Consider the following 54,969-nt stretch of genomic DNA (forward strand, 5'->3'; position numbering starts at 1 on the left):
CTGGCCGGCTGGGGCCGGGCGCATGTCTTTGATATAGGCGACCGGGTCTGGGTTGATGTCGATGACCCGCTGGCTTTCGGAAAGGCAGAACAGTTACTGGCGGAGGGGCGGCTCTGAACGCCATACCATCTCCCTCGACCTATGCGCGCCCACGGGCTGAGCCAGTTCGCCGGACGGCCGAGATCGAGGAAGCCACCAATCGTTGGATCGTGCATCCTCTTTCCGCAAGGTTGGTGCCGGTCTGTGCGCGTCTTGGCATCCATCCGAATGTTGTTTCGCTCAGTGGCATGATCTGCGGTGTGGCTGCCGGTTTTGCGTATGCGCAGTATCCACGCCTGCCTTTCATCATCTGTGGTTTTTTGCTGATGGCGGCATGGCATACTCTGGATGGAGTAGACGGGCAGCTTGCTCGCCTGACCTCGAAACAGTCCGCACTTGGAAAATTACTTGATGGAATCTGCGATTATATCACGTTTATCGCAGTTTATGTCGGGATCGGCTACGTTCTGACACCGCTTTATGGCGGCTGGATATGGGGGCTGATTGCGCTGGCTGGCATTGCCCATGCCGTGCAGGCGGCATCGTATGAGGCACAGCGGCAGGATTATGATGCGTGGGGCAAAGGTTTGCTCCATAAACGCTTCACGATGTCTTCGTCAGACGCAGGTTGGCTATATGCAACCTATCTGCGTCTGCAACTGATGGTGGCAGGGGATATCATGGCACTGGATCGGGTTATGGCAGATGCCATAAGATGTGATCCTGCGCAGGCTTCATTTTTGCAGTCCCGCTATCAAGAGATTTTTGCAGCGCCTGTACGCCGCTGGGGGGTGATGTCGGCCAACTGGCGGACAATCAGCCTGTTTATATTCTGTCTGATTGGCCTACCAGCAGGTTATTTTCTGATGGAGATCATCGGCTTCAGCATGGTCTGTGCGATTCTACTGCGTGCCCAGCGTCGTCGCCGTGCTGCGTTTGTGGAGATGATCCGTTCTGAAAGCCTGCCAGCCTGACAGGCTGCCCCGCCAACTGTCAGAGTGGAAAACCGATTTCTGAAGCCGCCACTTTGAAACGCGCGATGGCATTGCTGATCATCCCTTCTGTATGGCTGGCTGTCACGCTGGAACGCAGCAGAGGATGATCATCCGGCGTTGCGGGCGGCAGGGACAGATTAACATAAACCCCATGCGCCAGCAGCGCATTCCAGAAAGCGATGGCGGTGGGAATATCCGGCATCTTTACCGCCACGATAGGGCTGACCTGAGGTCCCACTGTGAAGCCAGCCTGTTTCAGGCCGCCATGAAGTGTTTCGGCATTGCGCCAGAGCGTTGCCTGCAAGTCCGGCCTTTGCTGCATTTGCCGTAGCGCGGACTGCACGGAGGCAATCACCGAGGCCGGCAGTGAAGCGGTAAACATATAAGGGCGGCAGGCAACGCGCAGAATGTCGAAGCCGTCTATGTCGGTCACACAAAAACCGCCGACACTGCCGAGACTTTTCGAAAATGTACCGACGATAAAATCGGTATCGGCTTCTACGTTTTGAGCTTCCGACAGCCCACGCCCACGGGCCCCGAGCACACCCAGCGAATGGGCTTCATCCACCAGCAGCCATGCACCCGCTTCGCGTTTGACAGCGGCAATCTCGGCAAGGGGACAGCTGTCGCCGAGCATGGAGTAAATACCTTCGACCACCACCAGCTTTGCGCCGGATGTGCCATCCAGACGACGCAGGCGGCGGGCCAGATCTTCCGGATCGTTGTGACGGAAACGGATCACCTGCGCCTGACCAAGGCGGCTGCCATCATAGATGCTGGCATGGCTATCAGCATCCAGCAGCAGATAGTCATCCTTGCCGGCCAGCGTAGAGAGAATGCCGAGATTGGCCTGATAGCCGGTGCTGAACACCATGGCATGTTTGCGACCATAGAACGCAGCCAGCTCGTGTTCCAGTGCGGTGTGCAGTGCTGTGGTGCCATTGGCGATACGGGAGCCGGTGGTGCCGGTTCCATGCTCGCGCACGGCCTCGGCGGAAGCGCTTATCCCGGCCGGGTCCAGATTGAGGCCAAGATAGTTGTTGGTCCCGAACAGCAGGGTTGGCTGTCCATTGATCATGCCTTCACCGGCCGAGGGGCCTGGCTCGATCACCACGCTGAACGGATCATGCCCGGCGGCGGCCAGTGCGCGGCGTGCTTCGGCGAGGGGAGCAAATTTGGCAAGAATGGAAGAGCTCATAAGAAATCCGGGAACGCTGGGGCTAAGGAAGAGGGCGGTGTCTTCAAGGCGCGGCAGTTAATTCGGCCAGACAGGCGGCCAGATCGTTGATGGTGCGGATCCCTGCCAGTCGGTCTAGCGGCACAGAGACATCGAGGCGATCTTCGATGTCCATGACGAAATTCATGACAGCGAGCGAGTCCAGCCCGAGATCATCGACGATCACCGTCTCTCCGTTCACCGGCTTTGCCGTTTTGGAGCGTGCAGTCAGCGTATCAATGATCAGAGCTTTAATGGAGGGCAGATCGGTGCTCATGAGAGGCTCCGTGGGCGATCGGTGGGGTGGATTGATATCTCTGGATCATGTCTCTAGCGGGGGGCGTGCGCCGGGGCCAGCCAACCCGCGGCACGGTACCATGCGACGGCGCTGGAAAATCCATGATCAAGGGAGATACGGGGCCGGGCAATAGCATCGGGCAGTAATTCAGCCGGGGAGACCGACCAGTCGGGATGCAGCATCTCCCGCGCCTTGCCTGTATTGAAAATGGTGGGTCGCCGGGAAAGCAGACCGTAAAGGCTGCCCGCCAGCCCGGCCCCCCATATGGAGGCTGCAGGCAGCCGGACATAGTGGGGATGGTGGCCGAGCGCCTGCGCGGCGGTCTGCATGATCTCCTGCGGCGTATAACCCTGCGGATTGCCATCGGCGAGCGTGCAGAGAGAGGGCGGCGTTTCGTGCGTGGCCAGAGCCGCGATCGCATCGGCGGCATCGGTGACATGGATCATGGCGATTCTGGAGTGGGGATGACCGGCGACAGGTACGATCCGGAAAGCGGCGCTCCTGAAAATGGACAGGGTGGCGGTATCCCATGGACCATAGATGGCCGGGGGCCGCACAATGCACAGCTTGCCCCCGAACCCGTCTCTCAAAGCCTGTTCTCCGGCGAATTTACTGGCGGCATAGGCGGATAGATGCGGCGCCCGTGCGGCAAGGGAGGAGATGCCGATCAGCCGTGCCGCCGGTGTGCAGCGTTGCAGCATGGAGGCGAGCCTGAAAGCGCCATCCCGGTTGACAGCCAGAAATGCCTGGGGTGAGCGCGCCCGTACCAGTCCGGCCAGATGCAGGACCACATCAGCACCCGTCAGCAGCCGTTGCAGCGCGGTTTCATCCGCCAGACCGCCTGAAACAGTTTCGATCCCTCTGTCCTGCCACAGCGGATGCGGTTCAGGTCTGCGGATCATGGCGCGGACGTGAAATCCGCGCTCTGCCAGGGCAGCCACGGTATGGCAGCCCAAAAACCCGGTGGCCCCTGTTACCGCCGCGATGGGTTTTCGGGCCATCATTCAGCCCGTTCAGGCGACGGAGGAGACAGGATCGCTCTCGAAAGCGCCAGTCAGCAGCATCTGCCTTGCCCGTGCGCGGCTGAGCTTGCCGGATGAAGTCTGCGGCAGGCTGCGCGGTGGCACCAGAATGACGGAGACCTCTACGCCATGCTGGCGCAGGAACAGGGAAGCCGCTTCCTGCTGAAGGGCCTCACGGGCAGCCGGATCGCTGAGCCTGCATTGCAGCAGCGCCACAACTTTCTCCTGCGCGTCATTGTCGATCGAGAAAACGACCACATCACGGCTGCGCAGGGCAGGAATATGGCTCTCGGCGGACCATTCGAGATCCTGCGGCCAGATATTGCGACCGTTGACGATGATCAGATCCTTGGCGCGTCCGGTGACGACAATCTGCCCGTTCAGCAGATAGCCGAGATCACCGGTATTGAGCCATCCATCAGCGGAGAGCACCGCGGAGGTTGCTTCCGGCTGGGCGAAGTAGCCAGTCATGATGCTCGGCCCCCGTGCATAGATCACGCCCACGCGGCGTTCCGGCAGCACGGTTCCATCCTCGCCACGTATCTCGATGGTGTAGCCGGGCAAAGCGGGTCCACACAGGACAAAGTCGCGGCCCTGACCGGTCTGCTCCTCCGGCACGCTGGCAAGGGCGAGACCCTGATGTTCCAGCGGTCCGCGCGCCACGACATCGGTATGCAACCCTCCACCATGGGGGGAGAAGCTGAGGGCCAGTGTGACTTCGGCCATGCCATAGCTGGGGACAAAAGCCCGATCACTGAAACCGCGTGTTGCGAAGCGCGCGGCAAAATCGCGCAGAACCTGCGGTCGAATCATGTCCCCGCCAATCCCGGCAATGCGCCAGCTGGAGAGGTCAAGCGTTTCCAGAGCGCTCTCGGCCCGGCGGGCGCACAGCTCATAGCCGAAGGAAGGGCTGTAGGAGAGCGTGCCGCGATTGCGGCTGATCAGATCCAGCCAGACCAGCGGGCGGCGTGCGAATTCCCGCGTTGGCAGAAAATCGACTGAAATCTGGCAGGTCAGCGGGGTCAGCAAAAAGCCGACCAGCCCCATATCGTGATACAGCGGCAGCCAGGAAACACCCCGATCCCCATCCCTGAACGCCAGCCCGTGCTGGCTGATGGCTGCGGCATTGGCCATGGCGGCGCGCTGCGTCACGGCCACGCCGAGCGGGAACCGGGTGCTGCCTGAGGAAAACTGTAGATAGGACAGCGCATCCGGATCAATCGCGGGCAGGTCCATCCCTGGGACCGGCATGGTATGCAGCATGGTGGCGGTGCCGGTGAAGACGAGGTTCAGACCCTCAGTCGCTTCCTGCAACCATTCGTTCAGCAGATCGGGTGCAAAGGCCGCGCTGGCCTGTGCGCTTTCGATCATGCGGCGGATATTGGCGATATAGCCTTCCCGTCCGGCAAACGCAGCCGGCAGCGGCAGGGGGGCTGGCACCAGCCCGGCATACTGGCAGGCCCAGAAGAGGCGGACGAAATTGCCGTCATTCTCGGCAATCAGCGCGATGCGATCACCCGGATTGAGACCCAGCGCCAGCAGGCGACGGGCGTCATCCTGTGCCTGACGACGCAGTTCCCGATAGGGCAGGGCTTCCTGCAACACACCGCGCCCGGAGTAGAAATTCAGCCCCGCCTGACCGGTGGCGGCATAATCCAGCGCATCCGGCAGAGTGGGAAAATCAGCAAGCCGACGGGGAGTGCCAGCGTCTGACGGTGTGGGGATGACGGAATGATGCACGGGTGGTCCACATCCTTGAGTGCTGACGCGCCACTCCCGGTGGCGGTAGGTGCAGGTTGGTCGGGCGGCGGGGTGACAGGATCAGCCCCCACGAAAGGCAGGACTATCAGGGGGTTTGAAGGCAATCCGTCAAGTCCGAAGCGCGGTTTAGTAGTATTTCATTCTGATATCGACCACGTTATCGCCGGGGTGGGTTGCAAATCTGACAGCTGACAGGTCTGGTGGCCCCAGCAGAAGAACGGGGTTGCGGGAGAAACCAAACCCTTCGGCAGGCAGGCCCAGCATGGTCGTGTCGAAATGACCGTTCCGGTTGGCGTCATGAAACAGGGCGACGGCATAAAATCCGGGTGCGGGCAATGCGATGCAGGCATGCGTCACAGGAAGGGAAACCGGCAGGCTGACACGGGCAAGTTTGTATTTCCCATCCAGAAAATGCTTGGCCTCATCCGGATAGACGGTGATGGTGATCACGCCTGCTGCTGAATTCATGCCATGGACAGAGATCAACAGGCGTGTCTGGTGCGGATCATCCGGCTGACACGGATCGATCCCTGCGCGACCGTGGCGAGGCCAGACTGCCAGAGCCAGCAGGACTATAATACTAAAAAGCCGTTTCAGTATGGCTGGTCTGTTCCGATCCATGACGGCTGTTTCCTGTCAGTCTTGTGATGAAGTGCGACTTCCGGTTAGGTCCGCCGGATCGCCATCCCCCCTCATGCCGGGTATTCCTGCATGAGCAGGCTGTATGGGCATGGAGCGGTCAAGTCCAGCCGAGCGTAGGAGAGAGTCGAGGAAGAAGAGAAACGTCCTCCGGCATGAAATGCGTCAGATCCTGATTTTCCGCCATAACCTGTTCCGTGTTTCGGAGCCGTTCGTCACCGAACCGGCTGAAGCGTTGACGCGCTATCGCCCGCTTTACATGGGGTGGCTGCGCTATGGGGAGGCCCCGTCGGGGGCGGAGTCCATTGTGCTGGGGCGTTGTGCCGGTACGCGTCCTTCTGCTGCGGTAGGCTGGCAGATGCTGTCCCGCGATCCCGGCCCCTATCTGCGCCGGTTGGGTGAGTACAGGCCGTCGCTGATCCATGCCCATTTCGGAGTTGATGGCAGCTATGCCCTGCCGCTGGCCAGGCGGCTCGGTGTGAAGCTGGTCACGACATTTCATGGGTTTGATGCGACCCTGTCTCTGGCAGGGCTGATGACCTCTCCCCCCTGGGCCTGGTATGCGTTGATGCGGCACAGGTTGGCGCGGGAGGGCGCGTTGTTCCTCTGTGCCTCCGCGTTTATTCGCCGGAAAGTGCTGGCGCTGGGTTTCCCTGCTGAGCGCACGCGGGTTCACTATATCGGCGTGGATTGTGCCGGAATCACGCCTCGTGCGCCGGAGGAGGAGACCAGAACCATCCTGCATGTCGCCCGGCTGGTGGAAGTGAAGGGCACCGCTTCTCTGCTCCGCGCTTTTGCCCGCCTGAATGGCCGGCATGAGGATGTCAGGCTGGATATTATCGGGCAGGGTCCGTTGCTGCCCGGGTTGCGTGATCTGGCGCGTGTGCTGGGCGTTGAAGCGCGGGTGCGGTTTCTCGGTGCATGGCCGCATGAGGCTGTTCTGCACCATATGCGACAGGCGGCGATGCTGGTGCAGCCGAGCGTGCGCACCCGCAACGGCAGGGAGGAAGGGTTAGGCATGGTCCTGCTGGAAGCCGCGGCAAGCGGTGTTCCCGCGATCGGATCGCTCAGTGGCGGTATACCGGAAGCCGTCCGGGATGGGGGAACCGGTTTTCTGACACCGGAGCGGGATGTGGAGGCGCTGGCCCGCCGGATGAATGATCTGCTGGATGACGACACGCTTCGCCGGCGTATGGGCCATGCTGCCCGGCGCATGGCTGAGCAGGAATTCGACCGCCAGCGTCAGACGGCCCGTCTGGAAACCCTGTATGATTCGGTGCTCGACCATGCAGGCTGAAGCAGGTGGGGTTCCAGAGGGAGCGACCATCGTCGTTGCGCACCCGGATGATGAATGTCTCTGGCTGAGTTCCGTGCTGCCGACGGCCCGCCATGTGGTGTTCATATTCGGCGATTCCTTTACACGTCCCCGGCGTGCGGCAGCCCGGCGGCGGGCCGTGGCAGCCTTGCATCTGCCGGGGCATCTGCCGGGGCTGGTCAATCTGGCGATCCCGGAAAGCGGGGCAGGGTTCAAGGTTGACTGGGCGGATGAGCGTCTCGACACCGCACTGACCCGATTCGGCATTGCGATCAACGAGCCAGCGGCGCGGGCGCGCTACGAGGCCAATTTTGACCGTGTGCTCACCGCGTTGAGGCCGCATCTGACCGGAGTGCCGCATGTCTGCACCCATAATCCATGGGGCGAATACGGCCATGCCGAGCATTTTCAGGTTCATCGTGCCGTGATGCAGTTGCAGGCGGAGCTGGGCTTTACGGTCTGGTACAGCAATTACGTGGATTCACGCAGTCTGACCCTCGCGGCCCGGATCGGGGCGTCTCCCTGTTATGCACAGCAAAGAACTGTCCCTACGGCACCGGGGGTTGCGCGGGGGCTGATGCGGGTTTATCGCCGCCACGGAGCCTGGACCTGGACACGCTGGCATGTCTGGCCAGAGCGGGAGACTCTGTTTTCGGTTCCGCCGGAAGGATGTCTCTCGACGCTGGCGGGCGAGGCATTGCTGGATGTTGCGGGATTACGCCTGTGGCCGCCACCCTGGCGTCGTGCTCTTCGTGTTCTGCCGGTTCAGCCGCCTTTATCGTCCCTGTTTCGCCCTCCGGTGGCGGGGCAGGCATAACAAGTCCGGGAATTCCATGGCAAAGCTTCCTCTGTCGAAGAAACTCAAGGGTCTCCGTTCGGGCCTGCGCTTTCTCGGTCTTGTTGCCAGCTCCCGTTATAATCCTTTGCTGGCGCAGGTGGTGGTAACACGGCGCTGCAACCTGGCCTGCGGATACTGTAACGAATACGATACGTTTTCTCCGCCCGTGCCGTTGCCGGAACTGCTGGCGCGGATTGATCATCTGGCGAAACTCCGCACAGCCTCCATCACGTTTACCGGAGGCGAGCCGCTGCTTCATCCGCAGTTGGATGAGGCCATCCGGGCGGCGCGGCGTCATGGCATGATCGTGACGATGATTACCAACGGGTTCCGTCTGACCAAAGCCTGGATCGACCGTCTGAATGCGGCTGGATTACAGGGTATGCAGATCAGCATCGACAATCTGGAACCGGATGAGGTGTCGATGAAAAGCCTGCATTCGGTGGAAAAGAAACTCGGATTGCTGGCGGAGCATGCGCAGTTCAAGGTCAACGTCAATTCGGTGCTGGGGATCAGTGATGAACGCACACCGGATGTGATCGAGGTTGCGCGCACCGCCGCCAAATATGGGCTGCAGCATTCTGTCGGTGTGCTGCACGATCATACCGGAACGCTGAAGCCGCTCAGTGCGCTCCAGATGGCGGCCTATGCGACGGTCACGAAAATCTCGCCGTCTCTGGTGCATGGCCTCAATTATCGGCTGTTTCAGCGGAACCTGATGCAGGGGCAGCCCAATCAATGGAAATGCCGCGCCGGCGCGCGTTACCTGTATGTGACTGAGGACGGGCGGGTACACTGGTGTTCACAGCAGCGGGGCTATCCGGCCATTCCGTTGCTGGAATACACGCGGGAGGATCTGCGGCGCGAATATCATACGCCCAAATCCTGCGCGCCGACCTGCACTTTATCCTGCGTTCATCAGATGAGCATGTTTGATGGCTTCCGTGGGGCGCAGACCTTGCCAGAGCCTGTTCCTGCGGCGGCTGAATAGGTTTATCAGGTGGAAGAAGGCTCTTTTTTTCGCTGAGAGAGCGGCAGAACGGAGCCAATCGTGATGATGGCGGCAATCATTACCAGCCGAAGCATGGGAGGGGCCGTTCCCGTGAGTGTTTCCAGACCGATCACGATCAGCACCAGAATGGCCGCCCGCTCCACAGACCCCCGCATGGTGTGCAGCCATATCCACGGTGACCAGCCCCAGCGCCGGTGCACATACCGGGATGCCCAGAGCAGGGCACAGGGATAGATCGCAAGCCATGATGCGGCGGCGGCGATCACGCCCTGTTCCGGTGGCAGGACCAGCCCGGCCCACAGAATACCGAGGCTGAGCAGCGTCAGGGTTGTTGCCGAGAGTTTTGCCGCCATACCGGGCTGCCCGGTGGCCAGCATCAGCGGAAACATCAGTTCAAGCATCACGCGCAGCAGGGCGGCACCGGTCAGAAGCTGAAGGGGCAGAGCGGCGTCGGCATAGCTTCCGCCATGACCGTCTTTCAGCAGCGCCAGCAGCGGATGGGCTGCAAGGATCAGTCCGATCGTGATCGGCGTGACCAGCATCAGCACGCGGCGCAGGGCCCAGGTAACCCCTTCCTGAAGCGCTTGTGGCGTATGCGCCATGCGGGAAAAAACCGGCAGGGTCGCACGCTTGATCAACTGGCTGACGGCCATGGCCGGTTCCATCGCTACATCGAAGGCAACCCGGTAAAGGGCCAGCGATACCGGGCCATATAATCCGCCCACCAGCAGGAAATCGATATTGCGGAACACCTGATCGAGCAGGCTGGCCGAGGCCGAGCGGATACCGAAACGCAGCAGAAAACGGATGGTGATGAACCGGAAGCGCAGACGCGGCCGGAAGGGGTGCGCAATGAGGGATGCTGTCAGAATGCATGCGCCGCTGATCGTATAGGCCGCCACAAGCGCCCAGCTTCCGGCCCCGCAGACCGCCAGCCCGGCGCGGGTGAGGGCGCCGCCGAATGTGCCTGCCAGTCCGACGACGGCAATGCGTTCATACTGCAAGCCCCGGTTCATCTGTGCCAATGGAATGACCGCTCCGGCCACCAGAGGCTGTTTCAGCGCGACCGCCGCGAAATATCCCACAATGCCGTCAATCCCGTACAGCGCGCCGCCAGTCATGGCCAGCAGCCATGTCAGAAGGGCGATTACCGCGGCGGCGGTCATGACGAACCAGAACAGGCTGTCATACTGGGTGCGGCTGATACGGGGGGCCTGTACCAGCGCCTCGGCAGCGCCGATCCCGTCCAGCGCTTCGATCACCATGCCGGCGGCGATCACCATGGCGGCGATGCCGACCTGCTCCTTGGTCAGAAACATCAGGGCGATCAGCGTGCTGGCAATGTCCATGATTCTGGTGGCGATGGCGGCTCCGCCCAGCCAGGTGAAGCCACGGGCCAGATGCTGCCGGTGGTTATCCATGCGGTGGCGTTTCCGGCGAAGGAAAGGGTGCGGATGGGCGTGGTGGCAGCACCCATGAACGGGTCTTGAGCAGGTGCGTAAACCATTGTCGGGACTGACCGAGCCATTGACGCCAGTGTCGCGCTGTCCAGCGGGATGAGCATGGAGGAGGAGCCTGCATCTTTGTTTGCAGGATGGTGGCGATGCGGCTGGCGCGCGCCTCCCAGGTCAGGCTCTGACTATCGGCCTGAGCGGTTTGTGCCAGCCTGTGCGCCCGCGCCGGATCGGTGGTCAGGGTCGTAAGGCCCTCTGCCAGCGCCTCGATATCGTCCGCCCGGCAGAGCCATGCATTACGATCATGCTCCAGCAATTCCCGGACATCCGGGGTATCGCCCGCCAGAATGGGCCGTCCGGAGGCCAGATACAGAAACAGCTTCAGCGGCAGTACCGTGGAGCCGAACTGCATCAGCGGGCTGGAGGAGGGAGGAATCACCAGCACATCCGCAGCAAACAGATAGCGGGAGAGGGTCGCTTCCGTCTGCCACGGAATGAATGTCACATTGGCAAGACCGGCCGCCATGGTCTCGATCGGGCCATGGCCCGTAGAGCCGACCAGCAGAAAGCGGATCTGCGGCAGCCGGCGTGCGGCCTCGATCAGCAGCGGCAATCCTTTCTTGTGATTGATGCGGCCGGTATAGATTGCGGTGATCTGCGTCGGATCGAGGCCGAGCGCGCGTTTTGCATCTTTGACCGGCACGGGGTGGCGCAGCCGGTCCGGCTCGAACCCGTTATGCACGCAGAGCAGTTTGTCCGGGTGTATCCCCAGCGCCAGATATTTTTGCCGTGTATAGTCGGAATGACAGATATGGATCAGGACATGGCGTTGGGAGAACAGCCGAAACAACCATCGCTGCAAAGGAGGGATCTGGTCTGGCCAAGGGCGGTAATGATCGAAGGCAACGCGCTTTCCGCACAGCACGGCCATCCAGGTGACGAACAGATTGCGCGAATAGACCAGATCCGCTTCCCGGAAAGCCCGGCGCAGCACGATCGTCAGGCCACAGGCCAGATGCCGGACCAGTCCCGGTCCACGTGGTGCCCATGCACGGATAACGTCCATGCCTGCGAGGGTTTCGCTGGCCTTTAAACCCTCCGGCGCGGAGATGGGAACATGCAGCCAGCATTGGTCGAGGTGCCGGGACAGATAACGAGCGGTGGTGGTAAAGACTTCGGCGTCGGCTTCCCGGCTGGGCAGTGGATTTTCGAACGCAAAAAGGATTTTCATCGGCTCCGGCGCTTTCATCCTGGCGGCTGGTCGACCGTTGGCCATGTGATGACGATCCAGCGGCATAGCCGCCGGGCGGCGTGCCCTGCAATGCGGCGTTTGCGCAGCAGATGTTTCGGATTATAGCTGGCGCGATCATGGCCGGTCGATCAACGATGATCCGCGTGACGCTGGCCCGCTGCTTTCGCCCTTTTGGCTGCCTTCTGGATCAGGCTTTTGTACCGTTGATTATCCAGACCTACCTGATCCGTGAGATCATGCGCCCTTTCGTGCCGGTGCTGGCGGTGCTGGCAGGCTTGTTCGGCAGTTTCAGCGCGGCTGGTTTCCTGTCTGATGCGGTGAACGGTCTGTTGCCGACTGGCTCGATCATCCAGATGGTCAGCCTGAAAGTTTTAATCGCGCTGGAAGTGCTGATCCCTATTTCGCTCTATCTGTCCGTACTTCTGGCGTTCGGGCGGCTGAACAGCGATCAGGAAATAACCGCCATGGCTGCGCTGCGCGTCCAGCCGGAGCGCATATGGCGTATCGTGCTGAGCCTGTGTCTGGCTATGGCGGTGGTGGTGGGGGCCTTGTCCCTGTTTGCCAGACCATGGGCCTATGCGCGGCTGCATGCCCTGTCGGATCAGGCCCATGTGTCGCTCAATACCGATGCGATGGAGGCAGGGACTTTTTATATCGGTCCCAAAGGCAATCGGGTGATTTTCTTCACCCATCGAAAAGGGCCTGAAGAACCGGCCAGCGGTGTTTTTGTGCAGCTATGGTCGCCTGATCGGATGGAGATCATCTCCGCACGGCAGGCTATGACCCTGCGGCCGGGCTCGCCGGATGCAAAATCGCAAATCCTGTTGAATGACGCTCATATTTATCGTTTCAACCGCTCCGGTGAGGGAAACGACGAGGTGCTGGATGCGGCTGAGACCGTTCTCGATATCCAGCCGAACAAGGCTGAGGCCGCGGCTTACAGCGCTGTCGCGACCACGACCTCCACTTTGCTTGGATCATCCAGTCCGGCGGATATTGCCGAGCTTCAGTGGCGTTTTTCCACGCCAGTTTCCACTTTACTGCTTGGGCTGCTGGGAATCCCGATGAGCCGTTCAAAGCCGCGCCAAAGCCGCTATGCGCGTTTTGGAGCCGCGATTCTGGCGTATTTCAGCTATTATCTATTGTGCACCTCGGCTCGGACATGGGTGCAACATGGGGTTGTGCCCGCTATCCCCGGCATTTGGTGGGTACCGGCGCTGCTGGGTGTGGTTCTGTTGGTCCTGCTGTATGGGCCACGCTGGCGACTTGCGCTTCCCCGCCGCAGTGCTCGGGTTATGAGATGAAGAAAGAGCGCTACGCGGCGATGGCGGCTTTAAAAGCGGTCGGTCTTTCCGCTCTCGCACTGACGGCCTTGTTCAGCCTGCTGGAATTTGTGCAGCAACTGGCCTCTGTCGGACAGGGGCGTTACGGTATGCTCGATGCCGCGATTTACGTTACCCTGACCATACCTTACCGATTGTTGCAGGTCGTTCCTGTCTCCATGCTGATCGGAACGCTGCTGGGGCTGGGCGGCCTTGCCCGCAATGGAGAGCTGACCGCGCTGGGCGGCCTCGGCATGTCAGAGCGACGGATTATCCTGTCGGTGATCGCTGTTTCCATACCGCTGATGGTTATTCTGTTTCTGATGGCCCAGTTTGTGATTCCACCAGCACAGAGAGAAGCGCAGACATGGCGCAGCAATGCGCTGCCGGATACCACGGCCCTTCGCAACCAGGACAGTTTCTGGGCTTACGGGGACAGGCATTTTCTCAATATTCAGCATTTCGAACATCATGATGAACCTTATAATATCGACATATTCTCCTTTGCACCGAATGGAGAACTGCATCGTTATCTGCATGCGCAAAGCGCCGATATTCTGCCGAATGATCGCTGGGTTCTGCATGATGTACTGAGGAGAACTCTTGTGGATGGGCAACTCCGCAAAGATCATCTGGATCGTCTGGACTGGACACCGTTTCTGACTCCGCAGCAGACTCAGTTCTTGCGCTTGAGGCCGGACGCAATGCCGCCGCTTGCATTATGGCGCTATGTACACAGTCTGAAGCAGCGGGGCTTGCAGGCTATACGCTATGAGCAGGAGTTGTGGGCTAAAATCAGTATTCCGTTGACGATGATGGCGATGGTGATTGCGGCGACGCCTTTTGTTTTTGGCGGTGGCCGTGTGCAGAATACAGGAGCCTTCATCGCGCTGGGGGCGGCGATCGGTGTCGTGTTCACGCTTGTTCAGCAGATTTCAGGCCATCTGGATGTGCTGCTGAATCTCAATCCGGCAGTGACGGCATTAACGCCGCCTGTATTATTGATGTGGCTGGGAATTGACCTGTTTTACCGGCGCCAGAGATAGGAACCTGAGCGAGCGGTTCATGTCGTAAGGCTCATAAAACAAAACGGCGACCACGCTGGTCACCGTTCAAACAGCAAGATAATATTTTTAAAAAACTGGAGCGGGCGAAGGGATTCGAACCCTCGACCCCAACCTTGGCAAGGTTGTGCTCTACCCCTGAGCTACGCCCGCATCCGTGACCGTGCCGAAGCAGCGGTGGGCGGGCTTCTATAGGGGGATGAAAAGATTGGCAAGCCCCTTTTTTGTCATGATTTCGACAATCGCGAAAAACACCCCGCGCCGGGTTGTTTCCTAACCGGTCGCAAACATCTATCAATCCGGTCTTGTTGTGCTGCTGAGGGATGTGAATCATGAGCCTGATCATTGGCGCTGGAGGAAATTCTGCCGGAGGGGCAGGCGCATCCCGACGAGGCCCTGTCGCTCAAGGAAGTGGTCTGGTCGGCGCATCCGGTCAGGACGTGTCCAGTCAGAATCCCGCGACCCTCTCGGCGCATGAGATGATCATCGATGGCTCTCAGGACACGTTCATGGAAGACGTGATTGAGGCATCGCGCACCACCCCTGTGCTGGTGGATTTCTGGGCCACCTGGTGCGGCCCCTGCAAACAATTGACCCCGGTTCTGGAAAAAGCCGTTCGTGCGGCACAGGGGCGTATCAAGCTGGTGAAGATCGATATCGATCAGAATCGTTCTCTTGTTCAGCAGCTGGCCCAGCTCGGTCTGCCGGTGCAGTCGGTGCCGACCGTGGCGGCATTCTGGCAGGGACAGATTGCTGATCTGTTTCAGGGGGCCGTTCCAGAATCGGAAATTAAACGCTTCGTTGAAGCGCTGCTCAAGATGACGGGTGGAGAGCTGCCCGGCGCGGATCTTCTGGCCGAAGCCAAACGTGCGACCGAGGCAGGCGAGCATGAGATGGCGGCCCAGTTCTACTCCGCCTTGATCCAGCAGGATGTGGAAAAGCCGGAAGGCTGGGCCGGACTGGCCCGTAGCCTGCTGGCGCTGGATCAGCCGGAGGAGGCCGCCGCTGTGCTGGATCAGGTTCCCCCCGCGATTGCGGCGCATGCAGACATCGAAGGTGCGCGCTCCGCTGTTGCGGTGGCTGAAGAAGGCCGTCAGGCCCGTGCCAGACTGGCTGAGTTGCAGGCCGCTCATGAGGCCAACCCCGATGATCGGCAGGCCGCCTATGATCTCTCTGCGGCGTTGTCCGCGGCCGGAGAACGGGAGCAGGCGGCCTCCCTGCTGCTGGACATCATCCGGCATGATCGCGCCTGGAACGATGATGCAGCGCGTCTGCAATTGTTGCGCTTTTTCGATGCATGGGGACAGGGCGATCCGGCTACCCTCGCAGCGAGGCGGAAACTCTCCGCATTGCTGTTCAGCTGATCTGGCTGTCCCTGACTGGAGCGATTGCCATGACTGAAAAAACTCTTCCTGCGCTGTCTGATCCCGCGGCGACTACGGAGCGCGGGTCTGTCACCGAGACTGTTGATCCGCGGCTGCTGGAAATTCTGGTCTGTCCGGTGACGAGGGACACGCTGGTTTATGATGCCGACGCCGGAGAACTGATCAGCCGGAAGGCCGGTCTGGCCTATCCGATCAGGGATGGTATCCCGATCATGCTGCCGGAAGAGGCAAGGCGGTTGCCGGAATGACCGGCATACCGTCTTTTGGGCAGGTATCGGATGGGGCGGCAGTGACGCCGACCGAAATCAGGCTGGATCGTGGTGAGGCACTGCTGCACGTCACATTCGAGGATGGTACCGCCTACAGCCTGCCTGCCGAATATCTCCGTGTCGAAAGTCCCAGTGCCGAGGTGCAAGGCCATACGCCGGCAGAGCGCCGTACTGTCTCCGGCAAGCGTCATGTCGGAATGCGGGGGCTGGAGCCGGTTGGGCATTACGCCGTCCGGATCATCTTCGATGACGGGCATGATACCGGTATTTATACATGGGACTATCTGCGCCGACTCGGTCGGGAACAGACGGAGCGCTGGGCGGCGTATCTGCATCGGCTGGCGGACAAGAAGCTGACGCGCTGATTGTCGGTTGCAACGCATACAGGGCCGCCCATATGGGGCAAGGCGGCTTTTGCCCGCCATACCTATGTTGCTGAGGGAAGCAAGCCATGAGCCAGCCCAGTGCTGCCGGATCCGGGATTTTCAGGATTGGCGGGGATCTGCCAGTTCATCGACTGGGTTTCGGCGCGATGCGTATCACCGGAAAGGGAATCTGGGGTGAGCCTGTCAATCCCGATGCTGCGCGTGCAACGCTGAGCCGCCTGCGTGATGTTGGTGTCGACCTGATCGACACCGCTGATAGTTACGGGCCGTTTGTCAGCGAAGACCTGATTGCCGAGGTTTTGCATCCCTATACCGGCCTGGTGATTGCGACCAAGGGCGGGCTGACGCGCCATGGACCGGATATATGGCGCCCGGTGGGACGGCCCGAATATCTGCGTCAATGCGTGCTGATGAGTTTACGCCGCTTGCGGGTCGAACAGATTGATCTGTGGCAGCTGCACAGGATTGATCCCAAAGTTGATCGGGCCGAGCAATTTGAAGCCATTGCCGGCTTCGTCAGGGAGGGTCTGATCCGGCATGTGGGCCTTAGTGAGGTCTCAGTGGCGGATATTCAGACGGCACAGAACTACTTCCCCGTGGCGACGGTGCAGAATCGTTACAATCTGGTGGACCGCACCAGTGAGGATGTGCTGCGCCATTGCGAGGCTCATGGCATCGGTTTCATCCCCTGGGCGCCGCTCTCTGCAGGAAGCCTGGCGCAGAGCGGTTCTTTGCTGGAACGGTTGGCACATGGAATGGGTAAGACGTCCGGGCAGATTGCGCTGGCATGGCTGTTGCAGCGGTCGCCCGTCATGCTGCCCATTCCAGGAACCGGCAGCCCCTCCCATCTGGACGATAATGTCATGGCCGCCGACATTCACCTGGATGAAGGCGATTTCAGAGCATTGGATGAGCAAGGGAAGGCTGCTTGGGCGGCTACCCGATAAGCATATCAGTCTTGATCAAGCAGGCGGGGAAGGTAGATGGAAACCGTTGTGCCTGACCCGGGCCTGCTGTCGATGCTGATATGGCCGCCTGTCTGCTTGACGAAGCCATAGACCATAGACAGACCCAGTCCTGTACCAACCAGCCGTTTGGTGGTAAAAAACGGTTCAAAAGCGCGGCCCATGACATCAGGACTCATGCCGGTGCCACTATCCTTGACGGTCACGCAGATATAATCGCCGGTTGGGAGGATTGACATATAATTGTCGGGCTGATCAGGATCGTTTCGGAAATTGCAGGTTGTGATCTGTAAAGATCCTCCGTCTGGCATGGCATCCCGTGCATTGATCGCCAGATTCAGTACGGCATTGTCCAGCTGATGGGGGTCGCATAATGTCAGCCATAAATCAGACTGCAATTCGGTAATCACGTGAATGGAGGCACCGAGTGTGCGGCTGAGAAGATCATCCAGACCCACGATCAGGCTGTTGATATTGACGGAAGAAGAATTGAGAGGTTGACGGCGGGAAAAAGAAAGCAAACGATCAATCAGGGAAGATGCTTTGTCGGCAGCGTTCAGTGCAGACTGGATATATTTCTCCGTTTCTGAAGTGTCGTTTTTCTGTGTCTTAATCTGCAACAGCTCAAGATTGCCGATAATGCAGGCCAGAATATTATTGAAATCGTGAGCAATCCCACCTGTCAGCTGGCCCACAGCTTCCATTTTCTGGGCCTGCCGCAGCTGTTCCTGTGTCTCGGTATTTTCACGCAGTGCTTTCTGTAAAGCCAATGTCCGCTGCTGCACCAGAGTTTCAAGGGCTGATGCATCACGCTTTAAAATTTCTCTTGCCTGAACGGAGTGTTCGATGTCCGTACAGCTTCCATACCAGCGCGTAACAGCACCGGTCTCTTCATTGCTGATGGCATGAGCCTGCGTTAAAATCCATCGCCATTGCCCATCGACACGTTTCATGCGGTGTTCAATTTCATAGGATTGACCGCTTGCAATGCTATTATTCATATGGGCAAGCGTATCATCGCGGTCATCTGGATGCAGCAATGTTGTCCAGCCATGCCCGATCAGTTGATTAGTCGGTAGACCAGAAAACTGAATCCATCTTTGATTAAAAAAATCATGGTAACCGTCAGCCTGGGCCGACCAGATCATCTGGGGCATTGTGTTCATGATCGTGCGCAGCTCATGATCGGCTTTTATACGGTCATGAATGTCTGTTCCAATGCCGACCCATAGTTTTGGTGTCCGATCACAATGCAGGGAAATGCTGCGAATCAAAAACCAGCGATATTCCCCGTCCACCCGCCGCATCGGCACTTCAATGTCATAATGCATGCCATCGTTGAAAGCAGTCTCCCGGTGATGCACGATTTTCGCCAGGTATTCGGGATGAAAAGCCATTTCCCATAATGGCCGGAGATCAATATCTTTCTCATCATGATTCGAAGTGACAGAGATACCGGTAAAATCCTGCCAGAATCTGTTCAGATATATGATGCGCCCGTTGCCATCACTGATCCATACTGGCTGGGTTGTAATTTCCATCATATGCTGTTGCAGAAGAGATTTATAATAATCTTGCTGTGGAAAAATCTCCGGTGCGAATTCTTTTTCGACAATCAGCAGGACAAGGCTGGGGATATGATTTTCATCATGCAGGACTTTGATCAGCACAAAGAAAGCAATTGAATTTCCAGAATGTGATTGATGCTCTACCCACTGTCGTGTGCATCCGACGCCGTGTAAAATGGCTCTCTGAACAAGGCTGCTGAATACGGTTGGTGCATCTGGCAGGAAATGTCTGTTACCCAATTCGAAGAGCTTATCAGCTGCCTGGTTGGCTCTCAGCAGCCGGCCTGATCCTTTTTCCAGAATCACAAGTCCTGATGGATTATTGGCAAAAGCAAGCTGTATATCAGACGGGATATGATGCGCTATATTCTGGTTGACCGTGGCTTGTTCTGGTGGCGGCTGGGATTGTACAGCCAAGGTATGGCGCAGTAGCCGGACGGTCAGGTGCAGAACATTCTGCTCTGTAACGGAGAGCGTGTCGGGCCGAAGGGTGCTGTTGAACCCGATGATCGCACCTGTGGGCGAGCCTTCTGAACCGTCCAGTGCCATGACACAGCACATGCTGAAACGGGCCATGAAAGGACGACCAGCATGGCTTCGAAAAATATTTTCCTGATCAAGCCGGCGCCATGAAGGCTCTGATCCCGCCAGTGAAATCAGCCGCGCCAAAATTGGGTGGTTGGCGGGTGGCCGGGATGGAAAAAAGACCATTTTTTCATCCGCAGCGCATGCGTGACCAAGTAAAGAAAAATGATCATTTCCCTGCAGAACGATAAAAACAGCAGACAATCCACATGTTTCAGCGACAAGCTGAGCGTAATCATCATAAAGCGTGCTGTTTTTATGAATATCCATCCCGCTATTTTGCTGGGATGGCTTTTAAAGACAAGTTTCTATTTTATAGTATCGCTGCATATCACCAAAAAAGGGAAAAGCCAGTTTGGCTTTTCCCTTTTTAAGGTATGGGCCGTTAAAAATCGTTTCAGCTGGCGGAGACACGATGGGTGGGGGCTGTGACATTGGCAATGACCTCGCCGAAGGGGCCGGCATTGCGGGCTGTACCGAGAGTACGATTACCTGTTGTTTCCCGCAGCGGTAGCAGAGGAAAAACCAGTTCGGCAAAGCGATAGCACTCTTCCAGATGCGGGTAGCCGGAGAGGATAAAGCGGTCGATGCCCAGCGCCATATATTCTTTCATCCGCTCCGCCACCTGTTGTGGACTGCCGACCAGCGCCGTGCCTGCGCCGCCGCGAACCAGTCCTACACCGGCCCAGAGATTGGGGCTGATTTCCAGTTTCTCCCGGCGGCCGCTATGAAGTCGGGCCATACGCTGCTGCCCGACACTGTCGAAATGCGCGAAGGCTTTTTGGGCCGTCTCGATGGCTTCGTCGGTGACATACTGGATCAGATTATCGGCTGCGGCCCAGGCTTCCTCAGAGGTTTCACGCACGATGACATGCAGGCGGATACCGAAGCTCAGCTTTCGACCGCGTTTTGCCGCCCGTGCCCGCATGTCGGCGATTTTTTCAGCGACATCCTCGGGTGGCTCACCCCAGGTCAGATAGACATCGCACTGCTCGGCCGCGACCTCCTGACCGGCTTCAGAAGATCCACCGAAATAAAGCGGCGGATAAGGCGTCTGGACCGGCGGATACAGCAGCTTTCCCTGTTTTGAACGTACATGTTTCCCTTCGAAATCCACCGTCTCCCCTTCTAGCAGGGCGCGCCAGACCTGAAGATATTCTGCAGTTGCCTCGTAGCGTTCGCTGTGATCAAGGAAGACCCCGTCACCCTGCAATTCCTTCGGATCTCCACCAGCAACGACGTTGATCAGCAGACGGCCGCCAGACAGACGGTCCAGTGTTGCCGCCATGCGTGCTGTCATGGAAGGTTCGGACAATCCGGGCCTCACCGCCACCAGAAACCGTGTCCGCTGTGTCAGGGGAACCATGGCAGAGGCAATGATCCACGAATCCTCACAGGATTTCCCGGTTGGCAGCAGCAATCCATAATAGCCGAGTTCATCAGCGGCACGGGCAATCTGGCTGAGATAATTCAGGGTGACATGACGCGCACCGACCTGGGAAGCCAGATACCGCCCATCACCATGGGTAGGCAGGAACCACAGAACATCCGCGGCTTCGGCAGCGTGGCTGGAGTGAGACATCGGTCAGGAAAACTCCATTCAGAAAACGTATTTCTGATCAACGAAAACGCCATAAACGTGTTGATGGTTTATATTCACATATATAACGTGCAATCAAGTGGTTGCGTTGAAAATTACAATATTGAGAGATCATATATGCCAGATAAGCGGATTATTTCACCAAAAATAACGTCAGGAAGACGTGGTTTTATCGCTTCCGCTCTGGCGGCCTCCGCGATGGGTAGTCTGACGGGGGTCAGGTCTGCCTCTGCGGCGGATGGCCCCACTACCATCAGGATTGGTTTTCAGAAATACGGCACGTTGGTTCTGTTGCGTCAAAAAGGATGGCTGGAGAAAGCTCTCGAAAGCTCCGGCCATCAGGTGGTGTGGAGCGAATTTCCGGCAGGCCCACAGCTGCTGGAAGCCATGGCCGGGGGGGCGATCGACTTCGGCAGCACGGGTGAGACACCGCCCATTTTTGCGCAGGCTGCCAATGACAGCATTCTGTATGTCGGGGTGGAGCCTCCCGCGCCGCATGGCGAGGCCATACTTGTTCCCGGTAACAGTCCGATCAAGACAGTTGCGGATTTACGAGGCCGTACAGTGGGGCTGAACAAAGGCGCGAATGTCCATTGGCTGCTGCTCAAGGCATTGCAGAAGGCGGGGCTGATGATGAAGGACATCCATGTCTCCTATCTTGCCCCAGCGGATGGTGCGGCGGCGTTTGACAGCGGTCGACTGGATGCATGGGCGATCTGGGATCCGTATCTCTCCTCTGCGCAGGAGCGTACGGATGCACGTGTTCTGGTCGATGGCGCCGGGCTGGTGGAAAATCGGGAGTTTTTGCTGGCTGGTCGCTCTTTCGCACGGAAAGCGCCCGGGCTGGTGCGTGCTGTACTTGACCAACTCGCCCTCCTGGATCGCTGGGCAGAGACGCATAAGGAAGAGGTTGCCCTGACGCTTTCAGCAGGCACCCGTCTGCCGTTGCCTGTGGTGCAACGTGCGGTCAAGCTCCTGCCTTTCGGGTTGTCCCCGATCACTCCGGACGTCATCGCCTCACAGCAGGCCATTGCCGATGCTTTTGCGGATCAGCATCTTCTGCCGGGCCGTATCCGGATTGCCGACGCGGTCTGGCATGAAGGCCAGTCCGGCTAAGCCTTGTCAGTCCTGTTCGTCCGGCAGAACGCACGGAACGGGCAGCAGCTCCATCCGGCCCAGAATGGCGACGGTTTCGGTTTTGGCGGGGATCACCAGGATCGTCTCCGCCATACCGGTCCGTAGCGCACAGATCGCTTTTTTCGGGCAGACGCCGAAACAGCCTGTTTCGGCTACGCGGATCGTCCGCCGCAGGCCCAGTTGTCGTAAACCATTTTTCAGTGCTGTGCTGAGGCTGTCCCTCGCATTTTTTCCAAAGCCGCGTTTCTTGAGCTTTTTATTGCACTTGGCACAGATCAGCAGAACATCATGCCATGGTGTCGATACGGATTTGATCGGCGTGTCAGCCATGGCGCATGAGCCTTCCTGATCGTAGATAAAAAGCAGGGATCATGCAGACCGCCTTGCCCGCATGGCGGCAGCAAGGGTGCCGTCATCCAGAACATCCAGCGCGCCGCCAATGGGAATCCCCTGTGCCAGCCGGGTGACGGAAACCCCCATTGGCCGCAGCTGCTCGGCCAGCCAATGTGCGGTTGTGGCCCCATCAACGGTGGCACCCAGGGCAAGAATGACTTCGGTGACCGGGGTTGAGGATGTGCGGGAAGACTCGATACGCCGCATGAGCGCGGGCCAGTTGAGGGCATCTGGACCGGTCCCGGCCAGAGCGGACAGTACCCCGCCCAGCACATGGTACAGCCCTCGATAGATACCTGCCCTATCCATGGCCCATAGATCCCCGACGCTTTCGACGACGCAGATGAGTCCACTTTCCCGGGTTGGGTCAGTACAGACAGAGCATGGATCAGCACTGTCCAGATTGCCGCAGATCCGGCAGGTTTTGACGGCGCGGGCAGCGTTCTGCATGGCGGTTGCAAGGGGCAGCAGCCGGGTCTCCGGCTGCTGCAAGAGGCGCAGGGCGGCCCGCCGGGCGCTGCGCGGACCCAGTCCGGGCAGTCGGGCCAGTAAGGCGATCAGTTGCTCCAGTTCCGGTCCGCCCATGCAACTCCCTTACCGGTGCTGCCGGATGACAATCTCATGCGGATGATAACGGTTCAGCACGAAGGACCGTTTCAGAACGGCAGCTTCAAACCGGCGGGAAGATTCAGCCCGCCTGTGACTTTCTGCATTTCTTCGGCAGCCATCGTCTCAATTTTTTTCTTGGCATCGTTATGCGCAGCGACGATCAGGTCTTCCAGCATCTCGGTTTCCGCCGGATCGGCCAGTTTCGGATCGATATGCAGGCGGCGCATTTCGCCCTTTCCGTTCAGGGTCACGGTGACCATGCCTGCACCGGCTGAACCTTCCGCCTCGACGGTTTCCAGCTTGGCCTGCATTTCCCCCATTTTCGCCTGCATCTGTGATGCCTGTTTCATCAGGCCTGCCAGATTTTTCATTCTCAGTGCTCCAGAAGTGGTTAAGACTGTTCTGAGTGTGTCGGCCGATTGAGCCCCGGAAAGGCATCCCCGGAAGGATCATCGGCCAGTTCCGCATCCAGCGGGGCAAAGCCGGGTCCGTCATCGGGATCGCCTGGTATTTCATCCAGAGAATCGAACCGGTCGCCATGTCCGCCACCCAGCATGGGGGAGGCGGTCATCATACCCGGATCGGCATGGATTTCCCGTGTCAGCCCGTAGACATCAACAGTGCTATCGATCACCGTTCCCAACCTCGCGCCGGGAAAAGCGTTCAGAATGGCACGGACGACAGGATGGTTGCTGGCCTGTGCCAGTCGGGATTCGCCTGCGGCCCGGCCTTGTTCTGCCAGAGTCGGTTCTCCGGGGGCAGAGGACAGGGCAATGGTCCAGCGCTGACCATTTGCTTCACCCAGCAGTGCTGCAAGCTGGGCAGGGAGGGTGTGCGGTACATTGCTCTCAAGCCGCAATTCGATCACCGGTGGTGCAAAACGGACCAGATGAACATTATGCAGCAGATGGGCATGCAGCATTGCCTCGCGGCGTGACTCTACGAACTGCGCGACATCCCGGAAACTGTGAAAGACCGGGACGGGAACATCGGGTACGGAGTCGGCCATAGCGTGCGGCTGGCGTGCTGTGGCGGCGCCGCCCCCCCCGGACATGATGCCTCCGGTAATGGAACGCAAGCCTGCTTGTGAGGTGGGCGAAGCTGATGACGGCATGGGCGGCGCGACGCCTCCCCCTCGATGACCCGGCTGTTGGCTGGCCGGCGCGCCGGTCAGGCGCCGTACCAATTCTGCGGGTGGCGGCAGGTCGGCAACATAACACAGGCGGATCAGCACCATTTCCGCGGCAGCCCGCCGGTCCGGAGCAGCCTCGACCTCGGCAATGCCTTTCAGCAGCATCTGCCAGGCACGGCCGAGCACCGGCATGGTAAGACGATCTGCCAGCGCACTGCCACGCAGCCTTTCTGCTTCTGCCATGCCAGGTGCGGTGCGCAGATGGGGAATGGTTTTCAGGCGGGTCAGCGTATGGATCAGCTCCAGCAGATCCTGAAGCACCATGCCCAGATCGGCCCCCCGTACATGAGCTGTGTCGGTGATTGCCAGAGCACTGGCTGTGTCGCCTGCCATCAGTGCTTCCAGCAGGTCGAGCACCATGCCGCGATCCGCCAGACCCAGCATGTCTGCGACCTGTGCCTCGCTGAGGGGAATGCCGGGATCGTTCTGGGCGATGGCCTGATCGAGCAGGGACAGGCCATCACGCACCGATCCATCGGCAGCACGGGCGATCAAGGCGAGCGCCTGCGGGCTGGCGCTGACGCCTTCCTGTTCCAAAATCCGGCTGAAATGCGCGCTAAGGACCTCCGCATCAATACGCCGCAGGTCGAAACGCTGGCAGCGGGACAGTACCGTGACCGGAACTTTCCTCAGCTCCGTTGTGGCGAAGATGAAGGTGACGTGCGGCGGTGGTTCTTCAAGCGTTTTGAGCAGCGCGTTGAAGGCATTGCGTGACAGCATATGCACTTCGTCGATGATGAAAACCTTGGTGCGGGCCTGTAATGGCCGGAACCGGGTGGCCTCGATGATCTCGCGCACGTCATCCACGCCGGTGCGGCTGGCGGCGTCCATTTCCACGACATCGGGATGGCGGTCGGCCAGAATGGCGGTGCAGTTAGGGCAGACGCCGCAAGGATCGGCGGTGGGGCCACCCTGACCATCGGCTCCGGTACAGTTCAGGGCGCGGGCGATGATGCGGGCGGTGGTGGTTTTGCCGACTCCGCGTACACCGGTCAGCATGAAGGCATGGGCAACGCGGTTCAGGGCAAAAGCATTGCGCAGGGTCCGGACCAGCGCATCCTGACCGATCAAATCGTCGAAATGGCGGGGACGGTACTGACGTGCCAGCACGCGATAAGGCTGGGTTCCCCTCGCTGCCCTTGTTGGCGGTGTGACCGGGGCATCGCCCAACAGGCCCGGGCCGGAGGGCTGTTCCGGTTCAGGCAGGGTATCCCGGTAGGGATCGGTATCGGGTGATGATGGATCGACAGGGGTCACACGGAGATCCAGGGAAGCGGGCCGCCATCCTCTGGCGTAACGTTATCCGGGGTGGGAGACCGGACAAACGACCCGGGCGGAAACTCGTTGCGGCTGCTGCCTTCCGGCCCTGACCGGGTTGGCGAGGCGCCCGTCCGCCGCCGATCTCCCGCCCCCTTCTTACCCTGATCCGTCCTGAATGACCAGAGATGACGATGCCGGTGCCGGGAATGGTCTTGACGATACGGTTCCGAACCATTGTTTTTCGGGTCTGCATCCATGCTATGCCGTTTTTACAAAGGCAGGCAGAGGCTGCAACGCTGACGGAAGGGGGCGGAGTTCATGTCGCAATTGCAGGCCATGGCCGATGTTGTGCTGCATTTGCTGCGGCAAGTGATCGGTTTTGCCATGCAGGTGACGGGGGCGTTGGTTGGTTGGTTGGAAAACGGCATGCGGGCGCTGGGGCTGGGGGCGGAACTGCGTCTGCTCGCGCTGGTCCTGATCGCCGGGCTGCTGCTGGCGGCTTCGCTGCATCTGCGGCGGGGCGTGGTGCGGGTTCTGCTTGTGGTGGCGGCTGCTCTCTTTGCGCTGCGGGTGGCGCTGGTGCTGCTACCGGTGCATCACTGATGCATGACGCAGGCAGATGCATGAGCGCCCCCCTTGCCTCCGGGGGCAATGAGAAGCTAACCCCGGATAACCGGTGACCAGGGATATTCAGACCATGGCTGTCAAGGATGTGAAGAAGGTCGTTCTCGCCTATTCTGGCGGGTTGGACACCAGCGTGATCCTGCGCTGGCTTCAAACGACATATAACTGCGAGGTTGTAACCTTTACCGCCGATCTCGGCCAGGGAGAGGAGCTGGAGCCGGCCCGCCGCAAGGCCGAGATGTTCGGCGTGAAGGAAATCTTCGTCGACGATCTGCGCGAGACCTTCGTGAAGGATTTCGTGTTCCCGATGTTCCGCGCCAATGCGGTCTATGAGGGGCAGTATCTGCTCGGCACCTCCATCGCCCGCCCGCTGATCGCCCAGCGCCAGATCGAGATCGCCGAACTGACCGGTGCCGATGCGGTGGCGCATGGTGCGACCGGCAAGGGTAATGATCAGGTGCGTTTCGAACTCAGCTATTACGCGCTGAAGCCCGATGTGAAGGTGATCGCCCCCTGGCGTGAATGGGATCTGACTAGTCGCACCAGGCTGCTCGAATTCGCCGAGGCGAACCAGATTCCCATTGCCAAGGACAAGCGTGGCGAGGCTCCGTTCAGCGTCGATGCCAATCTGTTGCACTCCTCATCCGAGGGCAAGCTGCTGGAAGACCCGGCGGAGGAGCCGGATGAGATCGTCTATCAGCGTACGATCAGCCCGGAAGCCGCCCCCGACAAGGCCACCATCATCACCATCGATTTCGAGCATGGTGACCCCGTGGCGATCGACGGCATCCGTCTGTCCCCTGCAACTCTGCTGGCGAAGCTGAACGAGCTGGGCAAGGCTAACGGGATCGGCCGTCTCGATCTTGTGGAAAACCGTTTTGTCGGCATGAAATCTCGTGGCGTCTATGAAACGCCGGGTGGCACCATCCTGCTGGTGGCGCATCGCGGGATCGAGAGCATCACGCTCGACCGTGAAGCGGCCCATCTCAAGGACAGCCTGATGCCGCGCTATGCGGAGCTGATCTATAACGGCTTCTGGTTCAGCCCGGAGCGCCGGATGCTTCAGGCCGCGATTGATGAAAGCCAGAAGAGCGTGACCGGTCGCGTGCGGTTAAAGCTTTACAAGGGCAACACCATCGTGATCGGTCGTGAAAGTCCCAACAGCCTGTATTCCCTGAAGCATGTGACCTTCGAGGACGATCAGGGCGCCTATGATCAGGTCGATGCGCAGGGCTTTATCAAGTTGCAGTCGCTGCGTCTGCGGCTGGCGGCGATAGCGGGCCGTCGCGGCGGCAGTCTGTAAGACTTCAAAGCCGGGCGGGAGAAAGCGGTCATGATCAACCAGATGATGGCCGGCTTCCTGCTCGCTTTCCCCGCTCTGTTCTCGATTATCAACCCGCTGGGGTCGGCCCTGATCTATCAGGAGGTCACGGGCGATCGCTCGGCAGCGGAACGGAGATGGCTGGCCGGGCGGATCGGGCTTTATTCTCTGGTTATGCTGCTGGTTTCACTGTGGCTCGGCTCCTATGTGCTGGCCTTTTTCGGCGTGTCGCTCGCAGCCCTGCGGATCGCAGGCGGTTTGGTGGTGGCGGTGCGGGCATGGGAGATGCTCTCCGCCCCTGAAGCCCATGAGGAAAGAAAGCAGGAACAGGCGGCACCCGCCTCCCCCCAATCGGCCCGCCCGCGTGATGCCGGGGTCGCGTTTTTTCCCCTGACCATGCCTTTTACCGTCGGGCCGGGTACGATTTCGGTAGCGGTGGCGCTGACCGCCGCACATCCTCCGGGATCACGGGATCAGTTTGCTTTTACCATTGGCAGCAGCCTGGCAGGAGCCGTGATGGCTGTCCTCATCTGGCTTTGTTACCGGTCTGCTGAACGGTTCGTGCGTCTGCTCGGCACGTCCGGGGCCCGGATCGTAGCGCGGATTGCCGCTTTCCTGCTGCTTTGCATTGGCACCCAGATCATTATTGCCGGGGTGGTGGATACTCTGCGGATCGTGTTTCCCGGTTAAAAAAAGCGGATGCTGAGGCACCCGCTTTCTTCCTTCCCACGCGTCGCCAGATCGTCAGGTCGGGCGGTTGGCGATCAGATCCTCCACCACGGAGGGATCGGCCAGGGTCGAGATATCCCCCAGCCCATCGGTTTCATTGCAAGCGATCTTGCGCAGAATCCGGCGCATGATCTTGCCGCTGCGGGTTTTCGGCAGTCCGGGTGCCCATTGGATCACATCCGGCGTGGCAATCGGCCCGATCTGCCGCCGGACCCAGTTGATCAGCTCGTTGCGCAGTGTGTCGCTGGGTTCGTACCCGTCCTTCAGGGTGACGAACGCATAGATTCCCTGACCCTTGATGTCGTGCGGCACGCCCACCACGGCAGCTTCCGCCACATCACCATGGGCGACCAGAGCGCTTTCAACCTCGGCCGTGCCGAGACGGTGGCCGGAGACGTTCAGCACATCGTCGATACGCCCGGTGATCCAGAAATAGCCATCTGCATCGCGACGGGCGCCGTCGCCGGTGAAATACAGACCTTTGTAGGTGGAGAAGTAGGTCTGCACGAACCGCTCATGATCGCCATACAGCGTCCTCATCTGGCCCGGCCAGCTATCGGCGATGCAGAGACTGCCTTCGGCTTCGCCCTCCAGCACATTGCCCTCGTTATCGACCAGAACCGCCTTGACGCCGGGGAGTGGCAGGGTGGCGCTGCCGGGCTTTTGGGCGACTGCGCCGGGCAGCGGCGTGATCAGATGACCGCCGGTTTCCGTCTGCCACCATGTGTCGATGACCGGGCAGCGTTCTTCGCCGACGACCTCGTAATACCAGCGCCATGCTTCCGGATTGATCGGCTCGCCCACCGTGCCGAGAATGCGCAGGGATTTGCGGGAGGTCTTTTTGACCGGTGCATCGCCTTCTCGCATCAGCGCACGGATTGCGGTCGGCGCGGTGTAGAAGATCGAAACGTTGTATTTGTCGACAACCTGCCAGAAACGGCTGCTGTCCGGGTAGTTTGGCACGCCCTCGAACATCAGCGTGGTCGCGCCATTCGCCAGCGGTCCGTACACGATATAGGTATGGCCGGTGATCCAGCCCACATCCGCCGTGCACCAGTATACTTCGGGGGCGTGGTAGTCGAACACCAGCTCATGCGTGAAGCTGGCCCAGACCATATAGCCGCCGGTGGTATGCAGGACGCCTTTCGGCGTGCCGGTGCTGCCGGAGGTATAGAGAATGAACAGAGGATCTTCGGCGTTCATTTCCTCTGGCGGACAGTCGGAGGAGGCTGCCTCGATCAGGGTTTCGTATCGTTGATCGCGCCCTGCCTGCATGTTGACATCGCCGCCGGTGACGGTGACGACAATCACGTTCCGGATGCAGTCAACCCTGGACAGGGCCTCATCGGCATTGCGCTTCAGCGGCACTTTCCGTCCGCCCCGGCGACCTTCATCGGCGGTGATGAGCAGGCTGGATTCGCTGTCACGGATACGGTCGGCAAGGCTGTCGGGGGAAAAGCCGCCGAACACCACAGCATGCACCGCGCCGATACGGGCGCAGGCCAGCATCGCAATGGCGGCTTCCATCACCATCGGCAGGTAGATCGTAACGCGATCACCTCGCCCGATACCCATGGATTTCATGACATTCGCCAGACGGCAGACGCGGTCATGCAACTGGCGATAGGTCAGGCTGCCCTGTGTTCCGGGTTCATCGCCTTCCCACAGAATGGCGATCTGATCGCCGCGTGTTTCCAGATGCTGATCCAGACAGGCGACAGAGGCGTTCAGGCGGCCATCCTCGAACCAGCGGATCGAGACATCACCCTCGAAGGACGTGCTTTTGATCAGGGTTGGTTCCCGGAACCACGGGATGCGCCTGGCTTCTTCGGCCCAGAAGGCATCGGGATCCGTTCCGGCCTGATGGGTCATCAGACTGTGGCGGCGGGCATTCACATGGGCCGAATCCGCAAGAGACGGCTTCACATGAATCAGGGTCGGCTCGGACATTCGTTTCCTCCGGGGCGGCTCGCGTTATCCACGCGCTCGATTGGCTGTATATATCGCGTGATAGGAAACTTTCGAGTGGTTTTTGCACGTCTTCACGCAACAGACGAAAATAAATATTCCTTTCCCTGTCGAATGTGTTGCGCCGCCTTTATTCCATGCCGGATTGAAGCCGTTTTTTGACCAGGGAAATCCATGGCGCATTGGCAGGCGCTTCTTTCAGGGCGCGCTCGAACATGGTGCGGGCTTCCGGTGTGACCTTTCCGGCGATTTCAGAGTCTGCTTCGGCGATCCGGGCGGCAAGGCCCGGTTCGTACCGGACAGCAAGCGCCTTGCGCCACGCGGCGACGGCTTGCTGCATGTGGCCCATCCGACCTTCCACGGTGCCGAGCAGCAGGAAGCCCTGACGCGCTTCCTCGCTATGCGGATCAAGCGAATCGACCCGTTCCCGCAGCTTTGCCACCAGATCATCGATATTCCGTGCCTGTCTCTGGGCCTCTGCCATGCGCTGCGCATAGGGGGCAGAGGGAACACGGGGCTGCCCGGATGGCCAGTAGAGCGCCAGCGCCGCCAACGGGATCAGGATCATGCAGCCCAGTATCGGCAGGCGTGCGGCAGAACGTGGCGCGGTATCGATGCTGGCATCGCTGGCCAGCAAACGGCGCTGCACTTCCACAAGGGCGGTGGCGTGTTCCGGTGGGGCGATGCGCCCCTCGGCCAGGTCGCGGTCCAGTTCCAGCAATTGGGCGCGGTGCAGGGCCATGGCTGCTTCCCGCTGACCGCGCAGCATCACGGTATTTTTCCGCAGTGACCAGCCAAGGGGCGCCACGCACACCAATGCCAGAGCGGCGATAAGAAGCCAGATCATGGACGAAGTAACCTGTTCAGCCGGTCTTTTTCATCATCATTCAGCGGGGGAATGGTCGTGGTGCGCTTTCTGCGCGCTGCCAGCACGATGGCGGCCCCGATCCCCAGCGCCAAAACGGGTGATAGCCATAACAGCCATGTCAGCGGGGAAAACGGTGGGCGCAGCCGCACGAATTCCCCATAACGCGCTTCCATCCAGGCAATCACCTGGGCATCACTGTCCCCGGCGGCCACCCGTTGCCGGACTTTGGCGCGCAGATCCCGGGCCAGATCGGCTTCCGAATCCTCGATGGATTGATTCTGGCAGACCAGACAGCGCAGTTGGGAACCGATTGCTTCGGCGCGGTGTTCCTGTGCCGGATCGGGCAGCATCTCCGACGGGCTGCTGACCGCCAACCCATGCCGAACAGGCAGAAGCAGAAACAGGATGGCGCTCAGAGCCAGCCAGCGCATGGCCAGCCGGGGCATGGGACGAGACCGAATCATGGATAGGCTTTCAGCAAAGGCTCAATCTGATCCTTGATAACCTGCTCCGTCAGGGGGCCGGCCCATTTCCAGCGCACGACCCCTTTAGGATCGACGAAGTAGGTTTCCGGCACGCCATAGACACCCCAGTCAATGGCGGTGCCGCCCGCTGCATCCCTGGCAATCCGCTGGTAGGGATTGCCATCCGCCTTCAGCATGGCGGCGACGGCTTCAGGCTTGTCCTTGTAGGCAATGCCCCATAACGCGATGCCGCGCTGTTTCAGCGCCATCAACGCAGGTTGCTCGATTTTGCAGGGAACGCACCAGGATGCGAAGAAATTCACCAGCACCGGATGCCCCTGCTGTGTGAGGGAAGCCGAGGTAAACCCTTCCGGAGAGGGAGTCTGCGCTGGCAGATCAAAGACCGGAACGGGTTTGCCGATCAGCGGGCTGGGGACGCCGCGTGGATCGAAATGCCCGTCCTCCATACCATGCAGCATGCCGAGAAACGCGGCACCGGCAGCAACGGCCAGCACCAGCGGCGCGGAGAGCAGCAGCCGGCGTGTCCAGACAGGCCGTGAAGGTGGGGGGGAGGGGATCATGGCATTTTACTCTTCCGACGCTATCAGGCGTGAACGGCTCGGCTGCGGGCAGGGGCCCCAACACGTAACCGGCGGTCGGTCAGGGACAGGCATCCACCAATTGCCATGACCAGTGCACCCAGCCATATCCACGGAGCCAGCGGATTGACATGCAGGCGCAATACGGCAGTGCCATCCCGTTCCTCACCCAGCACGGCATACAGGTCACGCAAACCGTTGGTCTGGATGGAGGTATCGGTGGTGTTCTGCCGCTGCACCGGATAGGCGCGGCGGGACGGGGTCAGCACGGTGACGGGGTGCCCCTGACTGGTCACGGTGATGGTGGCCACCCGGGCGACGTAATTCGGGCCGGGCGCATCGATGATGCTGTCCAGTGTCCAGCGATAGCCACCGAGTTCTGTGGATTGCCCCGGCTTGATCGCGACAATGGTCTGTAGGGCCATCGACATCGCAGCAATGCCGCAGATGGTGATCCCCAGCCCGACATGGGCGATGGCGGCTCCCCATGCGGATCGCGGCACGCCGCTGAGACGGGCAAGGCTGGTACGGAGCGGCACACGAAACAGCTTGATCCGCTCGATGATGTCGGCGAAGGAGCCAGTGATCAGCCAGCCCGCACAGCCAAAAGCCAGTGCCGGCAGGAACTGGCGTCCCATAGCCCCCCACAGACCGGCAGCGAGGGCAACCAGCGCCGCCCACCACAGCCGTGACAGGGCTGGCCAGAGCCGGGCGCGTTTCCATGGCAGCATTGGCCCGACCGCCATGGCGATGAAAACGGGAATGGCCAGCGGCATCACGGTGGCATTGAAGAATGGTGCTCCCACGCTGATCTGCGCTCCGAACAGCAACTGTGCGAACAGTGGATAGGTCGTGCCGGTGAACACGACGGCTGCAATGGAGCAGAGCAGCACGTTGTTCAGCACCAGCGAGCCTTCACGCGAAATCGGCGCAAAGACACCGGACACGGACAGGACCGGGGCGCGGAACACAAACAGCAGCAGCGCAGAGCCGATCACCAGTGCCAGCAGGCCCAGAATGAACACGCCGCGGGCCGGATCATTGGCGAAGGAATGGACGGAATTCAGGATACCCGACCGCACGAGGAATGTGCCGGACAAGGAGAGCGAAAACGTCGCGATGGCCAGCAGGACGGTCCAGATTTTCAGCGCCTCGCGCTTTTCCACGACGATGGCGGAATGCACCAGCGCGGTTCCGGTCAACCATGGCAGCAGGGAGGCATTCTCGACCGGGTCCCAGAACCAGAAGCCGCCCCAGCCGAGTTCATAATACGCCCACCATGATCCCAGTGCGATGCCGCAGGTCAGGAACGCCCAGGAAACCAGCGCCCATGGACGCACCCAGCGCCCCCAGGAGGCGTCGATCCGTCCTTCCAGCAGGGCCGCCACAGCGAAAGCGAACGGGATCGCGAAGCCGACATAGCCGGTGTAGAGAATAGGCGGATGAATCGCGAGGCCGGGATCTTCCAGCAGCGGGTTCATGCCGCTGCCTTCCATCGGTGCAGGCCATATCCGTACGAACGGATTGCTTTCGATCAGGCTGAACAGCAGAAATCCGACCGAGGACGCCCCCAGCACACCGATAACCCGTGCCCGCAGGGCGGAGGGCAGGTTGCGCCCGAATGTTGCCACCGCGCCGCCGCAAAGCGCGAGGATCAGGCACCACAGCAGGATGGAGCCTTCATGATTTCCCCATGTGCCGCTGATCCGGTACAGCAGCGGCTTGGCGGACTGGCTGTTCTGGGCCACGTTCAGCACGGTAAAGTCATTGACCACGCTGGCCCACATCAGCGCGCCGAACGAGGTGATCAGGGCCAACATCTGCCCGAGCGCGAGGGCTGGGGCCGCCGCCATCAGCCTTGCATCACGGCGCTGCGCACCCAAAAGCGAGAGAATGGCTTGTGCGGCGGCAAAGGCGCAGGCCAGTGCCAGCGCGAAATGGCCCAGTTCAGGAATCATGGATCAGCCGCCTGTCCTGTTTTTCTGCAGATCGGCGGTCGAGGCCGGGTTCATTCTGTACCATGTGCTGGCGGCCGGCGGCGGACCGGAAGCCGGGTTCCAGCGGCCGCTTTTTTTCAGGGCCTCGGCCACGTCTTTCGGCATATAGGTTTCATCGTGCTTGGCCAGCACTTCTGAGGCGTGGAAGCTGCCATCCGGCTCGACTGTTCCCAGCGCGACCACCCCCTGTCCTTCGCGGAACAGGTCGGGGAGAATCCCTGTAAAGGTTACCGGAACCGAGGCCTTGCCATCCGTCACCACGAATTTGGCGGCGGGCTGGCCGTTTTCGACCTCACGATGCACGCTGCCTGCCTGCACCAGACCGCCGAGACGAATGGTCCGTCCCGCTGCGACATGGTTGTTCGCGAAATCCGCCGGGGCCATGAAGAACACCAGATTATCGCTGAACGCGAACAGGGTCAGCGCGGTGGCGGAGCCGAGGCCGATGCCGCAGGCCAGCAGGATATACAGACGGCGGCGTTTGCGGGTCATGAGCGAAAATTCCTGAAGCCTGTCCCGCATGCTGCCAGAGGCGCCTGCGGGAGACGGATGCGTATCACTGAATGCGAGCCACTATGTATTCCGGCCGCTGCGCCTGGCTGCACGCGGGCGGGTTTCGAGCGCGACCAGCTTGTTCCGGGCAGAGGCAAGCCGTGTCGCCGTCATCAATCCCATGATCAGCGGCAGGCCCAACGCAATGGTATAGGCCGTGATGATGAAAGGCAGATGCGTCATGGCACATCCCCTTGCTCGGCCCGGGCGGCATTGGCCAGCAGCAGGGCGCGGATACGCCGTTCCATGACCGCCGCCCTGATACGGGTAAGCACCAGAGCAATGAAGATCAGGGTAAAGCCGATGGCGGACCAGAGCAGCGGCCATAGCATCTCGGTGGACATGGTGGGGGCACCGGTCAGGCTGATGCTGGCGGTCTGATGCAATGTATTCCACCAATCAACGCTGAATTTGATGATTGGCAGGTTGACCACCCCGACCAGCGCCAGAATGGCGCCTGCGCGGTAGCCGCGTTGCGGATCGTCGAAAGCGCGCACCAGCGCGATATGGCCCAGATAGAGAAAAAACAGCACTAGAACCGACGTCAGGCGTGCATCCCACACCCACCATGCCCCCCACATGGGTTTGCCCCACAAACTGCCGGTGGCAAGGCAGATAGCGGTGAACATGGCTCCTACCGGGCTGATCTCTGCCGCGGCAAGATCAGCCAGAGGATGCCGCCAGATCAGAGAGGCGGCGGAGGCGGCGGCCAGCGATGCATATCCCATGGAGCCAAGCCAGGCGGCAGGCACGTGGATATACATGATGCGTACGGTATCACCCTGCTGCCAGTCGGCGGGGGCATAGAACAGTCCCCAGACCAGCGCGAAGGCGGTGATGAGGATTCCTGCCACGGCCACTGGCGGGACGATTTTTCCGGCGATGCGCAGGAACCGGCCCGGATTGGCAAAGCGATGCAGGTTGGGTTTGGCACGCATCTCCCCACCCGATCCGGGCATGGCGCGGCCTGAAGGATTTTTCCCCGCCGCGCCTTCCGGCAGCGCGTTCCGGTGAGTATCCTGATCTGATAAAGCTGACGTTTCCACGGCTCCATCATACCCTGCCATGCGTTCCGTTTGAAGCGCCTGCTTGTTACCTTAATTTTAAGCGCCTGATGGCTCTGAAAACGAAAGTAGGAAGGCATGTTGTTCGCAGTCATCTGCACGGATCGTGAAGGCGGTCTGGAGCTTCGCAAGCAGACCCGCCCGGCCCATCTGGAATATCTGCGGGATCACGAATCGCGTCTGGTGCAGGTCGGCCCGGTTCTGAATGCGGCAGGGGAGCCGGAAGGCAGCCTGTTGATCATCGATGCCACCAGTCTGGAGGAAGCAAAGGCTTTCGCCGCGGGTGATCCTTATGCGCAGGCCGGGTTGTTTGCCTCTGTCACGGTCCGCGCCTATCGTCAGGTGTTCAAGGACGGTCAGTTCGTCGGATGACCGCATACTGGCTGGTGAAATCGGAGCCGGACGCCTTCAGCTGGGATCAGCAGGTGGCGCATGGCGTGGAGCCATGGACCGGTGTGCGTAACCATGCCGCCAAGCGTAATCTGGCGACGATGCGTATGGGCGATCTGGCGTTTTTCTACCATTCCAATATCGGTCGGGAGATCGTGGGCGTGGTGCAAGTGGTCCGGGAAGCCTATCCCGATCCTACTGTCGAGGCGGATGAGCTGAGCCGGGATGGCAGCAATCCCTGGCTCTGTGTCGATATGCGTGCCGTCGGGAAAATGCCCTCTCCGGTGACGCTGGCCATGATCAAGGCGGAGCCGCGGCTGGCCGATCTGGCACTGGTGCGGCAATCCCGTCTGTCCGTATCGTCCGTTTCACCGGAACACTGGGCGCTGCTGTGCCGGATGGGGGGCCGGATGGGTGGCTGGAAAGGCGCGGAAGGCTGACGATGACAGCCAGTTGCGCACTTCGTTTTCTGTGCCATGTGCAGGATCTGTCCGATCCCGGAGCCAAAGGGTTTCCTCCTGCGCCGGGCGGTTTTTTGGGCCTGTTCGTCATCCGTCGGGGGGATGATGTCCGGGTTTACGTCAATGCCTGCCCGCATATCGGTGTCCCGCTGGAATGGGCGCCGGATCGCTTCCTGTCTTTGGACGGGCAGCATATTGTCTGCGGCACGCATGGCGCTCTGTTCGATCTGCTGAGCGGAGCGTGTCAGGTTGGCCCATGTGAGGGCGATCATCTGACGACGGTTGCGGTCACGATCGAGAATGGCGCGGTCTATGTGGCTGCGGATGCCGGGCTGTAGGGCACGGTTGCTATGATGAAGGAACAAGGGAGGCACGTTATGGCCGGAACCGACCAGAAACCCGTACCGGACAGGGACGGTCACAAGGGAACAGTGACCCCCATCGATCCGGCAACCATCGCTGATGCGGCTCAGCCGGTGGAGCATGGCGGCCCCAAAGGACCGGAACCAACCCGTTTCGGTGACTGGGAACGTAACGGGCGCTGCATTGATTTCTGATGGGATTTCTGATGGGCGATGCGGTGGAAGGTCTAGTTTTTAGGGCGATTTGCCGCGCTGCGTGCATTCAGGCCGATAATGGCGATCGCCGCCAGCAGTGAAGTCAGCGCAAGACGCAATCCCCAGTGCCCGGCCATGAAGCCGATGATCGGCGGCCCGCACAGACCGCCCGCATAACCGAGCGTTGCCACGGTGGCGACACCGGCATTGCCGCCCCGCCGCCCCGATGCGGCGAACAGGATTGGCACCACATTCGCCATCCCTATCCCCAGCAATGCGAATCCGGCCATGGAAACAAATGGCTGACTGGTGGCAAGCGCGGTCGCCAGCCCGATGGCGGCGATGAGTGCAGACAGCGCACAGGTCAAGACCGGGCCTAGCCGGGTGACGATCCCGTCTCCCAGCAGTCGCATCCCTGCCATCATCAGCGAGAAAGAGGCAAATCCGCCGCCGCTCAGGGCCATGCCTTCTTTCGACAGTGTGCTCATATAAACGGCTGACCAGTCCATCATGCCGCCTTCCACCATAAAGGCCAGAAAGCAAAGGCATCCCAGATAGATCAGCGGTGGCGTCCATCCTTTTTCGGCGGGTGCTTCACTGTGTTTTGAAGCAGTGCCCTCTGGGCGGTTGATCAGCAACGCGGCCAGAAACACCAGCATCAGCATGGCTGCGGACAGACCCATGGCCAATTCCGCGCTCCATCCCCATGCAAACAGAAGGCTGGTAAAGGCGGAACCAGCCATACCGCCGAAACTCCATCCTGCATGGAAGGAGGACATCATGGCACGGCCCCCTTCCCGTTCCAGCCGGGCCGCTTCACCATTCATGGCGATATCGGTGGCTCCATGCGTGCCGCCGATCAGAAACAGTGCTCCGGCAAGGACGGGCATGGCCCAGTCCCCGCACACACGGGAGAACGGTGGCAAAAGCACGGAGAGGGCAAAAGCGGGTCCGCTCCAGCTGGACAGGCATGCGGTTCCGTAACGGGCGGCGAGACGTCCCGCCAGCGGCATAGACACCAGTGCGCCAACGGCCATGGCCAGCAGGGCAAAGCCCAGCGCCCTGTCACTGAGACCGGCATCACGCTGTACATGAGCGACGCTGGCAGCCCATGTGCCGATCCCGGCGCCGCATCCGACAAAAAGCAGGGCGGTGCCGAGCCGTGCACGATGGAATGATCTGGTCAGGAGTCTGCTCCCCCTGTTGCCAGCGTTGCGACCGTGGCCCCCAGCGTTTCGGGGTCTCCCTCAACCCGTACCAGCTTGTCGCGTGCCGTCAGACCCTGAAGCAGGGTGATGCGGGAGGCAGGCACGCGCAGGGCTTTGGCCAGCATGTCCCGCACCGCTTCGTTGGCCTGTCCTTTATCGGCAGGGGCACTGACGGAGATTTTCAGCCGCGGTTTGCCATCAGCCCCGGGAACAGTGCCTCCCAGCCCGATTTTGCGGGCTTTCGGTACGACACGCAGGGCAAGGGTGATGCCGTTTTCGACACTGCGCCAGATGCTCATCGCCAGATGCCCGTGGATGGCATTATTGCAGCAAGGCGTTCCACTGTCCGAATGCGATAGCAATATACAGCTTGCCCAGCATCGGCCGGACCAGCAGTTGTAGCACCAGCAGCACGATCAGCGGGCTGAGGTCGATCGCACCCATATTGGGCAGGATAGTGCGCACGGGGCGTAGAACAGGCTCTGTTATTCGATACAGGAAATCGGCGATCGACCAGACCAGTCGGTTGCGGCTGTCCAGCACGCCGAACGACATCAGCGTCGAGATGATCGCCGATAGAATCAGCGCATAGATATAAAGCTGGATCAACGTATCCAGCAGATTGAAAGCGATCGTGAGCACGCGAAGCGTCTCCGTCAAACATCATGTGACAGTAGGTCTGGTCGTTTGGTCTAGCCGTGCCGGGTCGGGAACCGCAAGCATGTTGCCCCCTCTGCCCTGCAAGTCAGGGGGAAAGGTGCGATGCAGATTCCTCCTCACTATCAGCTTGACTTCGGCGCGCGCGCGCGGCATTACGCGCCGCCTACGCTGCAACACAGTGCAGGAGACGACGCGGAGCGGGGCTGTAGCTCAGTTGGGAGAGCGCCTCGTTCGCAATGAGGAGGTCAGGGGTTCGATTCCCCTCAGCTCCACCACGCTTCGCTGGTCGTTCTGAAATACTCTTCCTCATTCTCATTTGCTTTCCTGAAGCGGCAGGCTGCTCAGGGGCGGGGCGATCTCTTCGAGGGATTTGTTTTCGGCGTCCACACCCAGGCGCAATTCTACCAGCCCGGCCACCATCATCAGAGCGCCTCCCCCAGCGTAACCCCACATCACAGCTTCTCGTCCCGCATCGATCAGATGGCCGAACAGCGCTGGTCCTGCAATGCCGCCAATCCCGGTGCCCAGCGCGTAGAAAATCGCAATTGCGACAGCACGGACTTCCAGCGGAAAATTTTCGCCGACAGTAAGATAGGCTGAACTGGCGGCGGCAGAGGCGAAGAAAAACACGATCGTCCACGCGACTGTCTGTCCTGTTGCATCCAACAGCTCCATGCCGAACAGCAGACCAACCATGGTCATCAGCAGGCCGGAAAGAAGATAGGTTCCGGTGATCATGGTTTTACGCCCAAGCGTATCGAACCATCGCCCCAGCAGCAGCGGGCCGAGAAAATTCCCGAGCGCAAAAGGAAAGATATAAAATCCAACCTGCGCATTGCCGACGCCTTCGAATTTATTCAGCACCAGCGCATACGTGAACAGCAGCGCATTATAGCAGAACGCCTGAGCGCCCATCAGAACGGCTGCGAGAATGGTTCTGTCCCGATACTGCGTGAACAGACTATGCAGGCTGGGCAGAAACCAGCTTTTGACATCGGTGCGCAGACGTAGCCGGGTGGGGGGAATGGGTGGAAGCGCATTATCCGGTCTGTCCTTGGCGACCATCGTTTCGATCTGGCGCATTGCTTCATCAGCCTCGCCGGGTCTGCCATGCGTCATCAGCCAGCGTGGACTTTCCGGAATCCAGCGTCGTGACAGCAGCACGATGAAGCCGATCAGGCCCCCGATCACGAAGCTCGCCCGCCAGCCTGTTTCCTGATCAATCCACTCGGGATGGCCCAGCGCCAGCACTGATCCCAGCGCCCCGATCGCCGCGCCGAGCCAGAACGAACCATTGATCGTCAAATCGACAAAGCCGCGGCTGCGTGCTGGGATCAGTTCTTGAATCGTGGCGTTGACGGCGGCGTATTCCCCGCCAATGCCAGCACCGGTCAGAAACCGGAACAGCGCGAAGGACCAGAAACTCCACGATAATCCGGACAGGATGGTAGCGGTCAGATAGAGCAGTACGGTCAGGGTAAACAGTTTCTTCCGCCCAAGCCGGTCGGTCAGCCAGCCGAAGAACAAAGCCCCTCCGACGGCACCCGCAAGATAGACGCTGGCTGTGAGACCGGCCTGTCCGCTGGTAAGTTTCAGGGCCGGACTGCTGGCGATTGCGCCCGCGAGAGACCCGGCGAGAGTAACCTCCAGCCCGTCCAGAATCCAGGTAATCCCGAGGGCTATGATCACCAGCGTATGAAACCGGCTCCACGGCAGCCGGTCCAGCCGGGCCGGAATGTTGCTTGTGACTGAAGGTGGGGATCTCTCCCTGGAATGTGGACAATCAGAATGTATGCAATCAGTCTGGCGCGCTTCCATGAGACGCAAAACGGCCGGGCAGGAAGGCCGGTTGCATGCCATCCTGTCCGGCTGGAATGGTCAGACCTTACTGTGCGCTGGCGCTCGCCTCGCTGCGATGCGCACCGACGCGGGCGGCCAGGGCGGCAGCCATGAACTCGTCCAGATCGCCATCCAGAACGGCACCCGGATTGCCTTTTTCAACGTTGGTGCGCAGATCTTTCACCAGCTGATAAGGGGCCAGAACATAGCTGCGGATCTGGTGGCCCCAGCCGATTTCGCTTTTGGCGTTTTCCTGTTCCTGCGCTGCGGCTTCACGCTTTTGCAACTCCGCCTCGTACAGGCGGGCTTTCAGCATGTTCATCGCCGTGGCGCGGTTGCGATGCTGGGAGCGGTCGGTCTGACAGGCGACGATGATACCGGATGGCACATGGGTGATGCGGATCGCGCTCTCCGTCTTGTTCACGTGCTGACCACCCGCACCGGAGGCGCGGAATGTATCGACCTTCAGATCGGCTTCGTTGATCTCGATCTCGATATTGTCGTCGACCACCGGATAGACCCAGATACTGGCGAAGCTGGTCTGCCGCCTTGCGGCGCTGTCGAATGGGCTGATGCGGACCAGACGATGCACCCCTGCCTCGGTCTTGAGCCAACCATAGGCGGAGGGGCCGGCAACCTGAAGGGTCGCGGATTTGATCCCCGCCTGCTCCCCATCACTCTGTTCGATCAGCGTGACTTTATAGCCATGGGCTTCGGCCCAGCGCGTGTACATGCGCAACAGCATTTCGGCCCAATCCTGAGCCTCTGTTCCGCCTGCGCCGGAATTGATTTCCAGATAGGCATCGTTGCCGTCAGCCTCGCCGGACAGCAGGCTTTCGATTTCCAGCCGCTTGGCTTCGGCGGCAATGGTTTCCAGCATGCGGCGGGCATCGGTGGCCATGGCTTCGTCGCCATCGGCTTCGGCCATTTCGGCCAGCTCGGTGGCGTCGCTGACTTCCGATTCCATGCGCAGCACGCCTTCCACCTGACTGGCCAGGCGGGTGCGTTCACGCATCACCGCCTGCGCGGCGGCGGAGTCGTTCCACAGATCAGGATCTTCGGCGCGGGCATTCAGCTCCGCAAGGCGGTGTTGAGCGGCATCCCAGTCAAAGATGCCTCCTCAGCAGTGCAACGGACTGCTTGATCTGCTGGTTGAGGGCGTCGATTTCGGCGGACATGGTCCTGTTCCGGTCATACTGAAGTCAAAGGAAACGAGAGGCGCTCAATACAGCCCGCCCATTCCGGTGTCGAGACCGCCGCTGCCTCCTCCACTGCCGGAGGAATCGCCGGGCTGTGCCGTCCCGGATGCGCTGCCGCCATCGATCACGGCACCCCCATCGGGCTGGCCGGGCTTCAACGCATCCCAGCCGGCCGGGCTTTTCACCAGGGTCATGCCTTCCGGCATCGGGAATTGCAGCATGGGATGATCTTTCAGCGCAGCATTCATGTATTCGCGCCAGACAGGGGCTGCCAGCGCTCCGCCGGTTTCGTGTTCGCCCAGAGAGGTGGGGTTGTCGAAACCGATCCAGACGATAGTGACCAGCGTCGGTGTAAAGCCGCCAAACCAGGCATCAACGAAGTCCTGAGTCGTGCCGGTTTTGCCGGCAATGGGGCGTCCGCCCATACCGATCGAGGCCTGATAGCCGGTGCCGTGCGCCACCACATTTTCCATCATGGTGACAATCTGGAAGGTGCTCATCGCATCCGCCACCGGATTGCGCTTGTCATCCAGCACCGGCCCGGCATCGGTGGATATGGACGGGGGGGGAGAGGAGGAAGGAGCCGTTGCGGGCGGGGTCGCAGGCGTTGTGCAGTTCTCGCAGGTAATGTCTTCCGGCTTCCAGATGACATGCCCGTCACGGTCCTGCACACTGTCGATCAGATGTGGCGTGACCAGCCTGCCGCCCTGCGCCAGCGACGCATAGGCTCCGGCCTCACGAAGCACAGTGGTATCCACCGCACCGAGCGCGGCGGGCAGGACTTTCGGCATGGAATCAACCAGATGGAAATCCATCGCGGTCTTGGCCACCGCCTCCATACCGACTTTCTGCGCGACCCGCAGCGTCACCAGATTGAGCGATTTTTGCAGTGCGACGCTCAGCGGCACCGGGCCGGAGAATGTCATCTCATAGTTATTGGGCCGCCACACACCTGCGGCCCCCATATTCATCACGAAGGGCGCATCCAGAAAAGTCTGGCCCGGTGCAATGCCCTGTTCCAGCGCCGTCAGATAGACGAATGGCTTGAAGGAGCTTCCAGGCTGACGGTTGGCCTGTGTCGCCCGATTGAACTGACTGGTTTCGAAACTCCAGCCGCCGCTCATCGCCAGAATACGGCCAGAGCGGGGATCGAGAGAAACGAGCGCCCCCTGTACATTGGGAATCTGGCGCAGCCGGACATGCAGGGCCGGGCCAGGGACTTCCCTGATCTGGGTGGCGGGTGTTTTGCGCGTCGATGAGGCGGCGGGTTGAACAACCGGACTGGCGAGTGCTGCTTCGTCTACCTCGACCATCACGACATCGCCGATGGAGACGATATCATTCATCCGGCGGGGGACGCCGCCCAGCTTCCCGTCTTTCACGGGACGTGCCCATTTCGTATCCGCCAGTTGCATCATGCCATGATGCACCGGGGCGGGGGTTGCGGTGGGCAGCGGGCTGGTGGGCGGATCGGTCCAGGCCAGGGAGGCATCGGCAGGCTGAATTTTCATCACCACAGCCAGTCGCCAGTTGCGTAGCATACCGGCCGGACGTGGCAGCTTCGCCAGTTCGGATTCCCATTGCGGGCTGGAAAGGCTGTTTTCTTCCAGATGGGCAACGGGACCTCGCCAGCCGCCATGGGACTGATCATAGGCCAGCAGCCCCCGATGCAGCGCCTGGTCGGCAGCAATCTGCAAGGCTGGATCAAGGCTGGTGCGCACCGACAGGCCGCCCTGCGTCGTGGTATCGGCCCCGAAGCGCTCGACCAGTTTGCGCCGGACTTCCTCCGCGAAGTAACCGGCACCCGGGATGCCTTCGGGCCGGTGGAACGCGGTAGGCAGCACGGGCTGCTGCTTCGCTTCGGCGGCCTGCTCGCGGGTGATGGCATGGTCTTCCGCCATGCGATCCAGCACCCAGTCCCGTCTGCCCCGTGCGACATCGGGATAGCGGAAAGGGTTGTAATTGTTCGGTGCTTTGGGCAAGGCCGCCAGAAAAGCGGCTTCCGGTATTGTGATTTCGTCCAGCGGCTTGTTGAAATAGGCCTGTGCCGCGGCGGCAACGCCGTAGGCCCCCTGACCGAGATAAATCTCGTTCAGATACAGCTCCAGAATGCGCTGTTTGCTGAGGCTTTCCTCGATCCGCAGGGCGAGAATGGCTTCCTTGATCTTGCGGGCGATCGAGACCTCATTGGTCAGCACCATGTTTTTGGCGACCTGCTGAGTGATCGTCGATGCACCGATGGGCCGCTTTCCATCATGTAAATGGTTGAGATCGGTGACGGCAGCCCGAAACATGGCAACGGGGTCAACGCCGGGATGGGTCCAGAAATGCTGGTCCTCGGCAGAGACGAAAGCTTTTTTTACAATGTCTGGAATGGCTGAAAATGGCACGAATACGCGCCGTTCGGTGGCGAGTTCACTGACGATCTGGCCGTCAGCAGCATAGACGCGGCTCATGACGCGGGGTTGATAGACGCGCAGCCCCTCCAGATCAGGCAGATCGGATGCGTAATGGCGATAGGCGGCATAGATCGCGACTACCCCTGTCAGACCGCCCAGTACGATCAGGCCGGCCAGCGCGCCGATCAGACGGCCGATCCAGCGAAAACGGCCGCCTGCCCGTCTTTTGCCGGCTTCACGCGCCGCATGCCGCGAGGGCTGAGTATCCCTGCGTTGCTTGCGGGGAGGTTCCCGCCCTGGTTCCGGAGAAGGGGGCGCCAGCCGTTCCCGTGCGGTCAGCACCGGGCGCGGCGGAACGGCAATGGAACGGTCAGGGGGCGGCAGATCGGATGACGTCATGCGCGGCTCTGTATCAGATTTCGTGATCCCGTGCATGGGGAAGGTGACTGATCCGCCATGCGATGGCGCCGTGGGCTGGAAGCGTGTGGAAAGGCAGTCAAGGCAGGGCGTTTATGTCCATCAATCCATGATCGGGCACATGTTGCCTGATTTGCGGAACATGCCGGGTCATCCCCGCATGGCATATCCGGCGCTGGTGGCGAAATAGGCTTCCACGGCGCGGGTCATGGCGGCGGCGATTCGTATGCGATGGTCAGCGCGGCGTAACAAGGCCTCGTCCTGACGATTGGACATGAAACCCATCTCCACCAGCACACTGGGAATATCGGCGGCTTTCAGAACGACAAAGCCGGCATGGCGGGCAGGATGCGTCAGCATCGGCACGGTGCTGTCGAGGCTGCTGACCATACTGTGTGACAGTCGGGCTGATCCAATTTTGGTCTCCCGCCGCACCAGACTGGTGAGAATACGGGCGATATCGGGCGGCTGATTGCTAAAGGCCGGCCCGCCAAACCGGTCCACGCTGTTTTCCCGTTTCGCCAGAGACGCTGTCTGCGCGTCAGAGGCTGATGTTGCCAGCGTATAGACGCTGGCCCCGCGCACCCCGGCATTGTGCAGCGCATCCGCGTGCATGGAGATGAACAGGGAAGCTCCCTTGCTCTGGGCGCGATCCACCCTGCCGTCGAGGGGAATGAAGGTGTCGTTGGTGCGGGTCATTTCCACCCGGTAGCGCCCGGTCCGTTCCAGCTGGCGCTTCAGTTCCTGTGCGGCAGCGAGGGCGACATGTTTTTCATAGGTGCCGGTGATGCCAATCGCGCCCGGATCTTTTCCGCCATGGCCGGGATCAAGCATGATGAGACGGGGTGCACCATTTTTCCGGGCGGCGGATAGGCCGGCTGGCGGAACATGCAATGTTTTTGTGGCATGAGGGTGGCCGTGTTTCTGCTGCCCTGCAGCCTCGGCCTCTGCCATGTTGTCCAGCAATGCGGGGGGCAACATCCAGCTGGCAAGCAGGCCCGCCCTGGCAAGGAGCCGCCCGGAGGTCATCGCGCCAAGGAGGCTGCGGCGGTGCAGTGACAGAAGATCAGCCATAGTGCGTGTTTTTAACACCGTGCGGTCGGTTTTGACTATTAGGCTTTGAAATATGGCGCATTTTAGGCGGGCTGTCTCCTTTGGATCACAGGATCGCGTCTTGCAGTGGGCTGGCATTTGTTCCATGCTGGGTGTGCCAGAGAGATTGCCAGCGGCGTCTCCATGCCCGCCGACAGATTGTTCGGATCGTCAGCCGGATACATGGAGCCAACCGTCAGGCTGGTTTCATACTGGACAGCGAGCGCACCCGCGTCGCGGCCACGCATCATGTGGCGTTGGGAAAACCGCCGGGTCTGGCGCCTGAAACGGCTGCCGCACCCAAGTTTTTAGACCGAAGGATCGAGACGCCAGGCTGTGTGGCTATATTCGGAACTGACTGAGACTGTCATACCATGCGCCTCAGGCGCTGGCCCGGATACGGTTGCGGCTGTGCGTGCCCTTCGCGACGATACACCGACACAACGTCATGCCCGGTGGAGCGCGCCGTTCGCGCATATCCCGGGCGTGTACCGGAGCTCATTATTCAATGACCAAAAAAATGCTCATCGACGCCAGCCATGCGGAAGAAACCCGCGTGGTGGTGATGGATGGAAACCGGCTTGAAGATTTCGACGTTGAGGCAGCGTCCCGTAAACAGATCAAAGGGAATATTTATCTCGCCAAAGTCGTCCGGGTAGAGCCGAGCCTTCAGGCCGCTTTCGTCGAATATGGCGGCAACCGGCATGGCTTTCTGGCTTTTAGTGAAATCCATCCCGACTACTATCAGATCCCTGTTGCCGACCGTCAGCGCCTGCTCGCCATGCAGGAAGAGGAAGCACGTGAGGAAGAGGAGGCTGAGGAAGCCGAATTTTCCGCCGCTGAGGCGCGTCGTTCCGCCGCCCGACCGTTGAACAACGCTCGGGAGGTCATCCAGACAGATGCGGAGCAGCCCGAAGCATCCGATCCGCAAGAGGACGGCTCCGATCATGGGGAGCAGGATGAATCCGCCGCCGATTTTTCTGGCGAGGCCGGGGATGACGGGAGCGTTCCCGCCTCCGCCGGGGAAGGCGATGATCAGGAGGAAAGCCGTCAGGCCTCGCGCCCGGCCCGCCAGAAAGAGGATCGTGAGCGCCGCTCCCCCCGTTTCCTGCGCAATTATAAAATTCAGGAAGTTATCAAGCGCCGCCAGATCCTGTTGATTCAGGTGGTGAAGGAAGAGCGGGGCAATAAAGGGGCCGCGCTGAGCACCTATGTTTCCCTCGCCGGCCGCTATTGCGTGCTGATGCCGAACTCGCCGCGTGGTGGTGGCGTGTCACGCAAGATTACCTCCGCCACTGATCGCCGCCGCCTGAAAGACATTATCAGCGCGCTGGAGATCCCGCGCGGCATGGGCATCATCGTCCGCACGGCTGGCGGGAACCGCCCGAAGGCGGAGATCATGCGGGACTGCGAATACCTGCTGCGCCTGTGGGATGATATCCGCGACATCACCCTGCGTTCGTCCGCGCCAGCACTGATTCACGAAGAAGCCAGCCTGATCAAGCGGGCGATCCGTGATGTCTATACCAGTACGATTGATGAAGTGCTGGTCGATGGTGAAGAAGGTTGGCGGGCTGCGCGTGATATCATGCGCATGTTGATGCCCTCCCATGCCCGCAAGGTGATCTGCTGGAACGCTGATAAGGAACGTGCCGGACAGCCCCTGTTCGCTCATTATCAGGTCGAATCGCAGCTCGACGCCATTCTGGCGCCGAATGTTTCGCTGAAATCCGGCGGCTATCTGGTAATCAATCAGGCCGAGGCTCTGGTGGCGATCGACGTCAATTCCGGTCGTTCCACGAAGGAGCGGGGGATTGAGGAAACAGCCCTCCGCACCAATCTGGAAGCGGCGGATGAGGTTGCCCGTCAGCTGCGTCTGCGTGACCTTGCCGGTCTGATCGTGATCGATTTCATCGACATGGAAAGCCGCAAGCATAATGGCATGGTCGAGCGACGCTTGAAGGACGCGTTGAAGAACGATCGTGCTCGCATTCAGGTCGGCCAGATCAGCAGCTTTGGCCTGCTGGAAATGAGCCGCCAGCGTCTGCGCCCGTCCCTGACCGAAACCAGCATGATCACCTGCCCGCATTGCAATGGGCTTGGTCTGGTCCGCACCACTGAGGGGGCTTCCGTCCATGTGCTGCGGGCGATCGAGGAAGAGGGCGCACGCCGTCGCTATGCCGAGATCATGGTGCATGCCGCTGCCGATGTAGCGTTCTACATTCTGAACAATCGCCGGGATTTTCTGGCCACGCTGGAATCCCGCTTCGGCATGAAGGTGCTTTTCTCCGCTGATACGCAATTCAGTGGTTCCCAGTTGCGGATTGAGAAAATTCGCGCCCGTGCGATGGAAGACGTGGTCCGGACTCCGCTGATCGGTGTGGCTGATCCGCAGCCGAGCATTGCGGGTGATCTGTATGATTTCGCTGATGCCTCTGACGGTTTTGCGACGTTCGAGGCGGCCCCGGTGGCGGCCCCGGTGGCGGCATTGCCCGTGGCTGTGCAGGCAGAACCGGTTGGAACCGCCGAGGAAGATAACAAGGGTAGCAGGCTGCTTTCCGTGGAAGGCGATTCTGAAACCGGGCCGGATGATGGAGATCGCCGTCGCCGTCGCCGTCGTCGTCGTCGTGGCAATCGCCGTAATGACGGGGCCGAGAATGGGATGGATGCCCGGTCCGAGCAGGATGGGAACGGCAATCCGGCCGAGGAGGACGAACCTGTCAGATACGGTGCTGCCAATACCTCTCTGCCGCCCCTGGAAACCACAGAGCTGCCGAGAGCCGGAATTGCTTCCGAAGAAACCAGTGCGGAAACACAGGGCGACGCCATCGATGGTACGCAGGCTGTCTCCGGTGAATTGGGTGATGAGTTTGCGGAGGATTCCCGTCCGCGCCGCCGTGGCCGCCGTGGCGGGCGTGGGCGGCGTCAGCCTGCTCAGGTGAATGGCCATGATGCGGGGGAAGTTGCCTATACCGGTCCCACCCCGGCTGATCCGTTCGGTCAGCAGCCGCTGGATGTATTCGACATGATCGATGTTATTGAGCAACCGATGATCCGTGACGGGAAAGTGGATCAGGGCTCCCGGTCCGAACGCCATCCTGACCCGGTGCCTGAGCCGGTTGTCGTGTCTGAGGAACAGGCAGAACCCTATATTGCGCCCCCCATCCAGCCAGTGGTGATTGAGGATGCCGCTCCACGGGCCAGACGAGGCTGGTGGAAACGCTGAGGCAACCCCTGTTGCTGAAGACTGAATGAAAAAAGGCCGGGTCGCGCGTCTCAGAACGCGCACCCGGCCTCTTTTATCTGCGCATGATAAAAATCATGTCGATGGGCTTTACAGGTCAGCCCCGGAACGGTATTACCCGCGCCTGCGCAGGTTGGGCGCATAGCTCAGTTGGTAGAGCAGCTGACTCTTAATCAGCGGGTCCAAGGTTCGAGTCCTTGTGCGCCCACCATCGCAAATCCGCAATCCAAGATTGCGGGTAACACTCAGGGTAACGGCAGCAGCAGAGGCGAGCTGCGTTGCTCAATCCATTTCGGGTATGTTTCGCTCAGTCAGCGAGAAGATCGCGGTGGTCAGTGCTAGGGCAATGCATGCGGAGGGCCGCACCGCTCTATGCAACTGCGCCTGCGCTGCCAGCTTTGCCGCGATGTCGGACAGGAGGGCGCCTATGGCATTCCTTGCCCTGTGCTCGGGTAACGCGTCCAGCACAATCTCTCCCGCATTGAGCACGAGGCTGCCCTTGTCGATCGCATCCGCGATCTCGAAGAGCTTTTGCGACTGTTGATCTGGGCTCATCGGAACCGCACTCCGACCAAACCTGGAACTGATCCGGCGCAGGACGATGCAGACGCTGCCGTCACGGCCGCTTCGTTTCGGGCGTGTCGGGAAACCAAAACAATCGGTACATGACGCGCCTCTCGCGCCATGTGGCTGATTCTAGCCGGGTTGAGCCCCAGGCAGTCGATCAAGCTTGCTGGGGTCATTGATGAGACCTCGGCGGCCGCGGGGCGCATCGCGGTCATTCGGTGCCTTGGCGGGGTGAGTGTCAATCGGCCTATCGCGCTTGGATTTGGACGCTTGGTAGGACGTTGTTTTAGGAAGTGGCGAATGCCTCCGGCGCTTAGCTCAGCACCGATAGCGGAGTATATCCCGTCGCTCTTCGCCGGTGTGAACGGTCGAATCCACAAGGGAGAGCGACCCTACTACCAGAGTCACCCTCGCCCTATCTTCTTTGTTTAAGCGCCAAGAGGTATCTTGAACTTAGCGCTGATCCGTCAGGCGAACGTGTGATGGGTGGCGGCCCCGCCGCCGATCGCCGTGGACCAGAACCGCATCTTCGTGCATGCCGGTGTTGATCCGGCACTGCCGCTCGACTTTCAGATCGAGCGCGATTTGCTCTGGTCGTGGAAGTCGAATCGTCTCGGCCACCAGGGATGCTTCGTCGTTCACGGCCACACGCCGCATCGCAATGACCCGATCACCGATGGTCAGAGCATCGATCTCGACACACTGGCCTGGCACACCGGGCGCCTGGTAATCGATGCCTTCGACGACAAACAGCCGGGTGGTCCAATCAACTTCATCGAGGTGCTGCGTGTTAACGGGGGCAACCCGGCCGTATGAAGCTCCAAGTCTTCTCTAGATCTCCACATCGACTTATCAGGCTCATGGCGGCTTGAACTCGTGGCTGGCGCTGGTGTGGTGCTATGCGCCGGCGACGTTTGTCACTGGCTGAGCGAAGCCGTGCGATCGCTGCCTGCGCGGGTACCGACGCGATCATCAGGGGCGTCGCCAGCGCAGCATCTACGGTCAGGCCATTAACGCGGGGGCCAAGCCAACAAAACAGCCGGAACTGAAAAAATCTTGCCTCTATCCGGCTGTGCCCACCGCCTTTGACTGCGCCCGTTCTCCTGACGCCTCTTGCGAACGACAGCGGCAAAGCTTAAGGTCAGTTCAGAAATTGGGCCCCAAAATGTCAAACACAATAGTCAATCGTAAACAATATTCAACTGTATCTGGCTCTGTGCCGGCGCCAGATGTGGCATTTATTTGCTTTTTTGTTATACTTGCTGTCGTACTACGTCTGATTTTCTGGATGTATACAGACCGTATTTGGGAAGATGCTCTTATTACATTGAACCCCGCACTAAATTTGTGGGAAGGTCATGGCCTTACACATCATGTGGCAGAGCCGCGTGTGTATAGCTTCACATCAGGCCTGAGTATCATGGTTCTGATCGTAGGTGAGGGGCTTGGGCATCCGATTGCCTTTAACAGGATATTGAGTCTGATCGCTGCGGCGCTCACAATCTTTTTCGCCGCTAGAATTATGGACCGAGCGGGACTGAACCGGTTTGGCCAGTCTGTCTGTCTCAGCTATCTCTCGACTGACCACCTTCAGATTTTCTTTGGTATGGGAGGAATGGAGACCCAGTACGCAGTCGCAATTGGGCTTGGAGTGGTCTACGCGGCGACCTTCAAGAAGAATTTGCTTCTAGGCATAATGGGTGGTTTGGCGGCGCTAGCTCGTCCCGAGTTCCTTCTTCTAGATGCAGTGTTTATCGCCTATGCCATCGCTGCATGGCGACGAAAGGCAATTCCCTCAATTGCGATCGGGCTGGCAATATTTTTGCCGTGGGTGGTGTTCACGTGGATTTACTACGGATCGCCCATCCCAAATACAATAACCGTGAAAAGTCTGACTACCGGCAACCCGACACCTGAAATGATGATCGGCTATGCGCTCAATTTTTGGAAGCTCATCGCCCCATTCAAAGAGTTCTGGTTTGTGCAACATTCCCCCGGCCCGAGCTTTTTCCCTGGCTTGGTCGTGACTGCCGTCTTTCTGATGGGAGTGATTGGGATAGCCTGCTGCGGGCAGAAGCGTATCCCGACACTCATGGCAACAGCAGTCGTCGTAGTGGTGTTTTGCGCGTACATGATCCGATACAATGTTAATACATATTTCATGTGGTACAGGCCGCCGTTTTGGGCGCTGTTTTTTCTGTTTGTTGCAGCTGGAGTGGATTGGCTTAGTAAAAAAAACCGTCTTGGGGCAGGCGTTGTTGGTGGGCTTATAATCTTCGGCTATGCGGTCCATCTTCCGTTCACGCTGAATCTTGATCGCACGGTTCAGTACGATGTAGAGTTTGCTGTCCGTGATCGGATCGGTCTCGACCTGTCTAGAATAATGAAGACCGGAGACAGCGTCTTCCTTGAGCCGTTAGGCTACATTGGGGTCAGGAATAGAGCGTATCAGATTTATGATATGCCAGGCTTGGGTTCTAAGATCGCAGCAAAGGCAATCGCAGCACATGGCTGGGGCGCGATCAAAACACTGGATCCGACGTATCTAGTGCTTCGGCCACAAGAAATATTGCGTCTACAAGCAGAATATCCAGGGGTTATGGATCGTTATACGGAGGTCGATCATGTAATCGGCCCTACTGGCACGCGTACTGCGTTCGGAGGTCTCGTTTACATTGTGGGAGACAACGAATTCTATATATTCCAACGAAAGTCCCCAGCCTGAAAGCGTCTAACCGCAGATTGGTCAAGCGCTCCATCACTTGGCTGCGGGTGATCAACTGACTGCTGCGCATATGACGCAAGTCTGATCAAGCTGAACCTTTGCCTCATACGCAGTGACGTGCTCTCCGAGATCGACAACCCGACCACTTGGCACGAGGGCGTTCAGAAACTCTCGCCCTTGAATCTGCTGTGCCCCGGCTTTCGGGCCAACGAATGGCGCGAGTTTCACACGGTCACTAAGGCCTTTTTGGAGACACGCGCGTCCGAGGAGGCGAACATGCGGCGGACTGGCATTGACCTCTTCTCCGTGCGCGACAAGCTCGGCGCGCCTCTTTTTTCGCAGACCTGACCGACAGCTCCATTGTTACGACCACGTTCACAGGACTAATAGTCACAAATACTTTTCGATTATCATCCGGTTGTAACTAACATACAACTACGGCAACAGTTCTGGCAGGGCAGACCATGCCACTGATGAGAATGCTTTCTATGTTTCGCCGCCTTCTTGTCGGCCGATGGGTTAGCGCCCTTCGTAACCTCGGCAAGGCACGCTACGCGAGTTCGCGGGCCGACGTGAGGTCAATACCGGGATAGGTGCCGATGGTGGGCTTGCGTGTGACGCCGTCCGAACGGTAGCGCACGGCCCAAGATCGGGCGCCGGAGGGCTCTGCACAACGAGATAGAGGCCAGAGAGACTAAGCCGTCTGGTACTTTGCGCCGAGGCCGACCCGAGCTGCATCTTCTCTACCGCAAGTGCGGTCAGAGCCTTGCCCATCTTGGCCTCGCTCAAAATCAGCGGGTCCAAGGTTCGAGTCGTTGTGCGTCCACCAACTTGTCGAAAATTCCTTTTATTCTATCGTATACGTCCGAATATTCTGGCGATATACTGCTTGCACGGGATGTGATCACTGCCGCCGTTCAGTGAGGGGGACATCCTTCATCCTTTAATACAGTCAGGCATTTTCTGGCCCCCAAAACCGAGAAAATTTGCATGAAGGCAGTGGTATCGGTTTTTTTGGTTATGGCTGTGGTATTGGCGGGTGTATCGAACACTGCTGCTAAGGCTGATAAAGCCGCTCCTGATCCATCCGTTATGGTGCAGGGGGGCTGGTCTGTTCCCGATATCAATACCCTGCCGCAGGATGAATGGGGCCGTACGGTCATATCTGGCCGCGATTTGATTGTCAGGACAGCGTCCCTGATCGGTCCGGAAGTTTCTGATCAGGCACGGCGTTTTTCCGGCAATAATCTGAACTGTCAGAGCTGCCATCTGCAGGCCGGAACCAAAAAATTTGGTTTGCCCCTGATCGGGGTATTCGCAGATTTTCCGAATTATCGCGCCCGTTCCGGCACTGTCGGGACAATTGAGGATCGTATCCAGGGATGCATGCAACGGAGCATGAACGGTAAGCCTCTGCCTTGGGATGGGAAGGAGATGAAGGCGATTGTCTCCTATCTGCAATTTCTGTCCACTGGCCGCCCTGTCGGTGCGCCTACTTTGGGACGAGGGGTCGGCCACATGCCAGAGCTGATGCGGGCTGCTGATCCCGTGCGTGGTCGGGCTGTGTACAGGCAGGTTTGTGCCGCATGCCATGGTCAGGATGGGCAGGGACAGCGTGTCGGCAGAGTGGGTGATGCACAGGGATACGCGGTACCACCGCTATGGGGCACTGACAGCTTCAATAATGGCGCCGGGATGGATCGCTTGATCAATACAGCGAATTTTATTCGCCATAATATGCCCGATGGTACGAGTTGGACACAGCCGGTACTCTCTATTGAGGATTCATGGGATGTAGCGGCTTTTGTCAATGCACAGCCAAGACCTGCCAAAGCAGATCTCCAGCGGGATTTCCCGGACAGGATGGAAAAACCCGTTGATACACCTTATGGCCCTTATGCGGATGGGTTCAGCCAGAAACAGCATGTCCTCGGGCCGTTTCAGCCTATTCGCGACGCTCTCAAGCGTCTGCGCAATGCAGACAGATAAATATGCTTTTGAGGAATATGATGTGTGGCTGCATCACCATGATGATGGGATTCCGGGATGGAATCTTTTTTGTCAGGCAGGGAACTCAAGATAGCGCGTGATCCGCAGGAAGGCCTGTTGCGCATGACGGATGCATTGCTCTGCTTCCACAGCCGTATGATCCAGCATAGATCTGAAATGCAGCCATCCCCCCGATACTCCATCGCGCCCCAGATGAAGATGCTGCAGACCATAAGTGTCATGCAGCCCATGCCTTTCAAGCTGTCTCGCAATATGCGAAGCGCCAAGCTTTGATCCTTCGGCAACATAAAGCCAGCCAAGAGCTGCGGATGTATTTTTTGCACCGGTTGGAATGGCGGACTGCATGGATGGCAGTGTCAGTCCCAGGGCAGCGGCATCGGCCTCAATGGCTGGCAGCCGGTTGCGCTCGGCAAGGTCGGGGATCAGTTGAAGCAGTGCT

The 54,969-nt window shown here is 59.8% G+C and carries 56 protein-coding genes, 3 tRNA genes, 1 other RNA gene and 1 pseudogene (2 of these 61 running past the window's edge); 27 read left to right on the forward strand and 34 right to left on the reverse strand.

Going from position 1 to position 54,969, the window contains the following annotated elements:
• Positions 1-117, forward strand: the final stretch of a protein-coding gene (locus tag GbCGDNIH6_RS01220; protein ID WP_072562571.1) for a phosphocholine cytidylyltransferase family protein. Its footprint begins 600 nt before the window's first position; the window shows 117 of its 717 coding nt (coding positions 601-717); its start codon lies beyond the left edge, outside the window; the stop codon is at positions 115-117.
• Positions 118-209: 92 nt separating this feature from the next.
• The gene (locus GbCGDNIH6_RS01225) at positions 210-1,013 is read left to right on the forward strand and encodes a CDP-alcohol phosphatidyltransferase family protein (RefSeq protein ID WP_025285813.1); all 804 of its coding nucleotides are present in this window, start codon (positions 210-212) and stop codon (positions 1,011-1,013) included.
• Between the two features lie 19 nt (positions 1,014-1,032).
• On the opposite strand, the gene spt is transcribed toward GbCGDNIH6_RS01225, so the two are convergent.
• The 5 genes from spt to GbCGDNIH6_RS01250 form a co-directional block, all read right to left on the reverse strand.
• The gene (spt, locus tag GbCGDNIH6_RS01230) at positions 1,033-2,232 is read right to left on the reverse strand and encodes a serine palmitoyltransferase (RefSeq protein ID WP_072562572.1); all 1,200 of its coding nucleotides are present in this window, start codon (positions 2,230-2,232) and stop codon (positions 1,033-1,035) included.
• Positions 2,233-2,275: 43 nt separating this feature from the next.
• Positions 2,276-2,527 (reverse strand): acyl carrier protein, encoded by a 252-nt coding sequence (locus tag GbCGDNIH6_RS01235; RefSeq protein WP_011630948.1) that lies wholly within the window; start codon positions 2,525-2,527, stop codon positions 2,276-2,278.
• A gap of 53 nt (positions 2,528-2,580) precedes the next feature.
• Positions 2,581-3,552, reverse strand: a complete 972-nt coding sequence (locus GbCGDNIH6_RS01240) for an NAD-dependent epimerase/dehydratase family protein (protein WP_051496828.1) — start codon at positions 3,550-3,552, stop codon at positions 2,581-2,583.
• 9 nt (positions 3,553-3,561) lie between these two features.
• Positions 3,562-5,310: a fatty acyl-AMP ligase gene (locus GbCGDNIH6_RS01245; RefSeq protein ID WP_072562573.1), complete on the reverse strand. Its 1,749-nt coding sequence runs from the start codon at positions 5,308-5,310 to the stop codon at positions 3,562-3,564.
• A 147-nt stretch (positions 5,311-5,457) separates the two neighbouring features.
• On the reverse strand, positions 5,458-5,952 hold the full coding sequence (locus GbCGDNIH6_RS01250; RefSeq protein ID WP_095413368.1) for a DUF2141 domain-containing protein: 495 nt from the start codon (positions 5,950-5,952) through the stop codon (positions 5,458-5,460).
• Positions 5,953-6,130: 178 nt separating this feature from the next.
• Here GbCGDNIH6_RS01250 and GbCGDNIH6_RS01255 point away from each other — a divergent pair, with 178 nt between their 5' ends.
• From GbCGDNIH6_RS01255 to GbCGDNIH6_RS01265, 3 genes are read left to right on the forward strand one after another with little or no spacing between them, the layout of a single operon-like run.
• Positions 6,131-7,267 carry a glycosyltransferase gene (locus GbCGDNIH6_RS01255; RefSeq protein ID WP_072562574.1) on the forward strand — a complete coding sequence of 379 codons (1,137 nt, stop codon included), beginning with the start codon at positions 6,131-6,133 and terminating at the stop codon, positions 7,265-7,267.
• Positions 7,239-8,102: a hypothetical protein gene (locus GbCGDNIH6_RS01260; RefSeq protein WP_157692287.1), complete on the forward strand. Its 864-nt coding sequence runs from the start codon at positions 7,239-7,241 to the stop codon at positions 8,100-8,102. The genes GbCGDNIH6_RS01255 and GbCGDNIH6_RS01260 overlap by 29 nt, the downstream gene beginning before the upstream one ends.
• A gap of 16 nt (positions 8,103-8,118) precedes the next feature.
• Positions 8,119-9,114, forward strand: a complete 996-nt coding sequence (locus GbCGDNIH6_RS01265) for a radical SAM protein (protein WP_025319503.1) — start codon at positions 8,119-8,121, stop codon at positions 9,112-9,114.
• A gap of 5 nt (positions 9,115-9,119) precedes the next feature.
• Here the strand turns inward: GbCGDNIH6_RS01265 and GbCGDNIH6_RS01270 are convergent, their stop codons facing one another.
• Both GbCGDNIH6_RS01270 and GbCGDNIH6_RS01275 read right to left on the reverse strand, forming a co-directional pair.
• Positions 9,120-10,556 carry an oligosaccharide flippase family protein gene (locus GbCGDNIH6_RS01270; protein WP_072562576.1) on the reverse strand — a complete coding sequence of 479 codons (1,437 nt, stop codon included), beginning with the start codon at positions 10,554-10,556 and terminating at the stop codon, positions 9,120-9,122.
• Positions 10,549-11,865: a glycosyltransferase family 4 protein gene (locus tag GbCGDNIH6_RS01275; RefSeq protein ID WP_232449892.1), complete on the reverse strand. Its 1,317-nt coding sequence runs from the start codon at positions 11,863-11,865 to the stop codon at positions 10,549-10,551. The genes GbCGDNIH6_RS01270 and GbCGDNIH6_RS01275 overlap by 8 nt, the downstream gene beginning before the upstream one ends.
• 65 nt (positions 11,866-11,930) lie before the next feature.
• On the opposite strand from GbCGDNIH6_RS01275, the gene lptF reads away from it, so the two are divergent.
• Both lptF and lptG read left to right on the forward strand, forming a co-directional pair.
• A complete protein-coding gene (lptF, locus tag GbCGDNIH6_RS01280; protein ID WP_081370143.1) occupies positions 11,931-13,145 on the forward strand; it encodes an LPS export ABC transporter permease LptF in 1,215 nt (404 codons plus the stop codon).
• A complete protein-coding gene (gene lptG, locus GbCGDNIH6_RS01285) occupies positions 13,142-14,209 on the forward strand; it encodes an LPS export ABC transporter permease LptG (protein WP_072562577.1) in 1,068 nt (355 codons plus the stop codon). The genes lptF and lptG overlap by 4 nt, the downstream gene beginning before the upstream one ends.
• A 96-nt stretch (positions 14,210-14,305) precedes the next feature.
• Here the strand turns inward: lptG and GbCGDNIH6_RS01290 are convergent.
• Positions 14,306-14,380, reverse strand: a tRNA-Gly gene (locus GbCGDNIH6_RS01290).
• Between the two features lie 179 nt (positions 14,381-14,559).
• Between GbCGDNIH6_RS01290 and GbCGDNIH6_RS01295 the strand changes: the two genes are divergently transcribed.
• The 4 genes from GbCGDNIH6_RS01295 to GbCGDNIH6_RS01310 all read left to right on the forward strand — a co-directional run bounded on the left by GbCGDNIH6_RS01295 (position 14,560) and on the right by GbCGDNIH6_RS01310 (position 17,214).
• On the forward strand, positions 14,560-15,591 hold the full coding sequence (locus GbCGDNIH6_RS01295) for a tetratricopeptide repeat protein (protein WP_198355784.1): 1,032 nt from the start codon (positions 14,560-14,562) through the stop codon (positions 15,589-15,591).
• 29 nt (positions 15,592-15,620) lie between these two features.
• The gene (locus GbCGDNIH6_RS01300; RefSeq protein WP_198355785.1) at positions 15,621-15,860 is read left to right on the forward strand and encodes a Trm112 family protein; all 240 of its coding nucleotides are present in this window, start codon (positions 15,621-15,623) and stop codon (positions 15,858-15,860) included.
• Positions 15,857-16,246, forward strand: coding sequence for a gamma-butyrobetaine hydroxylase family protein (locus tag GbCGDNIH6_RS01305; protein ID WP_072562578.1), 390 nt, complete (start codon positions 15,857-15,859; stop codon positions 16,244-16,246). The genes GbCGDNIH6_RS01300 and GbCGDNIH6_RS01305 overlap by 4 nt, the downstream gene beginning before the upstream one ends.
• 86 nt (positions 16,247-16,332) lie before the next feature.
• Complete coding sequence (locus GbCGDNIH6_RS01310) at positions 16,333-17,214, forward strand: aldo/keto reductase (protein ID WP_072562579.1); 882 nt, start codon at positions 16,333-16,335, stop codon at positions 17,212-17,214.
• Between the two features lie 5 nt (positions 17,215-17,219).
• Here the strand turns inward: GbCGDNIH6_RS01310 and GbCGDNIH6_RS01315 are convergent, their stop codons facing one another.
• Entirely contained in the window at positions 17,220-19,376 is a 2,157-nt protein-coding gene (locus GbCGDNIH6_RS01315; RefSeq protein ID WP_198355786.1) for a PAS domain-containing hybrid sensor histidine kinase/response regulator, read from the reverse strand.
• Positions 19,377-19,429: 53 nt separating this feature from the next.
• On the opposite strand from GbCGDNIH6_RS01315, the gene GbCGDNIH6_RS12545 reads away from it, so the two are divergent.
• Positions 19,430-19,576 (forward strand): hypothetical protein, encoded by a 147-nt coding sequence (locus tag GbCGDNIH6_RS12545; protein ID WP_198355787.1) that lies wholly within the window; start codon positions 19,430-19,432, stop codon positions 19,574-19,576.
• A 206-nt stretch (positions 19,577-19,782) separates the two neighbouring features.
• Here GbCGDNIH6_RS12545 and ssuD read toward each other — a convergent pair whose 3' ends face one another.
• Positions 19,783-20,967, reverse strand: coding sequence for an FMNH2-dependent alkanesulfonate monooxygenase (gene ssuD, locus GbCGDNIH6_RS01320; RefSeq protein ID WP_072562581.1), 1,185 nt, complete (start codon positions 20,965-20,967; stop codon positions 19,783-19,785).
• Between the two features lie 135 nt (positions 20,968-21,102).
• On the opposite strand from ssuD, the gene GbCGDNIH6_RS01325 reads away from it, so the two are divergent.
• Positions 21,103-22,101 (forward strand): sulfonate ABC transporter substrate-binding protein, encoded by a 999-nt coding sequence (locus GbCGDNIH6_RS01325; protein WP_072562582.1) that lies wholly within the window; start codon positions 21,103-21,105, stop codon positions 22,099-22,101.
• Positions 22,102-22,107: 6 nt separating this feature from the next.
• Here GbCGDNIH6_RS01325 and GbCGDNIH6_RS01330 read toward each other — a convergent pair whose 3' ends face one another.
• From GbCGDNIH6_RS01330 to ffs, 5 genes are all read right to left on the reverse strand, one after another.
• Positions 22,108-22,452 (reverse strand): hypothetical protein, encoded by a 345-nt coding sequence (locus GbCGDNIH6_RS01330; protein ID WP_011630966.1) that lies wholly within the window; start codon positions 22,450-22,452, stop codon positions 22,108-22,110.
• 39 nt (positions 22,453-22,491) lie between these two features.
• A complete protein-coding gene (gene recR / locus GbCGDNIH6_RS01335) occupies positions 22,492-23,100 on the reverse strand; it encodes a recombination mediator RecR (protein WP_072562583.1) in 609 nt (202 codons plus the stop codon).
• A 71-nt stretch (positions 23,101-23,171) separates the two neighbouring features.
• Positions 23,172-23,495: a YbaB/EbfC family nucleoid-associated protein gene (locus GbCGDNIH6_RS01340; protein ID WP_072562584.1), complete on the reverse strand. Its 324-nt coding sequence runs from the start codon at positions 23,493-23,495 to the stop codon at positions 23,172-23,174.
• 20 nt (positions 23,496-23,515) lie between these two features.
• A complete protein-coding gene (locus GbCGDNIH6_RS01345; RefSeq protein WP_072562585.1) occupies positions 23,516-25,573 on the reverse strand; it encodes a DNA polymerase III subunit gamma/tau in 2,058 nt (685 codons plus the stop codon).
• Between the two features lie 51 nt (positions 25,574-25,624).
• An RNA gene (gene ffs / locus GbCGDNIH6_RS01350) (signal recognition particle sRNA small type) lies at positions 25,625-25,722 on the reverse strand.
• Between the two features lie 172 nt (positions 25,723-25,894).
• On the opposite strand from ffs, the gene GbCGDNIH6_RS01355 reads away from it, so the two are divergent.
• The 3 genes from GbCGDNIH6_RS01355 (at position 25,895) to GbCGDNIH6_RS01365 (ending at position 28,211) form a co-directional block, all read left to right on the forward strand.
• Positions 25,895-26,179 (forward strand): hypothetical protein, encoded by a 285-nt coding sequence (locus tag GbCGDNIH6_RS01355; protein WP_157692288.1) that lies wholly within the window; start codon positions 25,895-25,897, stop codon positions 26,177-26,179.
• 94 nt (positions 26,180-26,273) lie between these two features.
• A complete protein-coding gene (locus GbCGDNIH6_RS01360) occupies positions 26,274-27,503 on the forward strand; it encodes an argininosuccinate synthase (protein WP_025285833.1) in 1,230 nt (409 codons plus the stop codon).
• Positions 27,504-27,533: 30 nt separating this feature from the next.
• A complete protein-coding gene (locus GbCGDNIH6_RS01365) occupies positions 27,534-28,211 on the forward strand; it encodes a MarC family protein (RefSeq protein WP_072562587.1) in 678 nt (225 codons plus the stop codon).
• 54 nt (positions 28,212-28,265) lie between these two features.
• Here GbCGDNIH6_RS01365 and acs read toward each other — a convergent pair whose 3' ends face one another.
• From acs to GbCGDNIH6_RS01400, 8 genes are all read right to left on the reverse strand, one after another.
• On the reverse strand, positions 28,266-30,200 hold the full coding sequence (acs, locus tag GbCGDNIH6_RS01370) for an acetate--CoA ligase (RefSeq protein ID WP_072562588.1): 1,935 nt from the start codon (positions 30,198-30,200) through the stop codon (positions 28,266-28,268).
• A 148-nt stretch (positions 30,201-30,348) separates the two neighbouring features.
• Positions 30,349-31,065, reverse strand: a complete 717-nt coding sequence (ccmI, locus tag GbCGDNIH6_RS01375) for a c-type cytochrome biogenesis protein CcmI (protein WP_072562589.1) — start codon at positions 31,063-31,065, stop codon at positions 30,349-30,351.
• Positions 31,062-31,550, reverse strand: coding sequence for a cytochrome c-type biogenesis protein (locus GbCGDNIH6_RS01380; protein ID WP_072562590.1), 489 nt, complete (start codon positions 31,548-31,550; stop codon positions 31,062-31,064). Before GbCGDNIH6_RS01380 ends, ccmI begins: the two co-directional genes overlap by 4 nt.
• The gene (locus GbCGDNIH6_RS01385; protein ID WP_072562591.1) at positions 31,547-32,131 is read right to left on the reverse strand and encodes a DsbE family thiol:disulfide interchange protein; all 585 of its coding nucleotides are present in this window, start codon (positions 32,129-32,131) and stop codon (positions 31,547-31,549) included. Before GbCGDNIH6_RS01385 ends, GbCGDNIH6_RS01380 begins: the two co-directional genes overlap by 4 nt.
• 23 nt (positions 32,132-32,154) lie before the next feature.
• Complete coding sequence (locus GbCGDNIH6_RS01390; RefSeq protein ID WP_072562592.1) at positions 32,155-34,107, reverse strand: heme lyase CcmF/NrfE family subunit; 1,953 nt, start codon at positions 34,105-34,107, stop codon at positions 32,155-32,157.
• Between the two features lie 3 nt (positions 34,108-34,110).
• Positions 34,111-34,638, reverse strand: coding sequence for a cytochrome c maturation protein CcmE (ccmE, locus tag GbCGDNIH6_RS01395; RefSeq protein WP_072564229.1), 528 nt, complete (start codon positions 34,636-34,638; stop codon positions 34,111-34,113).
• A gap of 81 nt (positions 34,639-34,719) precedes the next feature.
• Positions 34,720-34,881 (reverse strand): hypothetical protein, encoded by a 162-nt coding sequence (locus GbCGDNIH6_RS12300; protein WP_157692289.1) that lies wholly within the window; start codon positions 34,879-34,881, stop codon positions 34,720-34,722.
• Positions 34,878-35,657, reverse strand: a complete 780-nt coding sequence (locus GbCGDNIH6_RS01400) for a heme ABC transporter permease (RefSeq protein ID WP_072564230.1) — start codon at positions 35,655-35,657, stop codon at positions 34,878-34,880. Before GbCGDNIH6_RS01400 ends, GbCGDNIH6_RS12300 begins: the two co-directional genes overlap by 4 nt.
• A 183-nt stretch (positions 35,658-35,840) precedes the next feature.
• Between GbCGDNIH6_RS01400 and GbCGDNIH6_RS01405 the strand changes: the two genes are divergently transcribed.
• From GbCGDNIH6_RS01405 to GbCGDNIH6_RS01420, 4 genes are read left to right on the forward strand one after another with little or no spacing between them, the layout of a single operon-like run.
• On the forward strand, positions 35,841-36,134 hold the full coding sequence (locus tag GbCGDNIH6_RS01405) for a YciI family protein (RefSeq protein WP_072562593.1): 294 nt from the start codon (positions 35,841-35,843) through the stop codon (positions 36,132-36,134).
• Positions 36,131-36,592, forward strand: coding sequence for an EVE domain-containing protein (locus GbCGDNIH6_RS01410; RefSeq protein WP_072562594.1), 462 nt, complete (start codon positions 36,131-36,133; stop codon positions 36,590-36,592). The genes GbCGDNIH6_RS01405 and GbCGDNIH6_RS01410 overlap by 4 nt, the downstream gene beginning before the upstream one ends.
• Before the next feature lie 2 nt (positions 36,593-36,594).
• Entirely contained in the window at positions 36,595-36,951 is a 357-nt protein-coding gene (locus GbCGDNIH6_RS01415; protein ID WP_072562595.1) for a Rieske (2Fe-2S) protein, read from the forward strand.
• A gap of 39 nt (positions 36,952-36,990) precedes the next feature.
• Positions 36,991-37,170, forward strand: a complete 180-nt coding sequence (locus GbCGDNIH6_RS01420) for a DUF1674 domain-containing protein (protein WP_072562596.1) — start codon at positions 36,991-36,993, stop codon at positions 37,168-37,170.
• A 32-nt stretch (positions 37,171-37,202) separates the two neighbouring features.
• On the opposite strand, the gene GbCGDNIH6_RS01425 is transcribed toward GbCGDNIH6_RS01420, so the two are convergent.
• From GbCGDNIH6_RS01425 to GbCGDNIH6_RS01435, 3 genes are read right to left on the reverse strand one after another with little or no spacing between them, the layout of a single operon-like run.
• On the reverse strand, positions 37,203-38,357 hold the full coding sequence (locus GbCGDNIH6_RS01425) for an MFS transporter (RefSeq protein ID WP_072562597.1): 1,155 nt from the start codon (positions 38,355-38,357) through the stop codon (positions 37,203-37,205).
• Complete coding sequence (locus GbCGDNIH6_RS01430; RefSeq protein ID WP_072562598.1) at positions 38,354-38,677, reverse strand: DUF167 family protein; 324 nt, start codon at positions 38,675-38,677, stop codon at positions 38,354-38,356. Before GbCGDNIH6_RS01430 ends, GbCGDNIH6_RS01425 begins: the two co-directional genes overlap by 4 nt.
• A 22-nt stretch (positions 38,678-38,699) precedes the next feature.
• On the reverse strand, positions 38,700-39,020 hold the full coding sequence (locus tag GbCGDNIH6_RS01435) for a YggT family protein (protein ID WP_072564231.1): 321 nt from the start codon (positions 39,018-39,020) through the stop codon (positions 38,700-38,702).
• Positions 39,021-39,237: 217 nt separating this feature from the next.
• Between GbCGDNIH6_RS01435 and GbCGDNIH6_RS01440 the strand changes: the two genes are divergently transcribed.
• Positions 39,238-39,313, forward strand: a tRNA-Ala gene (locus GbCGDNIH6_RS01440).
• A gap of 37 nt (positions 39,314-39,350) precedes the next feature.
• Here the strand turns inward: GbCGDNIH6_RS01440 and GbCGDNIH6_RS01445 are convergent.
• From GbCGDNIH6_RS01445 to GbCGDNIH6_RS01465, 5 genes are all read right to left on the reverse strand, one after another.
• On the reverse strand, positions 39,351-40,856 hold the full coding sequence (locus GbCGDNIH6_RS01445; RefSeq protein ID WP_072564232.1) for an MFS transporter: 1,506 nt from the start codon (positions 40,854-40,856) through the stop codon (positions 39,351-39,353).
• A 67-nt stretch (positions 40,857-40,923) separates the two neighbouring features.
• Positions 40,924-42,055, reverse strand: a protein-coding gene (prfB, locus tag GbCGDNIH6_RS01450; protein WP_096912883.1) for a peptide chain release factor 2 whose coding sequence is annotated in 2 segments (ribosomal slippage) — positions 40,924-41,985 and positions 41,987-42,055 — 1,131 coding nt in all. Because the reading frame shifts where the segments join, the coding sequence is not laid out codon by codon here.
• A gap of 44 nt (positions 42,056-42,099) precedes the next feature.
• Positions 42,100-44,874: a penicillin-binding protein 1A gene (locus tag GbCGDNIH6_RS01455; RefSeq protein ID WP_081370145.1), complete on the reverse strand. Its 2,775-nt coding sequence runs from the start codon at positions 44,872-44,874 to the stop codon at positions 42,100-42,102.
• A 168-nt stretch (positions 44,875-45,042) separates the two neighbouring features.
• Complete coding sequence (locus GbCGDNIH6_RS01460; RefSeq protein WP_408874852.1) at positions 45,043-45,873, reverse strand: N-acetylmuramoyl-L-alanine amidase family protein; 831 nt, start codon at positions 45,871-45,873, stop codon at positions 45,043-45,045.
• Positions 45,874-46,028: 155 nt separating this feature from the next.
• Entirely contained in the window at positions 46,029-46,235 is a 207-nt protein-coding gene (locus tag GbCGDNIH6_RS01465; RefSeq protein ID WP_072562601.1) for a hypothetical protein, read from the reverse strand.
• Positions 46,236-46,492: 257 nt separating this feature from the next.
• Between GbCGDNIH6_RS01465 and GbCGDNIH6_RS01470 the strand changes: the two genes are divergently transcribed.
• On the forward strand, positions 46,493-49,210 hold the full coding sequence (locus tag GbCGDNIH6_RS01470) for an Rne/Rng family ribonuclease (RefSeq protein ID WP_232449896.1): 2,718 nt from the start codon (positions 46,493-46,495) through the stop codon (positions 49,208-49,210).
• 153 nt (positions 49,211-49,363) lie between these two features.
• Positions 49,364-49,439: transfer RNA gene (locus tag GbCGDNIH6_RS01475), tRNA-Lys, on the forward strand.
• Between the two features lie 71 nt (positions 49,440-49,510).
• Here GbCGDNIH6_RS01475 and GbCGDNIH6_RS01480 read toward each other — a convergent pair.
• Positions 49,511-49,783 carry a hypothetical protein gene (locus GbCGDNIH6_RS01480; RefSeq protein ID WP_072562603.1) on the reverse strand — a complete coding sequence of 91 codons (273 nt, stop codon included), beginning with the start codon at positions 49,781-49,783 and terminating at the stop codon, positions 49,511-49,513.
• Between the two features lie 498 nt (positions 49,784-50,281).
• On the opposite strand from GbCGDNIH6_RS01480, the gene GbCGDNIH6_RS01490 reads away from it, so the two are divergent.
• The 3 genes from GbCGDNIH6_RS01490 to GbCGDNIH6_RS01500 all read left to right on the forward strand — a co-directional run bounded on the left by GbCGDNIH6_RS01490 (position 50,282) and on the right by GbCGDNIH6_RS01500 (position 52,868).
• Positions 50,282-50,611: a metallophosphoesterase family protein gene (locus GbCGDNIH6_RS01490; protein WP_072562605.1), complete on the forward strand. Its 330-nt coding sequence runs from the start codon at positions 50,282-50,284 to the stop codon at positions 50,609-50,611.
• Between the two features lie 349 nt (positions 50,612-50,960).
• Entirely contained in the window at positions 50,961-52,520 is a 1,560-nt protein-coding gene (locus GbCGDNIH6_RS01495) for a hypothetical protein (protein ID WP_157692290.1), read from the forward strand.
• A gap of 117 nt (positions 52,521-52,637) precedes the next feature.
• A complete protein-coding gene (locus GbCGDNIH6_RS01500) occupies positions 52,638-52,868 on the forward strand; it encodes a hypothetical protein (RefSeq protein ID WP_072562607.1) in 231 nt (76 codons plus the stop codon).
• Positions 52,869-53,070: 202 nt separating this feature from the next.
• Here GbCGDNIH6_RS01500 and GbCGDNIH6_RS12705 read toward each other — a convergent pair.
• Positions 53,071-53,178: pseudogene (locus GbCGDNIH6_RS12705) on the reverse strand (Arm DNA-binding domain-containing protein); the annotation flags it as partial.
• Between the two features lie 332 nt (positions 53,179-53,510).
• On the opposite strand from GbCGDNIH6_RS12705, the gene GbCGDNIH6_RS01505 reads away from it, so the two are divergent.
• Positions 53,511-54,509 (forward strand): c-type cytochrome, encoded by a 999-nt coding sequence (locus GbCGDNIH6_RS01505; protein ID WP_081369903.1) that lies wholly within the window; start codon positions 53,511-53,513, stop codon positions 54,507-54,509.
• 72 nt (positions 54,510-54,581) lie between these two features.
• Here the strand turns inward: GbCGDNIH6_RS01505 and GbCGDNIH6_RS01510 are convergent, their stop codons facing one another.
• On the reverse strand, positions 54,582-54,969 hold the 3' portion of the coding sequence (locus tag GbCGDNIH6_RS01510; RefSeq protein ID WP_072562608.1) for a biliverdin-producing heme oxygenase. It continues 164 nt past the right edge of the window; the window shows 388 of its 552 coding nt (coding positions 165-552); its start codon lies off the right edge, out of view; its stop codon occupies positions 54,582-54,584.

Origin of the sequence: Granulibacter bethesdensis (genome assembly GCF_001889525.1) — a bacterium.
GTDB classification, from domain to species: domain Bacteria; phylum Pseudomonadota; class Alphaproteobacteria; order Acetobacterales; family Acetobacteraceae; genus Granulibacter; species Granulibacter bethesdensis_C.

Bases quoted from the DNA above. Each gene is read 5' to 3' on its own strand.
- GbCGDNIH6_RS01420 (WP_072562596.1), top strand. From the start codon at position 36,991: ATGGCCGGAACCGACCAGAAACCCGTACCGGACAGGGACGGTCACAAG.
- GbCGDNIH6_RS01430 (WP_072562598.1), bottom strand. From the start codon at position 38,677: ATGAGCATCTGGCGCAGTGTCGAAAACGGCATCACCCTTGCCCTGCGT.
- GbCGDNIH6_RS01405 (WP_072562593.1), top strand. From the start codon at position 35,841: ATGTTGTTCGCAGTCATCTGCACGGATCGTGAAGGCGGTCTGGAGCTT.
- GbCGDNIH6_RS01400 (WP_072564230.1), bottom strand. From the start codon at position 35,657: ATGCCCGGATCGGGTGGGGAGATGCGTGCCAAACCCAACCTGCATCGC.
- GbCGDNIH6_RS01505 (WP_081369903.1), top strand. From the start codon at position 53,511: ATGAAGGCAGTGGTATCGGTTTTTTTGGTTATGGCTGTGGTATTGGCG.
- GbCGDNIH6_RS01480 (WP_072562603.1), bottom strand. From the start codon at position 49,783: ATGAGCCCAGATCAACAGTCGCAAAAGCTCTTCGAGATCGCGGATGCG.
- ccmI (WP_072562589.1), bottom strand. From the start codon at position 31,065: ATGATCTGGCTTCTTATCGCCGCTCTGGCATTGGTGTGCGTGGCGCCC.
- GbCGDNIH6_RS01300 (WP_198355785.1), top strand. From the start codon at position 15,621: ATGACTGAAAAAACTCTTCCTGCGCTGTCTGATCCCGCGGCGACTACG.
- GbCGDNIH6_RS01315 (WP_198355786.1), bottom strand. From the start codon at position 19,376: ATGGCCCGTTTCAGCATGTGCTGTGTCATGGCACTGGACGGTTCAGAA.
- GbCGDNIH6_RS01275 (WP_232449892.1), bottom strand. From the start codon at position 11,865: ATGGCCAACGGTCGACCAGCCGCCAGGATGAAAGCGCCGGAGCCGATG.
- GbCGDNIH6_RS01310 (WP_072562579.1), top strand. From the start codon at position 16,333: ATGAGCCAGCCCAGTGCTGCCGGATCCGGGATTTTCAGGATTGGCGGG.
- GbCGDNIH6_RS01260 (WP_157692287.1), top strand. From the start codon at position 7,239: ATGATTCGGTGCTCGACCATGCAGGCTGAAGCAGGTGGGGTTCCAGAG.
- GbCGDNIH6_RS01415 (WP_072562595.1), top strand. From the start codon at position 36,595: ATGACAGCCAGTTGCGCACTTCGTTTTCTGTGCCATGTGCAGGATCTG.
- GbCGDNIH6_RS01305 (WP_072562578.1), top strand. From the start codon at position 15,857: ATGACCGGCATACCGTCTTTTGGGCAGGTATCGGATGGGGCGGCAGTG.
- GbCGDNIH6_RS01460 (WP_408874852.1), bottom strand. From the start codon at position 45,873: ATGTTGCCCCCCGCATTGCTGGACAACATGGCAGAGGCCGAGGCTGCA.
- GbCGDNIH6_RS01360 (WP_025285833.1), top strand. From the start codon at position 26,274: ATGGCTGTCAAGGATGTGAAGAAGGTCGTTCTCGCCTATTCTGGCGGG.
- GbCGDNIH6_RS01250 (WP_095413368.1), bottom strand. From the start codon at position 5,952: ATGGATCGGAACAGACCAGCCATACTGAAACGGCTTTTTAGTATTATA.
- spt (WP_072562572.1), bottom strand. From the start codon at position 2,232: ATGAGCTCTTCCATTCTTGCCAAATTTGCTCCCCTCGCCGAAGCACGC.
- GbCGDNIH6_RS01365 (WP_072562587.1), top strand. From the start codon at position 27,534: ATGATCAACCAGATGATGGCCGGCTTCCTGCTCGCTTTCCCCGCTCTG.
- GbCGDNIH6_RS01445 (WP_072564232.1), bottom strand. From the start codon at position 40,856: ATGGAAGCGCGCCAGACTGATTGCATACATTCTGATTGTCCACATTCC.
- GbCGDNIH6_RS01385 (WP_072562591.1), bottom strand. From the start codon at position 32,131: ATGATCCCCTCCCCCCCACCTTCACGGCCTGTCTGGACACGCCGGCTG.
- GbCGDNIH6_RS01355 (WP_157692288.1), top strand. From the start codon at position 25,895: ATGTCGCAATTGCAGGCCATGGCCGATGTTGTGCTGCATTTGCTGCGG.
- GbCGDNIH6_RS12300 (WP_157692289.1), bottom strand. From the start codon at position 34,881: ATGACGCATCTGCCTTTCATCATCACGGCCTATACCATTGCGTTGGGC.
- GbCGDNIH6_RS01325 (WP_072562582.1), top strand. From the start codon at position 21,103: ATGCCAGATAAGCGGATTATTTCACCAAAAATAACGTCAGGAAGACGT.
- GbCGDNIH6_RS01270 (WP_072562576.1), bottom strand. From the start codon at position 10,556: ATGGATAACCACCGGCAGCATCTGGCCCGTGGCTTCACCTGGCTGGGC.
- GbCGDNIH6_RS12545 (WP_198355787.1), top strand. From the start codon at position 19,430: ATGAAGGCTCTGATCCCGCCAGTGAAATCAGCCGCGCCAAAATTGGGT.
- GbCGDNIH6_RS01240 (WP_051496828.1), bottom strand. From the start codon at position 3,552: ATGATGGCCCGAAAACCCATCGCGGCGGTAACAGGGGCCACCGGGTTT.
- GbCGDNIH6_RS01255 (WP_072562574.1), top strand. From the start codon at position 6,131: ATGCGTCAGATCCTGATTTTCCGCCATAACCTGTTCCGTGTTTCGGAG.
- GbCGDNIH6_RS01235 (WP_011630948.1), bottom strand. From the start codon at position 2,527: ATGAGCACCGATCTGCCCTCCATTAAAGCTCTGATCATTGATACGCTG.
- GbCGDNIH6_RS01390 (WP_072562592.1), bottom strand. From the start codon at position 34,107: ATGATTCCTGAACTGGGCCATTTCGCGCTGGCACTGGCCTGCGCCTTT.
- GbCGDNIH6_RS01465 (WP_072562601.1), bottom strand. From the start codon at position 46,235: ATGATGCGTGGCCGCGACGCGGGTGCGCTCGCTGTCCAGTATGAAACC.
- GbCGDNIH6_RS01340 (WP_072562584.1), bottom strand. From the start codon at position 23,495: ATGAAAAATCTGGCAGGCCTGATGAAACAGGCATCACAGATGCAGGCG.
- recR (WP_072562583.1), bottom strand. From the start codon at position 23,100: ATGGGCGGACCGGAACTGGAGCAACTGATCGCCTTACTGGCCCGACTG.
- GbCGDNIH6_RS01265 (WP_025319503.1), top strand. From the start codon at position 8,119: ATGGCAAAGCTTCCTCTGTCGAAGAAACTCAAGGGTCTCCGTTCGGGC.
- GbCGDNIH6_RS01495 (WP_157692290.1), top strand. From the start codon at position 50,961: ATGTCAAACACAATAGTCAATCGTAAACAATATTCAACTGTATCTGGC.
- ccmE (WP_072564229.1), bottom strand. From the start codon at position 34,638: ATGACCCGCAAACGCCGCCGTCTGTATATCCTGCTGGCCTGCGGCATC.
- GbCGDNIH6_RS01295 (WP_198355784.1), top strand. From the start codon at position 14,560: ATGAGCCTGATCATTGGCGCTGGAGGAAATTCTGCCGGAGGGGCAGGC.
- GbCGDNIH6_RS01330 (WP_011630966.1), bottom strand. From the start codon at position 22,452: ATGGCTGACACGCCGATCAAATCCGTATCGACACCATGGCATGATGTT.
- GbCGDNIH6_RS01380 (WP_072562590.1), bottom strand. From the start codon at position 31,550: ATGATTCGGTCTCGTCCCATGCCCCGGCTGGCCATGCGCTGGCTGGCT.
- GbCGDNIH6_RS01455 (WP_081370145.1), bottom strand. From the start codon at position 44,874: ATGACGTCATCCGATCTGCCGCCCCCTGACCGTTCCATTGCCGTTCCG.
- lptF (WP_081370143.1), top strand. From the start codon at position 11,931: ATGTTTCGGATTATAGCTGGCGCGATCATGGCCGGTCGATCAACGATG.
- lptG (WP_072562577.1), top strand. From the start codon at position 13,142: ATGAAGAAAGAGCGCTACGCGGCGATGGCGGCTTTAAAAGCGGTCGGT.
- ssuD (WP_072562581.1), bottom strand. From the start codon at position 20,967: ATGTCTCACTCCAGCCACGCTGCCGAAGCCGCGGATGTTCTGTGGTTC.
- acs (WP_072562588.1), bottom strand. From the start codon at position 30,200: ATGTCCGAGCCGACCCTGATTCATGTGAAGCCGTCTCTTGCGGATTCG.
- GbCGDNIH6_RS01470 (WP_232449896.1), top strand. From the start codon at position 46,493: ATGACCAAAAAAATGCTCATCGACGCCAGCCATGCGGAAGAAACCCGC.
- GbCGDNIH6_RS01410 (WP_072562594.1), top strand. From the start codon at position 36,131: ATGACCGCATACTGGCTGGTGAAATCGGAGCCGGACGCCTTCAGCTGG.